This window comes from Pseudomonas sp. RIT-To-2, assembly GCF_029623465.1.
Lineage (GTDB): Bacteria > Pseudomonadota > Gammaproteobacteria > Pseudomonadales > Pseudomonadaceae > Aquipseudomonas > Aquipseudomonas silvicola.
This window is the reverse complement of the sequence record NZ_JAPYKM010000046.1, coordinates 1-46,731: the sequence shown is the minus strand read 5'-3', so window position 1 is coordinate 46,731 and position 46,731 is coordinate 1. Positions and strand designations below refer to the sequence as shown.

Annotated in this window: 43 protein-coding genes; 24 read left to right on the top strand and 19 right to left on the bottom strand. The window is 64.4% G+C overall.

Going from position 1 to position 46,731, the window contains the following annotated elements; genetic code table 11:
* Nucleotides 1-190 precede the first annotated feature (190 nt).
* Nucleotides 191-1,309, top strand: a complete 1,119-nt coding sequence (locus QBK88_RS27695; RefSeq protein WP_277964557.1) for a sensor histidine kinase — start codon at nucleotides 191-193, stop codon at nucleotides 1,307-1,309.
* Nucleotides 1,310-1,340: 31 nt separating this feature from the next.
* On the opposite strand, the gene QBK88_RS27690 is transcribed toward QBK88_RS27695, so the two are convergent.
* The 3 genes from QBK88_RS27690 to QBK88_RS27680 are packed head-to-tail and all read right to left on the bottom strand — an operon-like array spanning nucleotide 1,341 to nucleotide 3,769.
* Entirely contained in the window at nucleotides 1,341-2,291 is a 951-nt protein-coding gene (locus QBK88_RS27690) for a PDR/VanB family oxidoreductase (RefSeq protein WP_277964556.1), read from the bottom strand.
* A gap of 59 nt (nucleotides 2,292-2,350) precedes the next feature.
* Complete coding sequence (locus tag QBK88_RS27685) at nucleotides 2,351-3,409, bottom strand: aromatic ring-hydroxylating oxygenase subunit alpha (protein ID WP_277964555.1); 1,059 nt, start codon at nucleotides 3,407-3,409, stop codon at nucleotides 2,351-2,353.
* 60 nt (nucleotides 3,410-3,469) lie between these two features.
* Nucleotides 3,470-3,769, bottom strand: a complete 300-nt coding sequence (locus tag QBK88_RS27680) for a hypothetical protein (RefSeq protein ID WP_277964554.1) — start codon at nucleotides 3,767-3,769, stop codon at nucleotides 3,470-3,472.
* Nucleotides 3,770-3,847: 78 nt separating this feature from the next.
* Here QBK88_RS27680 and QBK88_RS27675 point away from each other — a divergent pair, with 78 nt between their 5' ends.
* The 3 genes from QBK88_RS27675 (at nucleotide 3,848) to QBK88_RS27665 (ending at nucleotide 5,849) form a co-directional block, all read left to right on the top strand.
* Complete coding sequence (locus QBK88_RS27675; protein WP_277964553.1) at nucleotides 3,848-4,414, top strand: XRE family transcriptional regulator; 567 nt, start codon at nucleotides 3,848-3,850, stop codon at nucleotides 4,412-4,414.
* 12 nt (nucleotides 4,415-4,426) lie between these two features.
* A complete protein-coding gene (locus QBK88_RS27670; RefSeq protein WP_277964552.1) occupies nucleotides 4,427-4,948 on the top strand; it encodes a GNAT family N-acetyltransferase in 522 nt (173 codons plus the stop codon).
* Nucleotides 4,949-5,087: 139 nt separating this feature from the next.
* Complete coding sequence (locus QBK88_RS27665) at nucleotides 5,088-5,849, top strand: hypothetical protein (RefSeq protein ID WP_277964551.1); 762 nt, start codon at nucleotides 5,088-5,090, stop codon at nucleotides 5,847-5,849.
* A gap of 78 nt (nucleotides 5,850-5,927) precedes the next feature.
* On the opposite strand, the gene QBK88_RS27660 is transcribed toward QBK88_RS27665, so the two are convergent.
* The gene (locus QBK88_RS27660) at nucleotides 5,928-6,599 is read right to left on the bottom strand and encodes a TetR/AcrR family transcriptional regulator (protein ID WP_277964550.1); all 672 of its coding nucleotides are present in this window, start codon (nucleotides 6,597-6,599) and stop codon (nucleotides 5,928-5,930) included.
* A 215-nt stretch (nucleotides 6,600-6,814) separates the two neighbouring features.
* Here QBK88_RS27660 and QBK88_RS27655 point away from each other — a divergent pair, with 215 nt between their 5' ends.
* The 5 genes from QBK88_RS27655 to QBK88_RS27635 all read left to right on the top strand — a co-directional run bounded on the left by QBK88_RS27655 (nucleotide 6,815) and on the right by QBK88_RS27635 (nucleotide 12,767).
* Nucleotides 6,815-7,933, top strand: a complete 1,119-nt coding sequence (locus QBK88_RS27655; protein ID WP_277964549.1) for an FAD-dependent monooxygenase — start codon at nucleotides 6,815-6,817, stop codon at nucleotides 7,931-7,933.
* A 46-nt stretch (nucleotides 7,934-7,979) separates the two neighbouring features.
* Nucleotides 7,980-9,284 (top strand): aromatic ring-hydroxylating dioxygenase subunit alpha, encoded by a 1,305-nt coding sequence (locus QBK88_RS27650; protein ID WP_277964548.1) that lies wholly within the window; start codon nucleotides 7,980-7,982, stop codon nucleotides 9,282-9,284.
* Nucleotides 9,285-9,406: 122 nt separating this feature from the next.
* Nucleotides 9,407-10,402: an ABC transporter substrate-binding protein gene (locus QBK88_RS27645; RefSeq protein WP_277964547.1), complete on the top strand. Its 996-nt coding sequence runs from the start codon at nucleotides 9,407-9,409 to the stop codon at nucleotides 10,400-10,402.
* A 99-nt stretch (nucleotides 10,403-10,501) separates the two neighbouring features.
* Nucleotides 10,502-11,848, top strand: coding sequence for an OprD family porin (locus tag QBK88_RS27640; protein WP_277964546.1), 1,347 nt, complete (start codon nucleotides 10,502-10,504; stop codon nucleotides 11,846-11,848).
* Between the two features lie 166 nt (nucleotides 11,849-12,014).
* On the top strand, nucleotides 12,015-12,767 hold the full coding sequence (locus tag QBK88_RS27635; RefSeq protein ID WP_277964545.1) for a FadR/GntR family transcriptional regulator: 753 nt from the start codon (nucleotides 12,015-12,017) through the stop codon (nucleotides 12,765-12,767).
* An 86-nt stretch (nucleotides 12,768-12,853) separates the two neighbouring features.
* Here QBK88_RS27635 and QBK88_RS27630 read toward each other — a convergent pair whose 3' ends face one another.
* Together QBK88_RS27630 and QBK88_RS27625 are read right to left on the bottom strand one after the other, a co-directional pair.
* Entirely contained in the window at nucleotides 12,854-13,669 is an 816-nt protein-coding gene (locus QBK88_RS27630; RefSeq protein WP_277964544.1) for an NAD-dependent epimerase/dehydratase family protein, read from the bottom strand.
* A gap of 36 nt (nucleotides 13,670-13,705) precedes the next feature.
* On the bottom strand, nucleotides 13,706-14,431 hold the full coding sequence (locus tag QBK88_RS27625) for an oligogalacturonate-specific porin KdgM family protein (RefSeq protein ID WP_277964543.1): 726 nt from the start codon (nucleotides 14,429-14,431) through the stop codon (nucleotides 13,706-13,708).
* A gap of 349 nt (nucleotides 14,432-14,780) precedes the next feature.
* On the opposite strand from QBK88_RS27625, the gene QBK88_RS27620 reads away from it, so the two are divergent.
* From QBK88_RS27620 to QBK88_RS27580, 9 genes are all read left to right on the top strand, one after another.
* Complete coding sequence (locus QBK88_RS27620; RefSeq protein ID WP_277964542.1) at nucleotides 14,781-15,935, top strand: mandelate racemase family protein; 1,155 nt, start codon at nucleotides 14,781-14,783, stop codon at nucleotides 15,933-15,935.
* A 69-nt stretch (nucleotides 15,936-16,004) separates the two neighbouring features.
* A complete protein-coding gene (locus QBK88_RS27615; RefSeq protein WP_277964541.1) occupies nucleotides 16,005-17,615 on the top strand; it encodes an ABC transporter substrate-binding protein in 1,611 nt (536 codons plus the stop codon).
* Nucleotides 17,616-17,683: 68 nt separating this feature from the next.
* Complete coding sequence (locus tag QBK88_RS27610; RefSeq protein ID WP_445765014.1) at nucleotides 17,684-18,712, top strand: ABC transporter permease; 1,029 nt, start codon at nucleotides 17,684-17,686, stop codon at nucleotides 18,710-18,712.
* A gap of 51 nt (nucleotides 18,713-18,763) precedes the next feature.
* A complete protein-coding gene (locus QBK88_RS27605; RefSeq protein WP_277964540.1) occupies nucleotides 18,764-20,374 on the top strand; it encodes an ABC transporter substrate-binding protein in 1,611 nt (536 codons plus the stop codon).
* Nucleotides 20,375-20,423: 49 nt separating this feature from the next.
* Nucleotides 20,424-21,341 carry an ABC transporter permease gene (locus QBK88_RS27600; RefSeq protein WP_277964539.1) on the top strand — a complete coding sequence of 306 codons (918 nt, stop codon included), beginning with the start codon at nucleotides 20,424-20,426 and terminating at the stop codon, nucleotides 21,339-21,341.
* 11 nt (nucleotides 21,342-21,352) lie between these two features.
* Nucleotides 21,353-22,192 (top strand): ABC transporter ATP-binding protein, encoded by an 840-nt coding sequence (locus tag QBK88_RS27595; RefSeq protein WP_277964538.1) that lies wholly within the window; start codon nucleotides 21,353-21,355, stop codon nucleotides 22,190-22,192.
* Between the two features lie 10 nt (nucleotides 22,193-22,202).
* The gene (locus tag QBK88_RS27590; RefSeq protein WP_277964537.1) at nucleotides 22,203-22,979 is read left to right on the top strand and encodes an ABC transporter ATP-binding protein; all 777 of its coding nucleotides are present in this window, start codon (nucleotides 22,203-22,205) and stop codon (nucleotides 22,977-22,979) included.
* A 29-nt stretch (nucleotides 22,980-23,008) separates the two neighbouring features.
* The gene (locus QBK88_RS27585) at nucleotides 23,009-24,796 is read left to right on the top strand and encodes a glycoside hydrolase family 28 protein (protein ID WP_277964536.1); all 1,788 of its coding nucleotides are present in this window, start codon (nucleotides 23,009-23,011) and stop codon (nucleotides 24,794-24,796) included.
* Nucleotides 24,797-25,288: 492 nt separating this feature from the next.
* Nucleotides 25,289-27,760 carry a PAS domain-containing protein gene (locus QBK88_RS27580; protein ID WP_445765013.1) on the top strand — a complete coding sequence of 824 codons (2,472 nt, stop codon included), beginning with the start codon at nucleotides 25,289-25,291 and terminating at the stop codon, nucleotides 27,758-27,760.
* A gap of 36 nt (nucleotides 27,761-27,796) precedes the next feature.
* Here QBK88_RS27580 and QBK88_RS27575 read toward each other — a convergent pair whose 3' ends face one another.
* Both QBK88_RS27575 and QBK88_RS27570 read right to left on the bottom strand, forming a co-directional pair.
* Nucleotides 27,797-28,126, bottom strand: a complete 330-nt coding sequence (locus tag QBK88_RS27575) for a hypothetical protein (RefSeq protein ID WP_268142458.1) — start codon at nucleotides 28,124-28,126, stop codon at nucleotides 27,797-27,799.
* Nucleotides 28,127-28,640: 514 nt separating this feature from the next.
* Entirely contained in the window at nucleotides 28,641-28,865 is a 225-nt protein-coding gene (locus tag QBK88_RS27570; RefSeq protein ID WP_277964534.1) for a DUF6555 family protein, read from the bottom strand.
* Nucleotides 28,866-29,541: 676 nt separating this feature from the next.
* On the opposite strand from QBK88_RS27570, the gene QBK88_RS27565 reads away from it, so the two are divergent.
* The gene (locus tag QBK88_RS27565; RefSeq protein WP_277964533.1) at nucleotides 29,542-30,294 is read left to right on the top strand and encodes a hypothetical protein; all 753 of its coding nucleotides are present in this window, start codon (nucleotides 29,542-29,544) and stop codon (nucleotides 30,292-30,294) included.
* An 11-nt stretch (nucleotides 30,295-30,305) separates the two neighbouring features.
* Here the strand turns inward: QBK88_RS27565 and QBK88_RS27560 are convergent, their stop codons facing one another.
* A complete protein-coding gene (locus QBK88_RS27560; RefSeq protein ID WP_277964532.1) occupies nucleotides 30,306-30,617 on the bottom strand; it encodes a YkgJ family cysteine cluster protein in 312 nt (103 codons plus the stop codon).
* A gap of 234 nt (nucleotides 30,618-30,851) precedes the next feature.
* Between QBK88_RS27560 and QBK88_RS27555 the strand changes: the two genes are divergently transcribed.
* A complete protein-coding gene (locus QBK88_RS27555) occupies nucleotides 30,852-31,535 on the top strand; it encodes a hypothetical protein (RefSeq protein WP_277964531.1) in 684 nt (227 codons plus the stop codon).
* Between the two features lie 21 nt (nucleotides 31,536-31,556).
* Here the strand turns inward: QBK88_RS27555 and QBK88_RS27550 are convergent, their stop codons facing one another.
* The 3 genes from QBK88_RS27550 to QBK88_RS27540 all read right to left on the bottom strand — a co-directional run bounded on the left by QBK88_RS27550 (nucleotide 31,557) and on the right by QBK88_RS27540 (nucleotide 34,752).
* A complete protein-coding gene (locus QBK88_RS27550) occupies nucleotides 31,557-32,039 on the bottom strand; it encodes a DUF2938 family protein (RefSeq protein WP_277964530.1) in 483 nt (160 codons plus the stop codon).
* A gap of 55 nt (nucleotides 32,040-32,094) precedes the next feature.
* Complete coding sequence (locus QBK88_RS27545) at nucleotides 32,095-34,038, bottom strand: DNA topoisomerase III (RefSeq protein WP_277964529.1); 1,944 nt, start codon at nucleotides 34,036-34,038, stop codon at nucleotides 32,095-32,097.
* 132 nt (nucleotides 34,039-34,170) lie between these two features.
* Nucleotides 34,171-34,752 carry a TetR/AcrR family transcriptional regulator gene (locus tag QBK88_RS27540; RefSeq protein ID WP_268142449.1) on the bottom strand — a complete coding sequence of 194 codons (582 nt, stop codon included), beginning with the start codon at nucleotides 34,750-34,752 and terminating at the stop codon, nucleotides 34,171-34,173.
* A gap of 117 nt (nucleotides 34,753-34,869) precedes the next feature.
* On the opposite strand from QBK88_RS27540, the gene QBK88_RS27535 reads away from it, so the two are divergent.
* Nucleotides 34,870-36,030 (top strand): MFS transporter, encoded by a 1,161-nt coding sequence (locus QBK88_RS27535; RefSeq protein WP_277964528.1) that lies wholly within the window; start codon nucleotides 34,870-34,872, stop codon nucleotides 36,028-36,030.
* Here the strand turns inward: QBK88_RS27535 and QBK88_RS27530 are convergent, their stop codons facing one another.
* The 4 genes from QBK88_RS27530 to modA all read right to left on the bottom strand — a co-directional run bounded on the left by QBK88_RS27530 (nucleotide 36,031) and on the right by modA (nucleotide 39,734).
* A complete protein-coding gene (locus tag QBK88_RS27530) occupies nucleotides 36,031-37,092 on the bottom strand; it encodes an FUSC family protein (RefSeq protein ID WP_268142446.1) in 1,062 nt (353 codons plus the stop codon).
* Between the two features lie 119 nt (nucleotides 37,093-37,211).
* Nucleotides 37,212-38,294 carry a molybdenum ABC transporter ATP-binding protein gene (modC, locus tag QBK88_RS27525; protein ID WP_277964527.1) on the bottom strand — a complete coding sequence of 361 codons (1,083 nt, stop codon included), beginning with the start codon at nucleotides 38,292-38,294 and terminating at the stop codon, nucleotides 37,212-37,214.
* Between the two features lie 4 nt (nucleotides 38,295-38,298).
* Nucleotides 38,299-38,979, bottom strand: coding sequence for a molybdate ABC transporter permease subunit (gene modB / locus QBK88_RS27520; protein WP_277964526.1), 681 nt, complete (start codon nucleotides 38,977-38,979; stop codon nucleotides 38,299-38,301).
* Nucleotides 38,979-39,734, bottom strand: a complete 756-nt coding sequence (gene modA / locus QBK88_RS27515) for a molybdate ABC transporter substrate-binding protein (protein WP_277964525.1) — start codon at nucleotides 39,732-39,734, stop codon at nucleotides 38,979-38,981. Before modA ends, modB begins: the two co-directional genes overlap by 1 nt.
* Before the next feature lie 164 nt (nucleotides 39,735-39,898).
* Between modA and acuR the strand changes: the two genes are divergently transcribed.
* Entirely contained in the window at nucleotides 39,899-40,546 is a 648-nt protein-coding gene (gene acuR / locus QBK88_RS27510) for an acrylate utilization transcriptional regulator AcuR (RefSeq protein WP_268142440.1), read from the top strand.
* A 73-nt stretch (nucleotides 40,547-40,619) separates the two neighbouring features.
* The gene (gene acuI, locus QBK88_RS27505; protein WP_277964524.1) at nucleotides 40,620-41,603 is read left to right on the top strand and encodes an acrylyl-CoA reductase (NADPH); all 984 of its coding nucleotides are present in this window, start codon (nucleotides 40,620-40,622) and stop codon (nucleotides 41,601-41,603) included.
* A 1-nt stretch (nucleotide 41,604) separates the two neighbouring features.
* Here acuI and QBK88_RS27500 read toward each other — a convergent pair whose 3' ends face one another.
* The 3 genes from QBK88_RS27500 to mltA form a co-directional block, all read right to left on the bottom strand.
* Nucleotides 41,605-41,811: a hypothetical protein gene (locus tag QBK88_RS27500; RefSeq protein WP_268142436.1), complete on the bottom strand. Its 207-nt coding sequence runs from the start codon at nucleotides 41,809-41,811 to the stop codon at nucleotides 41,605-41,607.
* Between the two features lie 81 nt (nucleotides 41,812-41,892).
* Complete coding sequence (locus tag QBK88_RS27495) at nucleotides 41,893-42,333, bottom strand: CBS domain-containing protein (RefSeq protein WP_277964523.1); 441 nt, start codon at nucleotides 42,331-42,333, stop codon at nucleotides 41,893-41,895.
* A gap of 91 nt (nucleotides 42,334-42,424) precedes the next feature.
* Nucleotides 42,425-43,570: a murein transglycosylase A gene (mltA, locus tag QBK88_RS27490; RefSeq protein WP_445765012.1), complete on the bottom strand. Its 1,146-nt coding sequence runs from the start codon at nucleotides 43,568-43,570 to the stop codon at nucleotides 42,425-42,427.
* A gap of 124 nt (nucleotides 43,571-43,694) precedes the next feature.
* On the opposite strand from mltA, the gene QBK88_RS27485 reads away from it, so the two are divergent.
* Nucleotides 43,695-46,058 carry a DNA polymerase II gene (locus QBK88_RS27485; RefSeq protein ID WP_277964522.1) on the top strand — a complete coding sequence of 788 codons (2,364 nt, stop codon included), beginning with the start codon at nucleotides 43,695-43,697 and terminating at the stop codon, nucleotides 46,056-46,058.
* The last annotated feature ends 673 nt before the right edge of the window (nucleotides 46,059-46,731 follow it).

The window sequence follows — 46,731 nt, the reverse complement described above, 5'->3', positions numbered from 1 at the left end:
TACGTTATATCATAACATTTAAATGTGTTCAGCTTTCTCCCCATCCGAGCCCTTCAGTACATGACCGGTTCGTATAAGGAAGCGCTGCTGCCAGCCAAAGCAATTGGTCGAATAGCCGGTGAACGGGCGGTGAATGTGCGTTACTGGTGAAGCCATCGCATTGGCGATGGCCCCAGGGACTCAGCTGATCATGCGCTTGTCTGCTTTCATTCTTGCCAACATCGAACCCATTGTTCAGGAGTGGGAAAATTTCGCCCGAACCCTGAGCACCGCGGCCACCCCCTTGAACGCTGAAACCTTGCGGGACCACGCCGAACTGATGCTGCGCACCATCGCTACCGACCTGGACACCGAGCAAAGCCAACGCCAGCAGCGGGACAAGTCACGGGGCCACGGCCCCCTGCAGGAAGGTACCGCGGCACAGTCCCACGCCATCACCCGCTTGGTGGCCGGCTTTACCATCGACCAGGTGGCCGCTGAATTCCGCTCGCTGCGCGCCAGCGTGGTCAGTCACTGGATGGCGCACATCCAGGCCGGCGGGGCTTTTGATGTGCAGGACCTGATTCGCTTCAACGAAGCCATCGACCAGGCGCTGGCGGAGTCCATCGGCAGTTACACCACTGCGGTGCAAGCCTCGCGCACTATCTTCCTGGGCATTCTGGGCCACGACCTGAGGGCCCCCTTGAGTGCGATTCTGCTGGGGGCGGACGTGTTGCTGCGCACGGATGACCTTGGCGCGCGCGCCACCAAGATCGCGTCGAAGATCTATGCCAGCGTGAAACGCGCCAGCCAGATCGTCGGTGACCTGCTGGACTTCACCCGCTCGCAGTTGGGCCCTGGCATACCTGTGACCAGGACTCACGTGGACCTCGCACCCGTGTGTACCCGCATCGTGGATGAAGCCCGCACCATCTACCCGGAAGCGACCATTGTGTTCAGCGTTACCGGGTCGGCCTATGGACTGTTTGACGGCCCGCGCCTTGAGCAGGTGTTTTCCAACCTGATCGGCAACGCCGTGCAGCATGGCGAGCACCGTTCCCAAGTGACCGTGCACATCGACGGTGGTGGTGATGAAGTCATGTTCAGCGTGCACAATACCGGGCAGCCGATACCCGCTGAGGTCCTGCCACTTATCTTCAACCCCATGGGCCGCTATTCAACCCATGGCGCGGTGGAGCAGGGCCCCCATGCCAGCCTGGGGCTGGGGCTGTTCATTGCCGCGCAGATCGTGGGCGGCCATGAGGGACGTATCGACGTGTATTCGGATGCCGAGTCGGGGACCCGGTTTCTGGTGCATCTGCCCAGGTAGGTGCACAGCGTCGGTCACACCCCCCGCCGGGTCACAGGTCCAGCACCAGTACCGCTGAACGCGCCCGCGAGCAGCACGGTGTGAACTGGTCGTTGGCGGCCTGTTCCGCTTCGGTGAGAAACAGGTCACGGTGCTCAGGCACACCCTCCAGCACCCGGGTCAGGCAGGTGCCGCACACACCTTGCTCGCAAGACACGGGAATTTCTACCCCATGGCTTTCCAGCACCTGTACCACGGTCTTGTCCGCCGGGATCTGGAATGCCTGGCCGCTGCTGGCCAGCCGAACGGCGAAGCTGCCGTCGCCCGCGGTGTCTTGCGGCGCGGCGGCGAAGTATTCGCGGTGCAACTGGGCGTCGGACCAGCCTTGGGCCCTGGCGCTGTCCAACACATGCTGCATGAACCCGCCAGGCCCACACACGTACAGGTGCTGGCCAGGCTGAGGGTTGGCCAGTACCCGCGCCGCGTCGAGGGCCGAACTCGGCTCTTCATCGAAGTGCAGGTGTACCTGGGCTGCGAACGGCGAAGCCTCCAGCCGTTGGACAAACGCGGCGCGCTCGCGGGAACGTGCGCAGTAATGCAGCTCGAATTCGCCACCGCTCTGGGCCAGGTGTTCGGCCATGCTGAGGATCGGGGTGATGCCGATGCCACCTGCGAACAGCACACTGCGCCGGGCATCCGGTACCAGGCCGAAGAGGTTGCGGGGTTCGCTGATCATCAGCCGGGCGCCGCGCTGTACCTGGCCGTGGAGGGCCTGCGAGCCGCCCCGCGAGGCGCTGTCCTTGAGCACGCCGATCACATAGCGGTGGCGCTCCTCGGGGTGGTTGCACAGTGAGTATTGGCGCACCAGCCCGCCGGGCAGGTGCACGTCGATATGGGCGCCAGCGCTGAACGCTGGCAGCGGCTGACCCTGAGCGCAGGTCAGCTCGTAGCTGCAGATGTCCAGGGCTTCGTCATTACGGGATGTCACCACGACTTCAATCATGTCGCACCTTCACATGACGGCCACCGTGGGGTGGCCGTGTCCAAGAGGAAAGAAAAGCGTTACTGGGCGCTGGCGATCAGGTCGGTGGCCGGCGCGCGTTCAGCGGCGATCAGCCGTTCCAGCACTTTGCGCGACTGCACACCCCCGGCGTCGATATTGAGCTTGAGCAGGTTGCGCTGGGGGTTGGCCAGCAGGTTGTGCTGCTGTCGCTCGAGCATCTCCAGGTCTTCGCTGAAGATCTTGCCCTGGCCTTCGCGGATGCTGGCGGTCAGTGCCTGGTCCTTTGGGTTGAAGTTGCGCGCCATGCCCCAGAAATACCAGATGGAGGTATCGGTTTCCGGGGTGATGAAGTCCACCACGATGCTCGACGCCTTGTGCTGGGCGTCAGCGTGGTAGCCGCCTTTGCCGGCATGGGCCACGCCGACCTCGATCAGCACATGGCTGGGCGGGGTGAAACGGCAGATCTGCCAGCGGTCCACCGGGACGTCATCGGCCAGGTCATTGCCCCGCAGGGCCATCTGCCAGAAGGGCGGCGGCATGATGTTTTCCATGTGCCGGGCAGTCACCACTTCGTCGCCGTGCACGGTGGTGACGGGCGGCGCTTCATCGATTTCCTTCTGGCCGATGCTGGAAGCGTGCACGTAGGTTTCGTGGGTCAGGTCCATGAGGTTGTCGATCATCAGGCGGTAGTCGCAACCGATGTGGAACAGCCCGCCGCCGTACGCCCATTCATCGCTGACGGCCCATTCCAGGTGGTGGATCAGGGCAGGGTCGGCCTTGTCCTGCTCGCCCGGCCATACCCAGATGAAGCCGTAGCGCTCCACCACGGCATAGGTCTTGTTGCACGGAAAGCCGCGCACGCGCTGGCCGGGCATGGACTGCACCTTGCCGTCCGCGCCCATGGCCAAGCCGTGATAGCCGCAGACCAGTTGGCCGTCCTCGACATAGCCCAGCGACAGCGGCGCACCGCGGTGCGGGCAGAAGTTTTCGACCGCGGCGACACGGCCTTCGGCACCGCGGTAGAAGGCGATCTGTTCGCCGCAGATTTGCCGGCCCAGGGGTTTTTCAGCGATCTCATCAGGGGTGCAGGCAACGTACCAGGTGTTCTTCGGGTACATGGTGGTTCTCCATTGTGTTTGTTCTTATGGATCCATAAGGCATCAAAAATCGCCTTCACGTCAATATTTATTGATTTTTATGATGTCTATGGATCCATCGATAGCAATGGCCTTGGGCGTTTGTACCCGGCGCGAGGGCGCGGTTTCGTGCAGGCCAAGCCCCGGCACCGCACAGCCGGCTTTCTCTTTCGCCTCAACGTCCTTCCCATCCCCCTGAAGCCATTGCGCAGACATCCCGCTGCGCAAATTGCGGGCGCCAGCTCGGGGAGGGAATTCGTCGAGGTTGAAGAACGCTGAGGTCGCCAGGTTGATCTCCCTGGACAGCAGGCGAAACGGCATGAACGGGTCGCCGCCGCCCATGCAACCTGTTTATTCAAGATGTTGACTTATAATCCAGTATAATGGATATTCCCGAATCCCCCTTCCACGGCACCTCCCATGGACATCAACACCCGTATCGCGACCCGCCTCAGTACCCTGCGCAAATCCCGGCAGTTGTCCCTTGAGGCCCTGGCGGAGAAATGCGCCGTCAGCCGCTCGATGATTTCACTGATCGAACGCGGCCAGAGCAGCCCCACCGCGGTGGTCCTGGAAAAACTGGCCACCGGCCTGGGCGTGCCTCTGGCGGCGTTGTTCGAGGCGCCGGCCCAGGAGCCCGGGCACTTGCTGCGGGCAAGCGATCAACTGCAATGGCGCGACCCGCAGTCGGGTTATATCCGCCGCAACGTCTCACCCAGCGGTGCGCAGTCCGCTGTTCAGGTGGTCGAGGTGCACTTCCCGGCGGGTGCATCGGTGGCCTATGAAACGTCTTCGCGCGACGCTCGGGTCGACCAACAGGTATGGATGCTGGCGGGGCGCATGGACATTCATGTCGGCGAGCAGGCCTATGCACTCGAGATCGGCGATTGCCTGGCCTTTCAGCTGGACCGCCCCATCCGCTTTCACAACCCGCACGATGAACCGGCTCGCTATGCCGTGATCATCGTCACCGATGCTTACCGCTAAGGACAGTCAACCATGCACATCAAGCGCCTCACCCAACTCGACGACGCCCTCTGCACCCAACTCGCCGATATCCTTGTCGACTGTGTCGAAGGCGGCGCTTCGGTGAGCTTCATGCTGCCCCTGTCACCCGCCCGTGCGCAGGCCTTCTGGCAAGGCTTGCGCGCCAGTATCGAGGCGGGCGAACGGGTGCTGCTGGTGGCTCAGGATGAACAAGGACAACTGCTGGGCACCGTGCAATTGGTACTGGCCCAGCCTGAGAACCAACCCCACCGCGCCGATATCGCCAAATTGCTGGTGCACCGCCGCGGCCGTCGGCTAGGTGCAGGGCGTGCCCTGATGGAAGCGGCCGAACGGGAAGCGGCTGAGGCGGGCAAGAGCGTGCTGGTCCTGGACACCGCCTCGGGCGATGCCGAGCGCCTCTACCAGCGGCTGGGCTGGCAGGCGGCCGGGCAGATTCCGGCGTATGCGCTATGGCCGGCGGGCGGGTTGTGCGCGACCACGGTGTTCTACAAGTTCGTGGGAGGCTTTCAGTAACCCGTGGTATCAGCCCTCGGCAGGGGTCACTGTTCCCGGGCGTCCTTGAGCGTGTGGTCAACCGCCACCAGCCCGGTATGGCTTTTCTGGTACCGTGCGTGGGGATGCTCGAATCAGGCGGCAACAAGGGAGTGCCAGGATGACGAAGAAATTCATGATGAACCACGAATGCCCGTCGCCCGCCGCGGCGCTGGCCATTGCCGAAGCCGTTCTGCGCACTCGTTACCCCGACGCCTCTTTTGCGTTCGTGGCCGGTTCGATCATGCGGGGGCAGGGCACATACCTTTCGGATATCGACCTTGTGGTCGTATACGCCCATCTGCAAGCAGCACGCCGCGAATCATTCGTGGTCCAGGGGGTGCCGGTGGAGGCGTTCGTTCATGACCTGCGGACGCTGGCGTGGTTCGTCGATGCCGACGTTGACCGTGGGCGGCCCAGCCTGCTCAATATGGTTGCCGAGGGGGTCGCCATTGGGGAGGCCGCGCAGCAGGCCGAGCCATTGCGCCGCGAGGTGGTACAACGGCTGGCCGATGGGCCGTCGCCCATGACGTCAGCAGCCTTGAACCTGCTGCGCTACGAAATCACCGACGCGGTGGACGACCTGCGCGGCCAGCGGTCGGACGCCGAGAAGATGGCCATCGGCGCCATGCTGCACCCCAGGCTGGTAGAGGTGGCGTTGCGTGGCCGGGGCCGGTGGTATGGCACCGGCAAATGGGCACCGCGGCTTTTGGCGCAGATAGATCCGGCGCTGGCGGAGCGTTTTGACCGCGCGTTCCGAGGGTTGTTTGTGTCGGGGGCCGCAGCGCCCGTCATTCAATTGGCCGAGGAGGAATTGGCGCCCCATGGTGGTTTGCTGTTCGATGGCGACTGCCGCGTCGCACCAGTCGAGTGGCGAACCTGACAGGGCCTGTTGCCCCGTTCTGCCTGTAGCGTGAGCATAAGGCACACCGCGCCTGCCGCCCGCGCGGCCTCACGGCTGCTACACGCCTTGCGCAGCGTCCGGGCTTGGCTTGGCGACCCCCAGCCCACGCAGCAACAGGTCGGTCAGGAACCGCGAATACTGCTGCGCCAGTGCTTCATCGCTGCTATCGGTGAAGAGCACATTGAACAAGGGTTGGGCCGTGGCGAAGAACGTGCAGGCCCCGACCAGCGCAACGTGCAGCATCCGCGCGTCTATTTCCGGCATGCCGGGAACGGGCGGCCTGGCCTGCAGCAGCGCCTCGCTCAGGGCCACACCGCGCTGAGCGATGGTGTCCAGCGCTTCGCCGGTCTGCGGGTCCTGGCCCTGGTAAATCTCGCGCAGCACCAGTTGCACGAAATGCGGGTTTTGCCGGCCGATGTCGATGATCAGGCGAATGCGCCGGTAGAGCATCTTCTCGACGTCCTGACCATCCTCGGGTGCCTGGCTGCCCAGTTGCGTCACGTCCAGCAGTTGCAGGGTGGCGGCGCGCAGCAGACCGTCCTTGCCGCCGAAGTAATAGCGGATCAGCGCGGGGTCGACGTTTACCTGGCGGGCGATGTCCTGCAAGGTCAGGTCGGTGGGCGAGCAGGTGCGCAACAGGCCCAGGGTGGCGTCGATCAGCCCTTCGCGGCCAATGGCGACCTTGTGGGCGGGGCGCCCGCGTTTTTTCTTTTCGGTTGGAATATCCATGGCCAGGGATCATACCCTGAGGAAACACCAATTTGGGTAGGCCGGTGACAATTTGCTGCACCCTGGTGCAGCCGGTTGAACACGCCCCCGTGTTTCGTTAGTGGCACAGGTTAACCCATTGAATTTCAACGTCTTTCAATTAATTCCTTTTTAAAGGAATTAATGGCATTCAATCTGCATTGCCTCTCTTCATCTACCAGAGGAGAGCAGCAACCATGAAGATTGCCATCATCGGCGCCGGTATCGGCGGGTTATCCGCCGCCATCGCCCTGCAGCGTGCCGGCCACCCCGTCACTGTGTATGAACAGGCACAGGGTTTCCTGCGCGTGGGCGCCGACATCAACCTCACGCCCAATGCCGTGCGCGCCCTGGATGGGTTGGGCGTGGGCGCCGCCGTGCGCGAACCGGCGGCGCGGCCCAGCCACCGCATCAGCCGGCTGTGGGACAGCGGTGAAGAGACCTCACGCCTGGCCATGGGCGACACCGCCGAACAGCGTTATGGCGCGCCGCAACTGACCATTCACCGCGCCGACCTGCTGGCGGCCCTGGCCGGGGCCTTCCCCCTTGAGCAGGTACGGTTCGCCAAGCGCTGCGAGTCCATCACCCAGGACGAAACCGGGGCCACCTTGACGTTCGTGGACGGCACCCGCGCCCAGGCTGACCTGGTGATCGGCGCCGACGGCATCCACTCTGCCGTGCGCACCACGATGTTTGGTACCGAGCAGCCACGTTTCACTGGCGTCGTGGCCTACCGTGCCGTGGTCCCGGCGCACAAGGTGGCCCATGTGCCGGACCTGCAGGCCTTTACCAAATGGTGGGGCCCCAACCCGCACAGCCAGATCGTGACCTTCCCGCTGAACCGTGGCCGCGACATCTTCATTTTCGCCACCACCGCCCAGGACAGCTGGCACCTGGAAAGCTGGACCACCCGCGCCAGTGTCAGCGAGCTGCAGAGCCCTTACGCCGCCTTCCACCCTGACGCCGTGGCGCTGCTGCACGCCTGCGATGAAGTGCTCAAGACCGCCCTCTATGAGCGCGATCCGCTACCGCGCTGGACCGAAGGGCGCCTGACCCTGCTGGGTGACGCCTGCCACCCGATGATGCCGTTCATGGCCCAGGGCGCGGGTCAAGCCATCGAAGACGCCGTGGTGCTGGCCCGTGCCTTGAGCCTGCCCGGGCTTGAGCTGCGTGCGGCCTTGCAGGTTTACGAAGACGCGCGTCTGGCGCGCACCAGTCAGATCCAGATTGGTTCGCGCGGCAACCAGTGGCTCAAGGGCGCCGGCAGTGCCGACTGGGTCTATGGCTATGACGCCTGGACCGTTGCCCTGGGATGAACCAGAGGCCGTTGCTCATACCGCCTGATAACCCGAGGAACCTGAGATGCTCAGCGAAGAAAAGAACCGCACACTGACCCAGGTGGGCCCCGGTACCCCCATGGGCGATTACCTGCGCCGTTACTGGCAACCCATCGCCGGCGAAAGCGAGTTCGATGACAAGCCCATCAAGACCCTGACCCTGATGGGCGAGGACCTGGTCCTGTACAAGGACCTTGGCGGCACCTTTGGCCTGATGGACCGCCGTTGCCCCCACCGCAACGCCGACATGTCCTACGGTTACGTGGAACAGTCGGGCCTGCGTTGCAGCTACCATGGCTGGCAGTTCGACCAGAAGGGTGGCTGCCTGCACCAACCCTATGAAGACACCTGCGACCCCACCGGCCGCATGCGCGCCAAGACAAGCATCAAGGCGTACCCGGTGGTCGCCAAGGCCGGCCTGCTGTGGGCCTACCTGGGCCCGCTGCCAGCGCCGCAGTTGCCCGATTGGGAACTGTTCAACTACAAGAACGGCTTCGCCCAGGTTGTCTGTGCCGAGATCCCGTGCAACTGGTTCCAGTGCCAGGAGAACTCCATCGACCCCGTGCATTTCGAATGGACCCACAACAACTGGACGCTGCGCCAGCAAAGCGATGACGTCGACTACGTGCCCACTCACCTGCAACTGGCCTTCGACGAATTCGACCATGGTTTTGTTTATCGGCGCCTGCGCGAGGGCGAGGCCAGCGACGATGTGATGTGGAATGTGGGCCGTGTGACGCTGTGGCCCAACGGGTTTTACCTGGGCCACCATTTCGAATGGCGGGTGCCCATCGACGACCATCGCACCCTGAGCATCCTGTGGGTATTCAGCCGTGTTCCTACTGAGCAGGAGCCGTATGTGCAGGAGAAGATCCCGACCTGGTACGGGCCCATCAAGGACCCGGTCACCGGCCGCTGGATCACCAGCCACGTGGCCAACCAGGATTTCGTGGTGTGGGTGGGGCAGGGCGAGATCACCGACCGGACGCGCGAGCACCTGGGGCAGAGCGACCGGGGCATCGTGATGATGCGCCGACGCTTTTTCGAGGAGCTCGATGCCTTGCGCGAAGACCCTGCGCATATCCCCAAGGGCCTGATCCTTGACCCGGAAAAGAACCGTGATGTGTACCTGCCGTCGGCGTGTCGCGATGAGCTCATCCAGGGGTTGCCCCGGGAGCAGTTGGCCGCGCATCCGTTGCTGGGGCCGTACCTGAAGGACTTCTTCGGGCAGGCAGGGCAGCCGCCTCAGGTGCGTGCGGCCTATGAGGAGGCGGTGGGCCAGAAAATGAGCGGGGCGCAGTTCTTTGCCGTGCATGGCAGTCGGCGCTAGGGCTTGCAGCGGCAAGGTTTCGCTCCCGCTTCGCCCGGTCCTGCCCGAGGCGTTGGTGCAGGCCCGGGCGAAGCTCGGGAAGCGGCCACCACACAACTACCAGAACCACGAAGGTAATAACCATGAAAAGCCTGATCCGATGGTGCGTGTCTGCTGTGTTTGTTTTCCCGTTGCTGCTCCCGGCGGTGCAGGCCGATGTCCAGGACGTCACCTTCCTGATGCCCGCACCCCCCAACCTGCCCGGCTTCGCGCCGTGGATCATTGCCCAGCAGAAAGGCTATTACGCCCGACTGGGCCTGCGGGTGAACTGGGTGACGGCCAAGGGCGGGGTCGATGTGGCCAAGCAGGTGGGTGCCGGCAATGCCCTGTTCGGCGCCGCCAGTGGTGATGTGCCGGTCATCGTCCGCGCCAACGGCGTGCCGGTGCGCAATGTCGCTGTGCTGGGTACTCACGGTTACACCCTGCTGGCCACCGACGCGGCTCAGCATATCGATGCCATCGAGCAGCTGCGCGGCAAGACCGTGACCGTCATGTCTTACTCGGACTCGTTGTACTACGCCTTGCTGGCCTCGCTGCGCAAGGCTGGAATGAGCAAGAACGACGTCAATATCCAGGCCGCGGGGCCGGCGGGCGTGTGGCAACTGCTGGCCGATGGCAAGGCCGATGCCATGGCCGGGTCGCCCGACTGGGTGGTCAATGCCCAGGAGGCCGGGCGGCCTTTGCAACTGATTCCCCAGGCGCAGATGTTCGACAGCATGGCCCAGTCGATCCTGGCCTCCGATGACGCCATCGCCCAACACCCCGACCTGGTGCAAAAGATGGTCGACGGCACGTTGATGGGCTTGCGCGACATCCTTCAGGACCCGGCTCAGGCGGCCAGGACCTTCGTCGCGGCGGTACCGGCTTACCAGGGCAAGGAGCACAAGGTGGAACAGATCCTGGCCCTGTACAGCCAGTACGTCTACGGCCACCAGGAACGCCTGGGGCAGATCCAGCCGGAGCGGGTGGCCGATTCGGTGCGCTTCTTCAGCGAGGAAGGCATCGTCAAGTCGACGTTGCCCACGGATGAGTACTTCACCAACCGTTTCATCGGCGCGCTGCCGGCTTCACAGCCCTGACCGAGCGCGGTTTCGCAACACCAACCAGATCCAATCCAATCATTGGGCATGCGGTGGCCGCCTTGACGGCGCCCTGCACGCCAGGCAGGAGTGTGGGCGATGGCTTTATTGAAGTGGAGTGCAGTGGTAGTGGGCATGGGCCTGGGCCTGATCAATGCCCCGGCGGCGATGGCGGCGGCGTTCGTCAGTGATCAGGCCGACGCCAAGGGCTTTGTCGAGGACGCCTCGTTGAACCTGCTGCTGCGCAACTATTACTGGAACCGTGACAACCAGAACGGTGCGCCGGATGCCCGTGACTGGACCCAAGGCATTCAGGGCGTGTTCACCTCGGGCTTCACCCAGGGCACGGTGGGCGTGGGGGTGGACGCCTTTGGCTACCTGGGCCTGAAATTGTGGGCGCCGGAGCGGTATTCGGTGCCTGGCTATGTGTCCGGCAACCTCACCGAAGGCGCTGACGGCCACCCTGACGATAGCTATGGCAAGGCGGGTGCGGCGTTGAAGGTGCGGGTGTCGCGCACCTTGCTGAAGGCCGGTGACATGCAGCCGTCCACCAGCCCGGTGTTCGCCGTGGGCGGCAGCCGGTTGACGCCAGTGACCGTCAGCGGCCTGCAGTTGATGAGCAGTGAAGTCACCCACCTGGACCTGGAAGCGGGGCATTTCTACTCCGGTACCAGCCAGGACCAGACCAACCGCAATGGCAGCCTCTGGGCCGCGTACGCGAACCGACCGTCCAGTGCCATGGACTACGCGGGCGGGCGCTATGCCCTGGGCGACACGCCGTGGAGTCTTGGCGTGTATGGCGGGCGGCTGGAGGATATCTGGAACCAGTACTACGCCAACCTCAACTACACCCGGGCGCTGTCCGATAGCCAGTCGCTGGCAGTGGATTTCAACTATTACCGCACCACGGACCAGGGCGCTGCCCGGGCGGGGACCATCGACAACAACACCTTCTCCCTGCAGGCCGGGTATACCTTTGCCGCGGCCCATACCCTGACCCTGGGCTTCCAGAAGATCAACGGCGACACGCCGTTCGATTACGTGGGCACGGGTGACAACAACCGGCCGGGGGACTCCTGCTTCATCGCCAACTCGGTGCAGTACTCGGACTTCAACGGGCCGGGGGAGAAGTCCTGGAAACTGCAGTACGACCTGAACATGGCGGCGTATGGGGTGCCGGGCCTGACGTTGATGACCCGCTACGTGTACGGGTACGACATCGATGGTACGCACTTGTCGCCCAGCAGTGCGTATTACGGCATGTATGGCGCCGATGAACGCCATCATGAAACCAACGTCGAGGCCAAGTACGTCATTCAGTCGGGGCCGGCGCGGGACCTGTCCATTCGTGTGCGCCAGGCTTGGCACAGCGCCACGGCGGGGGACCCGGACGGGGATGCCAACGAGTTTCGATTGATTGTCGACTACCCGATCGCCATCTTCTGAGCCGTGGCCTGCTGTACGGCGTCGTTCTCTGCCCGAGCTTCGCCCGGTCCCACAGGCGCCCCCTGCGGAACCGGGCAGCCAGGTCCATCAGGGTAACGGCATGCGTCGTCGTACAACCAAATACGCTATGATGCGTGTTCCCTGAAAACCGAGACTGCTGTCGCTGATGGACAACCACGATCCCCATGCCAGTGTTCGACGCCGGCACCGTAGCCTGGCGCAGGACCTGGTGACCGAGCTGTCGCGGCGCATCCACAGCGGTGAGCTGCGCTCGGCGACCAAGCTGCCGACTGAATCCCAGGTCATGGCGGAACACGGGGTCAGCCGCACGGTGGTACGCGAGGCGATCTCGCGCTTGCAGGCGGCAGGGCTGGTGGAGACCCGCCATGGCATCGGTACCTTTGTCCTGGACCTGCCCAGCCCCAGTGGTTTTCTCATAGACCCCGCCAGTATCGTGACGCTGGAGGATGCGTTGGCGGTGCTCGAGCTGCGTATCAGCCTGGAAACCGAGGCCGCGGGCCTTGCCTGTGCCCGACGCACCGACGCGCAACTGCGCCTGATGCGCGAATCGCTGGACGCCCTCAATGCACGGGTGATCAGCGTCGAATATGCGGTGGCGGCGGACTTCCAGTTTCACCAGCAGATCGCCCTGGCCACCGGCAACCCGTATTTCACCGACATCATGCTGCACATGGGGGTGAGCATCCTGCCCCGGGTGCGGGTGCACTCAGCGCGCGTACGCGATAACAACGAGCCTTACCTTGAGCGCTTGAGCCGCGAGCATGAAGACATCTACACCGCTATCCTGCGCCGCGACGCCGATGCCGCCCGGGCGGCGATGCGCCTGCACCTGTCCAACAGCCGCGAGCGCATGCGCCGGGCCTATGAAGCGGCAGGCGCCGAGGTGTTGAACAGCTGAGCCAGGCGCTAGCCAGTCACAACCTCGATGCAGACGCATCCGCCCAGCGCCTGCAGAGAGGTCTGTTTTGCCGGTAGCGGCCACCTTTACACGGCGGGGAACGGCCCCGCCGCCGTGAAGGGGCCGCCTTGCAAGCCGCTACCCGGCTCGTCCGCCGCGGGCGCGGGCTGGCGTTCGATCTGGGCGCGGAACATTTCCGAGCTGTCCCGGGGCGCATAGTCCAAGTGCGCGGCATGCCGGTTGTTCCACCACAGGTCGCGGTTGGCGGACACGCCATAGACCACGCTGTGGCCCACGTCCTCGGCCAGCAACGCTCGGGCCACCAGGTGCTCCAGGTCCGGGTAGCTCAACCAGGTGCTGAGCATGCGCCGGTTGCGTGGCTCGGGGAACGAAGAGCCGATGCGCAGGCTCACGGTCTCGATGCCGTACCGGTGGAAATAGAACGTCGCCATGTCCTCGCCGTACGCCTTGGACAACCCGTAGTAGCCGTCCGGGCGCCGCTGGGCTTGGGTGTCCAGTTCGACCCCCTGAGGGTAGAACCCGGTGACGTGGTTGGAACTGGCAAAGACGATCCGCTTCACGCCCTGTTGCCGCGCCGCCTCGTACACATGAAAGGTACCGCGGATGTTGGCGTCCAGAATGTCCTCGAATGGCCGTTCCACCGACACACCGCCCAGATGAACGATGGCATCCACGCCCTCTGCCAGCCCGAGCACGCCGGCCTTGTCCGCCAGGTCGCAGCGGTGCACTTCTTCATGGGCACCACGGCTGGGTGCCAAGGGGCTGATATCCGAGGCCCGGATGATGTGGGCGTGAGCCTGCAAAGCGTCGCGCAGCACCTGGCCCAGGCCACCGGTGGCGCCGGTCAGCAGTATACGGTTGAAGGGTTTGGATGGGGTCATGGTCGGTTCTTCCAATGAACGGTTGGGTGGCAAGGCTTACTTGAAGTTGTACAAAACGCCCAGGCGCCAGCGCACCTGGCGGTCGTCGGAGGTGGTGTCGACTTTCACATCGCCGATCTCCATGAAGGGCACCCACTGCTGGGTGAGCTTGTACTTGATGATCAGGTTCTGTTCGTAATCGCTTTTGCGGTTGTCGTAGCGGATGTAGTCGGTCTTGAAGTAGATGAACTGGTATTCGTACGCCCACTTGCTGGCCGGCGTGTAGCCCAGCCAGCCTTCGAAGCGGTTGATGCGCTGGTCATCCTTGGCGTGGTCGGGCATGTCTTCGTCGACCTTGTCGCGGTCCAGCTTGCGGGTGTCCAGCCGGTAGCGGGTGGCCACGTAGAACGCATCGCTGAGCTTGTGCTTGTACTTGAGCCCGAATTTGTAGGTGGTGGCGTCGCTGGAACTGTCCATCTGGAATGCCGGCGTCAGGGTGCCCTGCGGGTTGAGTACATAGTTGTAGCTCACCGTGAATTCATGGCCGTTGTTGACCATGTTGTCGTAGGCCACGTCCTGGCGGTCGCCGGCGGTGCGGTATTTCATTTCGGCTTCAAAGCCCAGGCCACTGTCCAGCCGGTAGTTGAGCTTGATGCGATCGGCGTGGGAGCGGTCGTCGTCGGTGTACTGGTGGCGGTAATCGATGCTGGCGGTGTCCGCGTGGGCCTGAAAGGGCAGGCCAAGCGCCGCAGCGGTAACGAGCATGCGTAGGGTGGTGTTCATACGGTCTTCTTTTCTTGTTTTTGTGAGGACTGCGTCAGGCACGAAGATGAGTATGGGTCTCATCTGTTGTGTTAAATATACGTTATCGTACGACAAGATGACTCGTCCACGAAAAAGAACCTGTTGCGTGGTATTTTTTCAATGAATACCATCTAGAACGGGCGTATAAACAAGGTGGTCATCATCGTTAGTCATTGCTGAAATAGAGATGACAGGCGATATCCCAGGTGAAAAGCGTGTAAAAAAGGATTTCATGAAGGGGTTTTCAATCGTTGTACGATGACTTATGCTCGCCCTCAACGGAGCCCGCTCCTGTCGTCATTCCAATAACAAAAGGCTGAAGACGCCCATGAGAATCACCGCAGTCAACGTCCAGGTGTTCACTTACCCCACCCGTCGCGCTGTCGACAGCGCTGGCCATGCCCACCCGGGCGACGTCACCCAGGCGCAGATGGCTTTGCTGCGTATTCGCACCGAAGGCGGCCATGAAGGCTATGCCTTCGGCGCGCCGGAGCTGATTCGCCCCTACGTGCTGGATGGTTTCGTGCGCAAGGTGCTCATTGGCCAGAACGCCTTTGACCGGGAGAAAATCTGGCACGACCTGGCCCACTGGCAGCGCGGCAGCGCCAGCCAGCTCACTGACCGCGCCTTGGCTCTGGTGGAGCAGGCGTTGTGGGACTGGGCGGGGCGCAAGCTCGGCGTGCCGGTGCACAAGTTGATCGGCGGCTTTCGCGACAAGGTGCCGGCCTATGGCTCGACCATGTGCGGCGATGAACTGCCGGGCGGCCTGGCCACCCCCGAGGACTACGGCCGCTTCGCCGAGACTCTGGTACAGCGTGGTTACAAGGCGATCAAGCTGCACACCTGGATGCCACCGGTGTCGTTCGCGCCCAGCCCGCGCATGGATGTCAAGGCCTGCGCCGCAGTGCGCGAAGCCGTGGGCCCGGACATCGCCCTGATGCTCGATGGCTACCATTGGTACACCCGCACCGACGCGCTCTACATCGGGCGCGAGCTGCAGAAGCTCGACTTCGCCTGGTTCGAGGAACCGATGATGGAAGAGTCCGCCGAGTCCTATGCCTGGCTGGCGGGCCAGCTGGACATTCCGGTGCTGGGGCCCGAAACCCTGGCGGGCAAGCACCTGAGCCGTGCCAGTTGGGTCAAGCACGAGGTGTGCGACATCCTGCGTGCCGGGGTGGCCGGGGTAGGGGGCATAGCTCCGTGCCTCAAGGTGGCGCACCTGGCCGAATCGTTCGGCATGGACTGCGAGATTCACGGCAACGGCGCCGCCAACCTCGCGGTGGTAGGGGCGATCAAGAATTGCACCTGGTATGAACGGGGCCTGCTGCACCCTTACCTGGATTACGACGAAGTGCCGGCGTACCTCAAGCGCCTGGTCGACCCGATGGACAAGGACGGTTTCGTGCACCTGTCGGCGCTGCCTGGCCTGGGCGAAGACATCGATTTCGACTTCATCGAGACCCACACACTCAACAGCTTCTGACCGAACAGGGGCCCCCGGTAAACGCCGGGCGGCCCAGCGCCGAATAACTATAAAAAAGGCACTCCCGTTATGAGCATTTTCCCCTCGCTATGGGCGCGGGTACTGGCGGCCATCATGGTGGTTGGCGTGGTACCCGGCGCCGATGCAAGAACGCCGGTCGACCAGTTGATCGTCGGCATGAGCATGGTCAACCTGCTGTCGCTGGACCCGGCGGCCGCCACCGGCCTGGATGTGGCCGAGGTCAACGCCAACCTCTACGACATGCTGCTGGTGCAGGACGTCGCGGAGCCCGACCGGCTGCTACCGGCGCTGGCCGAACGCTGGCAGGTCAGCGACGACCGTACCACCCTGACCTTTACCCTGCGCCCCGGCGTGCGCTTTCAATCCGGCAACCCGCTGACCGCCGACGACGTGGCCTGGTCGCTGCAACGGGTGCTCAAACTCAACCTGGCCCTGGCCTCCACCTGGAAAGCCTACGGCTTCACCGCCGCGAACGCCGAGCGTTACCTGCGCGCCCAGGATGCCAACACCTTCGTGCTGCAATTGCCACGGCCCAGCGACCCGCTGCTGGTGCTCAACACCCTGGCGACATCCCCCAGTGCCTTTGTCCTCGACCGCAAGACTGTCCTGGAGCACCAGAAAAACACTGACCTGGGCGCTGCCTGGCTGACCACCCACGCCGCTGGCAGTGGCGCCTTCGTGCTCAATGACTGGCGCGCCAACGACGTGCTGCTGATGAGCCGTTTCGACGGCTACTGGGGTGGGCCGGCAAAACTCAAACGGGTGGTCATGCGCAACATGACCGAGTCACAGTCGCTGCGGCTGATGATCGAACGCGGCGACCTGGACATCGCCAAGGGCATGTCGGCGCCGGATATCCGCGCCCTGCAGCACAACGACAAGGTGCGCACCCAGACCTTGCAGCGCGGCACTCTGTATTACGTGGCGCTGAGCATGAAACAGCCGGTGTTTGCTGATGAACGCGTGCGCAAGGCCATCCGCGCGTTGATCGATTACCAGGGCATCAACCAGACCGTCATGCCCCATTACGGCGTGATCAACCAGCGGCCCTTGCCCCTGGGGCTGGCCGCGCGGCTGCCCGATCCCGGCTACCGCCTGGACGTGGAACAGGCGCGCCGGTGGCTGGCTGAAGCCGGGTACCCCCAGGGCTTCAAGACCACGATACGGGTGCTGGCCGAGCCGCCCTTCATCAACATCGCCTCCAGCCTGCAAGCCACCCTGGCCCAGGCCGGTATCGAGGCCAGCATCATCACCGGCACCGGCAACCAGGTGTATGGCGCCATGCGCGAGCGCAACTTCGACATCATTGTCGGCCGTGGCGGCGGCGGGGCCGAGCGGCACCCGCACTCCAGCCTGCGTACCCTGGTGTATAACCCCGACAACCGCGACGAAGCCCGGTTGAGCAACTTCCAGGGCTGGCGCACGGCCTTCTTCAGCCCCGAGCTGAACCGCCTGATCGAACAGGCCGAGGTCGAACCCGACGCCAGCAAGCAGTTGGCCGACTACCAGCAGATCCAGGTACGACTGGACCAGCAGGTGGGCGCCATCGTGCCGATCTCGCAGATGACCGACACGGTGCTGGTGTACGCCGACGTGACCGACTTTCACGGCCACAGTGCCGCCACCACGCGCTACAAGGACGTGTACAAAACACGCTGAGCGGCACGGACGAAACGCGCGTGCCGGGTGCCCCGGCCACGCATGATCAGGAGCTCATTATGGTTGTCATGACTGCCTCTGCCCTGGGCGCCCGCGCCTCTGGCACCGCCCGGCGCGCCAGCACGGTGCTGGTGACGTTGCTGGGCTTGTTGATGTTGACGTTCTTCATTGGCCGGGTGATGCCGCTGGACCCGGTGCTGGCGGTGGTCGGGCCGGATGCGGACCATTCCACCTATCAGCAGGTGTACCTGGCGATGGGCCTGGACAAACCCCTCTGGACCCAGTTCGGGCTGTACCTCAACGACTTGCTGCACGGCAATTTCGGCAATGCCCTGCTGACCGGCCACCCGGTGCTTGACGATATCCGCCGGGTGTTTCCCGCCACCCTGGAACTGGCCACCCTGGCCATCCTGTTCGGCGTGCTGATCGGCCTGCCGCTGGGCGTGTGCGCCGCCAGCAACCAGGGCCGCCTGGGCGACCACGTGGCACGGGTGATCACCCTGTTCGGCTATTCCACGCCGATTTTCTGGCTGGGGATGATCGGCCTGCTGGTGTTCTATGCCTGGCTGGGCTGGGCCGGCGGAGCAGGGCGCATCGATCTGGGGTACGACGGCCTGGTACCGGACGTGACCGGCCTGTTGTTGATCGACACAAGTCTGGCGGGGGACTGGGAGGCCTTCGCCAGCGCCCTGCGCCACATCCTGTTGCCGGCGCTGATCCTGGGCCTGAACTCCGTGGCCTACATCAGCCGCATGACCCGCAGCTTCATGCTCGAACAGCTGTCCCAGGAGTACATCATCACCGCCCGGGTCAAGGGCCTGTCACGGCGCCAGGTGGTGTGGGGCCATGCCTTTCGCAACATCCTGGTGCAGTTGCTCACGGTGGTGGCGCTGGCGTACGGCTCGCTCCTCGAAGGCGCGGTGCTGATCGAGACCGTGTTCGCCTGGCCCGGGTTCGGCCAGTACCTGACCAGCAGCCTGATGCTGGGTGACATGAACGCGGTGATGGGCTGCGTGCTGGTGATCGGCCTGATCTTCGTAGCGCTGAACCTGATCAGCGATGCGCTGTACAAGGTGTTCGACCCCCGTACCCGTTGACCGACCCGGGCGGGGCCGTACCGTGACAACCATAAGAAGAAGGAACCTCGAATGAAGACTGCTACCTGCGCACTGCCCCTGCGCCTGCTGTTCGCGGCGCTGGCGCTGGGGCCGCTGACCCAGGCCTGGGCCAAAACCCCGGCCGACCAGTTGATCGTGGGCATGAGCCTGGTCAACCTGTTCTCCCTGGACCCGGCCAATGCTCCCGGCCTGGATGCCTCAGGCATCAATGCCAACCTCTACGACACCCTGGTCAAGCGCGATCAGGGCGACCCGGAAAAGCACCTGCCCCAGTTGGCCGAGCGCTGGGACGTGAGCGACAACGGCCGCCGGGTCACGTTTCACCTGCGTCAGGACGTGACGTTCCACTCCGGTAACCCGCTGACGGCCACCGATGCAGCCTGGTCGCTGTACCGGGTGATGAAGCTCAACTACGGCCTGGCCACCACCTGGAAAGCCTACGGTTACACCCGCGACAACATCCAGGCACTGATACGCGCCACTGACCTGCACACCCTGGTCATCGACCTGCCCCAGGGCATGGACCCGTTGCTGGTGATCGATTCGCTGGCCACCTCTCCCAGTGCCGTGGTGGTGGACCGCCAGTTGGCCCTGGCCCACGAGAAGAACGGCGACCTGGGCGCTGCCTGGCTGATCACCCACGAAGCCGGCAGCGGCCCCTTCGTGTTGAGTAAATGGAACGCCAACGATGTACTGGTGCTGACCCGTTTCGAGCGCTATTGGGGTGGTGCCGCCGCGCTCAAGCGGGTGGTGATGAGCAACATGACCGAGTCGCAGTCCCTGCGCCTGATGCTCCAGCGCGGCGACCTCGACCTGGCCTATGGCATGGCCGCGCCCGACGTGCGGGCCCTGGACGGCGAGCGTGGCCTGCAGGTGCAGTCGCTGCCCCGGGGCACGATGTACTACGTGGCCATGAGCATGAAACAACCCGAGTTCGCCAAGCGCGAGGTCCGCGAAGCGGTGCGCAGCCTGATCGATTACCAGGGCATGGACCGGCAGGTGATGCCGTACTACGGCACGCTGAACCAGCGGCCCATGCAGTTGGGGCTGGCGGCGCGCCTGCCCGACCCGGGTTACCGGCTGGATGTGGCCCACGCCAGGGAACTGCTGGCACAGGCGGGTTACCCCAATGGTTTCAGCACGACCATCCGCACCCTGTCGGAGCCGCCGTTCATTGATATCGCCGCGCGCCTGCAGGCCACCCTGGCCCAGGGCGGGATCAAGGCCAGCATCATCACCGGTACCGGCAACCAGGTCTACGGTGCCATGCGCGCACGCAACTTCGAGATCATCGTCGCCCGGGGGGCGGAGCGCTACCCGCACCCCTACTTCAGCCTGCGCACATTCGCCTACAACCCCGATAACCGCGACAGCGCCGGGTTGCCCAACTTCCAGGGCTGGCGTGCGTCGTTCTTCGACCCGCCGCTCAATGGCCTGATCGACCAGGCCGGCGCCGAGCGCGACACCGGCAAGCGCCTGAGCCTGTACCACCAGGCCCAGGCCCGGTATGACCAGCAAGTGGGGCCGATTCTGATGCTGTCGCAAATGACCGACACCGTGGTCAGTGCCGCCGATATCAAGGGCTTTACCGGCGACGATGCCGGAGCCACGCGTTACCTGGGTGTCCACAAGCAACGTTGAAGGCTGCCGGTAGGCCTTGTGATCCTGAACCTGAGACGAGAACGTGCCCATGATTGTCAATCTGTCACCCAGCGATGCCCCTGCCACGCCGCGACTGGAACGCACCCCCGGGTCGAGTTTCGACGCGTTGTGCGCAAGTGCCCTGAAAGTGCTGCGCCACCTGTTGCGCAACCCCATGACCCTGGCGGGCCTGCTGGTGGCGACCCTGCTGGTGGTGGTCGCCCTCTTCGCCCCCTGGATCGCCACCCACGACCCGGTGGCCCAGGACCTGGCCAGCGCCCTCCAGGCGCCGGGCGCCGCGCACTGGTTCGGCACCGATGAGTTCGGCCGGGACGTGTTCAGCCGCCTGGTGCATGGCGCGCGCATCACCCTGTACATCATCGCCCTGGTAACGGTGATCGTCGGCCCGGTCGGCCTGTTCATCGGTACCGTGTCGGGCTACTTCGGCGGCTGGGTGGACACCGTGTTCATGCGCTTCACCGATATCTTCATTTCCTTCCCCAGTCTGGTGCTGGCGCTGGCGTTCATCGCGGCGCTGGGCCCGGGCCTTGAACACGCCGTGGTGGCCATCGCGCTGACGTCCTGGCCACCCATCGCGCGCCTGGCCCGGGCGGAAACCCTGGCCCTGCGCAAGGCCGACTTCGTGGTGGCGGTGCAACTGCAAGGCGCTTCGTCGGCACGGATCATCCTGCGCCATATCGTGCCCATGTGCCTGTCGTCGGTGATCATCCGGCTGACCATGAACATGGCCGGCATCATCCTGACGGCCGCGGCCCTGGGCTTTCTCGGACTGGGCGCGCAGGCACCGTCGCCGGAATGGGGGGCGATGATCTCCACCGGCCGGCGCTACATGCTCGAATGCTGGTGGCTGGTGGCGGTACCCGGCGCGGCGATCATGCTGGTCAGCCTGGCGTTCAACCTGCTGGGCGATGGCCTGCGGGACATCCTCGACCCACGCAGCGAATAACCGGAGGCTCCATGTCTGACATAAAACTGAATGTCGAAGGGCTCAACGTGCACTTCGTCAACGGCCACAGACACACCCATGCCGTGCGCGATGTGTCCTTTACCCTGGGGCGCGAAAAACTGGCGATCGTCGGCGAGTCCGGCTCGGGCAAATCAACGGTGGGGCGCAGCCTGCTCAAGCTGCACCCGCCCAGCGCACGCCTCTGTGCCAAGGCCATGCGCTTCGACGGCATCGACCTGCTGACCGCCAGCGAGAACGTCATGCGCAAGGTTCGCGGCCAGCGTATCTCGATGGTCATGCAAGACCCCAAGTACTCGCTCAACCCAGTGGTGAAGGTCGGCGAGCAGATCGCCGAAGCCTTCCTGGCGCACCACAAGGCCAGCCGGCGGGAAGCGCGCGAACGGGTGCTGGAGATGCTTGCCAAGGTGCATATCCGCGACCCGCAACGGGTGTACAACCTGTACCCCCATGAAGTCTCCGGAGGGATGGGCCAGCGCATCATGATCGCGATGATGGTCATCACCCGGCCGGAAGTCATCATCGCCGACGAGCCAACCTCGGCCCTGGACGTTTCGGTGCGCCAGCAAGTGCTCGGCGTGCTGGAAGAATTGGTCGAGCAGCAGCAGATGGGGCTGATTTTCGTCAGCCATGACCTCAACCTGGTGCGCAACTACTGCGACCGCGTACTGGTGATGTACGCCGGGCGGGTGGTGGAGTCGCTGGCGGCCTGTGACCTGCACCACGCCGAACACCCTTATACCCGTGGCCTGCTGGCGGCCTTGCCGAGCATGGACAACCGCCGCGAGCGGCTGCCCGTGTTGCAACGCGACCCCCTGTGGCTGACCTGCTGAGGAAATGAGCATGGCGATGATCCAAGCACACCAATTGAACCTGAGTTTCGGCAGCGGGGCGGGGCTGAACCAGGTCCTGCATGACGTCAGCCTGAGTGTGGCCGACGGTGAGTCCTTCGGCCTGGTGGGGGAGTCCGGCTCGGGCAAGACCACCGTGTTGCGCTGCCTGGCCGGGCAGTACCGGCAGTGGCGCGGCGAGTTGAGTATTGGCGGGGTGGCGCTGCAGCACACGCTGCCCAAAAGCCACTTTCGCCATGTGCAGATGGTCTTCCAGGACCCCTACGGCTCGCTGCACCCGCGCCACACCGTGGACACGGCGCTGCGCGAACCGCTGGTGATTCACGGCATCGACGACCGGGACGAGCGTATCCATGACATTCTGCTCAAGGTGGGCCTGAACGAGACCTTCCGTTACCGCTACCCGCATCAACTGTCCGGTGGCCAGCGCCAGCGCGTGGCCATTGCCCGCGCGTTGATTCTGCAACCGCGAGTGTTGCTGCTGGACGAACCCACCTCGGCCCTGGACGTTTCGGTGCAGGCGGAAATCCTCAACCTGCTGGCAGACCTTCGCCGTCGTGAGAAACTCACCTACCTGATGGTCACGCATGACCTGGGGGTGGTCACGCACCTGTGTGACCGGGTGGCAGTGATGCAGCAAGGCCGCATCGTCGAACAGCTGGAAAGCCAGGCGCTCAGCCAGAACCTGGCCACCCACGCCTATACCCGTATGCTGGTGCAGGCCAGCCGTGACTTCAGCGACGACAGCCAGCATCCGCTTGCCGGTTGAGCCGAGCGGCGACAGACAAGGAAAATCCTATGCCTCATGAACGCGTTGCCAGGGCCATGCCCCGGCCTTTCACCGTGCGGCCGCTGCTGGCGGCCCTGGCGCTGGCGTGCAGCCTGCCGGCGTGGGCCTTGCCGGCGCCGCCCGCACCACGAGTGCCGACCCTGGCTTTCGATGACCACAGCGTGATCCTGGTGTGGGAAAAACCCGCGGGCCATGCCGACATCAAGGATTACCGGGTGTACGCCAACGGTGTGCTGCTGGGCAGCAGCAATGCCAACAACGACCAGGTGTCACCGGCCAAACCGCATATCGACCGTTTCTATGCCCGGGACGCGGCGCATTTCCACCACCGTATTGCCCTGCACAGTTATACCGCCCTGGGGCTCAAGGCCGATACCGAATACCGTTTCACCGTGCGCGCGGTGGGGTCCGACGGCCAGGAGTCGGCGGATAGCCCGGCGGTGGTGCAGCGCACGACCCGGGTGCCGGCGCTGTTCGACGTGACCCGGTACGGCGCCAAGGGTGACGGCACGCACCTGGACACATTGGCCATCCAGCAAGCGATCGATGCCTGCACGCCGGGCTGCAAGGTGTTGCTGCCCAAAGGCGTCTACAAGAGCGGCGCGCTGTACCTCAAGAGCAACATGACCCTGGAAATCGCCGAGGGTGCGACGCTGCGGGGCTCCGAACGTGCCGAGGATTATCCAGTGGCCGGCTACCGCCAGTACCCTTATTCCAGCACGCTGCGGCCGGCCTCGCTGATCAATGCGCTGCCCCGCGACCCGGGCCGGCACCAGGCGTTCGAGAACATCCGCATCGTCGGCAAGGGCACCCTTGACGGCAATGGCTGGAAGCAGGGGAAGGAGGGGGCCTACGTGGCCAGCGACAATGCCCATTACGCCCGGGATGGCATCCTGGCCAAGGCTCAGGTCGAGCAGGCGGTGGCGGGGGGCATGAACGTCAAGGACGCGTATGGCCAGATGCGCTCTTCGCTGATCACGTTGCGTAACGTGAAGAACGTCTTCTACGGAGGCTTCACGGCAGTGAACCCGGCGTACCACGGCATCATGAACCTGGAGACTGAAAACGTGGTGCTGGCCAACACCACCCAACGTACCTACGACGCGAACAACGGTGATGGCATCGAATTCGCCAACAGCACCGGTGCGATGGTGTTCAACAACGTCTTCGACACCGGCGACGACTGCGTCAACTTCGCCGCCGGCACCGGCGCCGATGCGGTACACCAGCCCCCTCAGCAGGGGGCATGGATATTCAACAATTACTTCGCCAATGGCCATGGCATGGTGGTGGTCGGCAGCCATACCGGGGCCTGGATCGAAGGCATCCTGGCCGAAGACAACGTCGCCGATGGCACGGATGCGGGGCTGCGCATGAAAAGCACCACCTTCATGGGGGGCGGCGGGCGTGACGTGACCTTCCGCGATTCGGCGCTGCGCGACATCGGCAGGCAAGCGTTCATCCTGACCCTGGACTACAACGACCCCAACGCCAAGATCGACTACCGGCCCTCCGCTGTGCCAGGGCAATTTCGGGATGTGCGCGTCAGCGACGTCAGTGTCGAGAACACGCGGGGCATGGCCATCGAGGTGAAGGGGGGCAGCGACAGCAAAAGCTATCACCAGGGGTTATCGTTCGAGCGGGTTCAGTTCAGTGGCCCGGCAGGGGTGCATATCGACGGTTTGAAGGACTCGCGCTTCGAGGATGTAGTGTTCACTGGGCCGCGTAGCGCCAACCGCTGGCAAATCACCCGAACCGACGGGGTAAGTTACAAGAATATCCAGCCGTCGCCGTAGCTGTCTTGTGGGGCGATCCTCCTGCGGTATGCCTGATACGGCGCGCCATTGCAGGACCGGGCGCAAATGCGGTCGACCTGACAGGCCTCTTCCCGAGCTTCGCCCGGTCCCACAAGATTGCCTTGAGCCTGTGGCTGCGTGCCGTTGTGGGACCGGGCGTAGCTCGGGAAGCGGACAACGCGGTCAATCTGACAGGGCGCTTCCCCAGCTTTGCCCGATCCCACCGGGTTGCCATGGCCCTGCAGCATCGGCAGGCGGCTGCATGCAACTCTTCGCCGCGGCGCAGGTCATTGGGAAATGGCCTGGCAGAGCAGGCGAGTAGCGCTGGCGTGGGTGGCAGACTCTTGGAGTAATGAACCAGGTCGGTCGATGCTTGCACTGCCTGTCCGGTACTGGCGCACACGCTCGGTGTGCATATAGCAGTCGCAACGCAACGGTGCGCAATTGAACGACACGCTTACCCATCTTTCTCGCGAAGCGCTTGAAGCCCAGGTGCTGCAACTGCGCCAGGAACTTGCCACTGCCCAGCACAGGGAGGGGGCGGTCCATGAGGCCCAGGCGCGCTACCAACTGGCGGTGAAGGCCACCAATGACGCGGTCTGGGATTGGGACCTGCGCACTAATCATGTGCAATGGAACGACGCCCTGGAGCGTGCTTACGGCTACCCCCTGGCCTCGGTGGAAGCGACGGGCGAATGGTGGCTGGGGCAGATTCACGCCGATGACCGCGCCCAGGTTCGAGCGTCCATTGACGCGGTGATCGACGGCACGGTGACCGATTGGTCGGCCGAGTACCGCTTTCGCCGCCTGAACGGTTCCTACGCTGAGGTATTGGACCGCGGCTACATCATCCGCGATGCCCACGGGCAGGGCGTGCGCATGATCGGTGCGATGCTCGACCTGACGCGCATGCGTACCGCCGAAGCGGCGCTGCGCGAGAGCGAGGAGCGGTTTCGCACCATCCTGGAAACCATCGAGGCCGCCTTTGCCATTGTCCAGGTCAAGTTCGATGAACAGGATGAGCCGGTGGACTATCGCTTCGTGGAGGCCAACCCGGCCTTCGAGCGCCAGGCCGGTGTCAACCTGCGCGGCAAGTGGGTCACCGAGTTCGCGCCAGACCTCGAGCGTTTCTGGTTCGAAGCGTATGGGCACGTGGCCAAGACCGGTACACCGGCCAACTTCGAAAGCTACGCCAAGAGCTTCCAGCGCTGGTTCGACGTACGCGCGGTGCGCGTCGGTGACCCGGCCGACCGGCAGATCGCCATTTTCTTCAGTGACGTGACCGGCCGCCGGGATGCCGAGGAGCGCCTGCGCCACAGCGAGACCGTGGCCCGGGAAAATATCGAGCGTGTGCAACTGGCGCTCGCCGCGGGGGCTATTTTCGGTACCTGGCATTGGGACCTGCCCAACGACAGCTTCACCGTGGATGAGGCCTTCGCCCGTGCGTTTGGCCTGGATCCGGCCTTGGGCCGCGAAGGGCTGAGCCTGGACCAGGTGGCGGCTACGGTGCACCCGGAGGATCGTGAAGGATTGTTCGCCGCCATCAACGAAGTGATCGCCCGGGGTGGCGCATACGCGCACCAGTATCGGGTCCGGCGTACCGATGGCCACTATTACTGGATCGAGGCGAACGGCCGCGTCGACCATGCCGAGGACGGTACGCCGCTGCGTTTCCCCGGCGTGCTCATCGATGTCGAGGAGCGCCGCTCGGTGGAGGCCCAGCGCGACCTCGCCAACCAGGCCTTGCGCTCGCTCAACGAAACCCTGGAATTGCGAGTGGCCGAACGCACCATCGAATTGATGCAGGCTGAAGAGAAATTGCGCCAGTCGCAGAAAATGGAAGCGGTCGGCCAATTGACCGGTGGCCTGGCCCACGACTTCAACAACCTGCTGGCGGGTATCTCCGGCGCCCTGGAACTGATGGGCAGCCGCATTGCCCAGGGCCGCCTGGCGGAGGTGGACAAATACCTGGCCACCGCGCAGAGCGCGACCAAGCGGGCCGCGGCGCTGACCCACCGGTTGCTGGCATTCTCCCGCCGGCAGACCCTTGACCCGCGGCCGACCGATGTCAACGCGCTGATCGAAGGCATGACCGAGCTGATCCAGCGCACCGTGGGCCCGGCCATTGTCCTGCAGACCGGTGGCGCCCCCGACGCGTGGCCAGCATTGGTGGACGTCAGCCAGCTGGAAAACGCGTTGTTGAACCTGTGCATCAACTCCCGCGATGCCATGCTGGGTGGCGGCACTATCCGCATTCTCACCGCCAACCGTTGGCTCGGCGCCGAGGAGGCGAGGGTGCTGGACGTTCCCGAGGGCCAGTACCTGACCCTGTGTGTGATCGACACCGGCACGGGCATGACCAGCGAAGTGATGGGCAAGATCTTCGATCCGTTCTTCACCACCAAGCCCATCGGCCAGGGCACTGGGCTGGGGTTGTCGATGATCTACGGGTTCGCCAAGCAGTCGGGCGGCCAGGTGCGCGTGGAGTCCACCGTGGGCCAGGGCACTACCATGACCATTTTCCTGCCCCGCTATCATGGCCAGCCGGCCCCTCACGATCAGGTTGAGCTGGCGATGGACGTCACGGTCAGTGCCGTGGGCGAGACCATTCTGGTGGTGGATGACGAACCGACCGTGCGCATGTTGCTGACCGATGTGCTCAAGGACCTGGGGTACACCCTGATCGAGGCGGCGGACAGTGTCGCGGGGCTCAAGGTACTGCGCTCCGATGTGCGCATCGACCTGCTGATCACCGATGTCGGCTTGCCGGGTGGCATGAACGGCCGGCAAATGGCCGATGCGGCGCGCGAAGTGCGGCCAGGCCTGAAGACCCTGTTCATCACCGGTTATGCTGAAAGCGCTGCGATTGGTGACGGCCATCTGGCGCCTGGCATGCATGTGCTCACCAAGCCATTCGGGATGGATACCCTGACCTTGCGGGTGCGGGAGTTGATGGGCCTGTAGCAGCGGCCTGGCCGCCGCTGCTAGGAGGCCAGGCCGTCAGCAGTACTGGTCGATCACCTTGACCTGTGGTGCTCGACGAGCCTCGGGCCATTGGTCCTCGAGGGTGTGCAGCACCCGGCCAAGGAATTCCCGGTCAGCCGCGGCCTTGCGGCCAATGTAGCCCTGGCCCCGACGGTAGGTGCGCAGGCGGGCACGCATGGTCGGCTTGCTCTGTTCGAATTCGGCCTCGCCTGCGTGGCGTGCCATCCCGTCGATATGAACTTCGCCCGATTCGCAGACCCACAGGATGTGGTTGTCCAGCGTGTCCTTGTGCGATGCGAACAATTGAGCCAGTTCTTCAATGGTAGGTTGATTGTTCAAGTTCATATGTAAGCCCCCTTCGACTGTTATTTCATTTTGTAGGTGATGAGTTTAAACATGGCCCCCAATCGGCCACTGCGCTGCGCTGCACGGTGAAGACACCGGGTACAGAGGTCAGGGCGGGATGTGTGTAGCGTTGATGGAAAATGACTACAGCAGCGAGGAAGGCGTGCGGAACCCGGGATGTCAGGACGACGGTACGGCTGTCAGCCACAAGCATCTTGAGATCGTCTCGCCAGCCTTTTGCCCGATGCGGGCGGCATGCTGGTCAGCTTTTCATCAATCTGCCTTGTGGGCAGTACCCATCACGCAACCGGACGACGGCTTGTCGGCTGGCCTTTGACACCCTTTACCTTGGCTCCCGATCGGGGAGACAGCTTCACTATGCAAGGCGCGCGAAAGGTCGTCAATACTTTTTGTAGTGATCTTTTTAGAGCACTACATATTTCCCGGAAGGGGCCCGTATTCATCGGGGCAAACGGCAAAAGGGCGACTGGCAGGCTTGAAAATGACCTTCGGGTCACGCCAGTTTCACCCACTGTACCTCACTCAAACCCGCCGCCATGGCGTGTTGCCGCCATTGTTCCTTGTTGTCTTCGATGGCCTCCATGCCCAGGCCTGTGCCTGCGTGCAGCGCGGCGTAGTACCAGGCGTCGGCGTCGGTCATCAAGGTATCTCGTTGCAGGAAGTGGTGGGGGCGACCGTGAAGGCAGTAGCGGATTTCGAAACGGTGCAGCATAAGCATGGCCGGAAAACTCCCTGATATCGGGGGTCAGACATAACGGCAAAAGGCCAGTTCCGTAAAAAGGTAACAAGTTTTTCACAATTGAAGGCCAGGTACCTGTGCTGTCCGCCGGTCGAGAAGAGAGCGTGGAGGCTGCCATTTTTATGGCGCGATGTGTAAGTTCCGTGAACAGCGCCGATAACTAGACGAAAGGTATGAACTTTTCGTCATGCGCGTTAGGTGCATTTGAGAGTCGCTGCTAATCTCAAGCCTGCTCCGCATCTTGCCGATGTTGGGCGTGCAGGGACGCGCAGGGATGAAGCAGCGGTTTTCCGGCAGGGCAGTCGAGCTCCCTGGCCGGCTGGTTGGCCGCGTGGTGCTTCAGCGCTACCTGGGCGTTTGTACCGCCAGGTCAGGGAAGAGCCGGCCCGTGCCATGCCAGCAGAGCAGTCACGAACCGTGCAACGGGACTGGTTTTCACTTAGCTGCCGTGCACCTCGCCTGCCGTAGAGGTTGAGCTCAAGGATGGACCGACACTGCATCAGCCGTGGGTGGACCGACACCATCGACGCATTGTCTTGCATCACGCCTGCCTGAGGATTCCGTAACAGCGCTGCCCCTGCGGGCGGCACGCGGCTGACTGCCTGGCAGGCGGCTTCGAACAACCATGAATCATCACAGAGTTGGGGAGACGAGCATGCAATACACAACGTTCAGCGATGAACAGATCAAGGCGCTGGCCCAATCGATCGATCAGCAGGGTTACGCGGTTCTGCCCGGCTGGGCCAGCCCCGCGGAACTGGAAGAAGTGCAGGGGCTGGTCAAGCGTTCGGTGGAGGCGGCCGGCAACAGTTACGTGGCCCTGACCGGTCACCAGGCCGTGGCGGGAACCTTGCTGCAGGAGTGGGGGCGCTCCCCGGTGCTGCTGGACCTGTGCAAACGGATCGTCGCCCAGGCCACCGGGCGCGCCGCCAATGATGGCGAGGAGGGTATTCATCAGGTGTTGCGCTGCCTGGTGGGCGATACCGGCCGGCGTGAATCGATGATTTTTCACTACGACTCATTCGTGCTCACTACCATCATGCCGGTGTGTCTGCCTGATGGTGCCAAGGGCGATCTGCTGATGTTGCCCAGCAAGCGTCCGCTGCGTGGCAGTTACGCCATGAACCTGATCGACAAGCTCAAGGTGGACAACCGCTGGAGCCAGCGCCACCTGATCAAGGCCTGGGAACAGGGCAGCAGCCGCTTCACGCAGGTGGCCATGGAACCGGGCAACATGTACCTGTTCTGGGGGTATCGGTCGCTGCACACCAACCTGCCGGCCGACCCCAACGGGATTCGCGCCACGGCGGTGTTCCATTACGACAACCTGCATGGCGCCAGTTCGCTGGCCGGGCGCATTCGCTCGTCCCTGGCCTATGTGCGGCCGCGACGCCGAGCCATGGTGTGAACAGTGGGCGGTCAGGGCACCTGACGTTCTTCCAGGCAATCACTGCCGCCCATGTCGAACTCGCGGCAGATCAGCGGGCGCTGGCGGTAGATGCTGCAGCTCATGGTGCGCCGGTCCAGCGCCGCGCACCAGCCGTCGTCCAGCCGTGCCATGGTCTGCGAGCCCCAGTCATCGGTGGCGATGAAACGCTCGGGCACACCGGTGTCGGTGATCAGCATCACCTCCAGGCGGCAGCATTTGGCCGCGCAGGTGTCGCAGGTGACGGTGGGGTCGATGGCCGGAAGCGAGTGTAACGCGATCAAGGGCTGGGTCCTGGGTGGCATGAACAGGGAGGGTACCGGCTGTGGGCCCATTCACAAAGCATTGGATGTGACGTTTTGTTGAATCCCGACCAATTACCAAGGTGGGCCACGGCGTGTCGGGTTTTTGCCGTGTATCGCACTTTTTGCCGTTTTGCCCCTCTATAGGTCGCCGTCGCTTTCCTTCCTCCGCCCTGACCCGACTTGCCGATGCGTTCCGTACTGACTTCTGTTTTCACCTTTTGCCTGGTGTCGAGCATGCTGCTCGTTGCTCAGGGCTGCAGCCGCCAGACTGGCCAGGACATTGCCACGCAGTTGGGCAATGGCAAGCCGGACGAGTTCTTCCAGACCAGCGTGGACCGCATGACCACCTTGGCCATGAACGATAACCTGCAGAGCCTGTACCTGTTGATGAACAAGCTGTACCTGCGCAACCCGGCGCAGTGGCAGCGGTCGGGTTTTCTGGATGCGGCCACGGCGGAGCGCCAGGTGAGCCTGGCTATTGAACAGCAAAAACCCTTGCCGCAGTTGGGCGGGCGCAAGGACCTGGCAGCATTGAGTTACGCGCTGAGCCCGGAGTTTCTCGGCGACCGGGTGGGGGCCTTCATCTACGCCATTGGCAGCATGCTGGTGACTGCCCACGGCAACCGCACCACCTTCTACATGACCGACAGCCTCAACCCGACCTTCATCAACAACGCCGCGCGCAACATCGAGAAGGCCACCTGGCTGCTCAGCCAGCGCCAGGACGCGCAGGGCGAGCCGCTGCTGTTTTCCAATGCGATATCGGAAGAAGGCAGCAACCTGAGTTTCGCGACCGAGTTCGGCAAGATTGTCGCGCGCCTTGACCTGGTGACCCAGATGCTCGATGAGCGGTATAGACGGATTGGTCTGAATTACGCCCAGAGTCTGTTGTTTCTCAACTTCCTGCCGGTGCAATAGTCGGGCGTGTGGCCCCCGGGGTCACGCCAGCAGGCGGGCGGTGAGGTAGAGGCCTGCGGCGAACACCACATGGCCCACCACATTGAGCAACCTTGCCCGCGCCGGGTTGGGGGCGCCCGAGCAGGCGACGCCAACGCCCATGCCCGGCTGCAGGATGAACCAACCGGCGCCCACGGTGACCAGGCCGACGATCAGCGCTGGCGCGAAGGTGGGCGCCGCCGCCCAGCCCGGGCCCCAGATGAGCAGCAACGCGGCGGCGAAGACTATGCCGGTGACATAGTGCATCACCCAGCCAATGGCCAGTTCGCGCGGCACGGGGGTGGATTTGCCAATGCCCTGCTGGTGGACGAACTGGCCCCGCGGCAAACCGGCGAACCAGCGCCCGATCAGGTGCCAGGGAGGAATGGGCAGGCCAAAGACCTTGTTCAGCAGCAGGTTCCACAGGTCCAGCAGCGCGGTGGCGCCAGCGCCGAAAACGACCGACAGGGCAACGAAAGCAAGCATCGGGGGGATCCTTTCCATTCAACGGTGGGGCCAGACGATATCAGGTTTGCACCTTTCAGGTTGCCGCGGCCTTGGGTTTGCGAGTGCGCGGCGCGGCGCCTTTGCGCGGTGCCGACTTGCGTTTTTTCTTCCACGGCGCGCCGCGGCCTGGCGGGCTGGCCGGGCCGCTGATGGTCAGGCTCAGGCCCGCGCAGCGTTCTACCTGGCGGCTCATCCAGGCTGACTGCTTGGCGACGAACTCCTCCAGGCTCATTTCGCCGCTTTGCACCATGTCCAGGGCCTGTTCCCAGATGGCCGTGGTGCCAGGGTCGGCGATGGCCCGGGGTACCGCGTCGATGAGGCTGAACGCCGCCGGCGTGGCATTGAGTGCCTTGCCGTTCTTGGCCAGGTAACCGCGGTCGATCAGGCCCTGGATGATGCCCGCGCGGGTCGCTTCGGTGCCGATGCCGGTGGTGTCCTTGAGTTTCTGTTTCAGGCGGGGGTCGTCCACCAGCTTGGCGACGTTTTTCATGGCCTTGATCAGGTCGCCTTCGGTGAAGGGCTTGGGCGGCTGGGTCCACAGGTCCTTGAGGGTGACGTCGCCCACGTCATAGTCCTCGCCTTCGCGCAGGGCAGGCAGTGCCTGGGGCGGCGGCGCCTCGCGGCCACGCGCCGGGGCCAGGGCCTCGGGCAAGGCGCGGCGCCAGCCGGGCTCGACGATGCGTTTGCCCACGGCACGCAGGCGCTGGCCAGCGCAGTCGAAATCGGCCTGGGTGCGGTCGAATTCATGGTTGGGCAGGAACTGCGCCAGGTAGCGGGCGCGGATCAGGGTATACACGGCCCGTTGCTTGCCTGCCAGGCGGCCCAGGTCGGTGCCGGCGGCCGTGGGAATGATGCCGTGGTGGGCGCTGACCTTGGCATCGTTCCAGGCGCGGGAGCGGCGGCTGGTGTCGATGTGCTTCATCAACTCGGCCAGGCTCGGGTCGGCACGGCCCAGCGCGGCGATGATGGCCGGCGCCTCACTGTGCTGGCTGTTGGGCAGGTAGCCGCAGTCGCTGCGCGGGTAGGTGATGACCTTGTACTGCTCGTAGAGGGCCTGGGCGATGTCCAGGGTTTCCTGGGCGCCGAGCCCCAGTTTCTTCGAGCACACTTCCTGCAGGGTACCCAGGTCAAAAGGCAAGGGCGCCGCCTCGCGCATGCGCTCGGTGCGCAATTTCACCAGCCGGGCACTGGCGGCGCCGCGCAAGGCTTCGGCCGCCGCCTGCGCCAGTGGCTGCTGCAGGCAGCGACCCTGGTCGTCGCAGGCATCCTCGGGTGGGCACCATTGCGCGGTGAAGGGCGTGCCGCGTGGGTCGAGTTGCACGTCGATGGCCCAGAACGGGGCCGGCACGAAGGCGGCGATGCTGCGGTCGCGGTCCACCACCAGGCGCAGGGTCGGGGTCTGTACCCGGCCCACAGGCAGCACGCCCTGATAGCCGGACTGGCGGCCCAGCAGGGTGAACAGCCGGCTCATGTTCATGCCGATCAGCCAATCGGCCCGCGAGCGGCCCAGGGCCGAGTGGTAGAGGCTGAAGGTTTCCGTGCCGGGTTTGAGGGCCGCCAGCGCCTTGCGGATCGAGGCGTCATCCAGCGCCGACAGCCACAGGCGCTGCACCGGGCCCCGGTAGCGGCAGTGTTCAAGCAGTTCGCGGGCGATCATCTCGCCCTCGCGGTCGGCGTCGGTGGCGATCACCAGTTCCCGGGCCTCACCCAGCAGGCGCTTGACGACCTTGAACTGGCTGGCGGTCTTGGGCTTGACCAGCATCTTCCACTTTTCCGGGATGATGGGCAGGTCCGTCAGCACCCAGCGCTTGTAGCGTTCGTCGTAAGCGTCGGGCGGCGCGGTTTCCAGCAGGTGGCCGATGCACCAGGTCACCGTCACGTCGGTGCCCACCCAGCAGCCATCGCCGCGGCGGCTGGCGCCCAGCACCTTGGCGATGTCCTTGGCCTGGGAGGGTTTTTCGCAGAGGTAGAGGCGCATGGGCAGGGTCGTTGGGGTGGTGATGGGTAGGTATAGGATGGCGGGTGAACGGGCAGGGGGCAAGAAAAATGTGTATGGATATACAGCTTTTCTGTTTCTGCGGATCCCGACCCACCAGGGGGCATCGCTGACCTACCTGAACCGCAACCCTTCACACAGCAACACCGCGCACCACCTGGCATTGGCCCGGCGCGTCGGCGCATCCACCACGTCGCGGCCCATCTGGTCGACCATGCCGACAAATGCCTTGCCGATCATCTGCGCCGGTACGTCGCTGCGAAACAGCCCTATCTGCTGTTCCTTGGCGATGTTGTTGCCGATCCAGCGGGCCATGCCGGCTTTGGTCAGGGTGCAGCCCGGTGGCTGAAAAAAGCCGATCTGGGTCAGGTCAGGGTCCTGGGCCAGGAAGTCGAAGAACTTCAGAAAGCTTTCGGCCACGCTGTCCACCAATTGCCCGGTCTCCAGGGACGTCTTGATCAGCAGGGTGCTGATAAGCGCTTCCAGGCGCTGGCGAAATTCGCCCACCAGTTCTTCGTAGGCGGCCTCCTTGCTCTCAAAGTAGCTGTAGAAGGTCGGCTGGCTCAGGCCGCTGGCCTTGACGATGTCACTGACCTTGGTGCTGTGGAAACCGCGCTGGGCGAACTCGGCGGCGGCTACGCGGCGCAGGCGGGCGTGGGTCTGTTCGCCCTTGGTACGAGGGAGCAGGGTGGACATGGCGGTTCCAGAATGTCTGGCAGGGAAATATTCACTTGTGAGTAATCTTACTCAAGAGTAGCCTTTTTCGGCAAATGCTACTCGCAAGTATGTTTTAGGACTGGGAGGTCTGATTTCATGAAGTTGATTCTGTTCGCGCTGGCCCTGGCGGCTTTCGCCATTGGCACCACCGAGTTTGCCCCCATGGGACTGCTGCCGGTGATTGCCGACGGCGTGCAGGTGTCTATCCCTACCGCCGGGCTGCTGATCAGCGCCTATGCCATCGGCGTGATGGTGGGAGCGCCGCTGATGACCCTGCTGCTCGCGCCGTGGCGGCGCAAGGCGGCCCTGGTGGGGCTGATGGCAATTTTCACCGTGGGCAACCTGCTGTCGGCAGTGGCCCCGGGTTATGACACCCTGCTGCTGTCGCGGGTATTCACCAGCCTGGCCCATGGTGCGTTTTTCGGCATCGGTTCGGTGGTGGCCGCCAGCCTGGTGCCGGCTGACAAGCGCGCAGGCGCGGTGGCGACCATGTTCATGGGCCTGACCATCGCCAACATCGGCGGTGTGCCGGCCGCCACCTGGCTGGGGCAGACCATTGGCTGGCGCATGGCCTTCGCTGCCACCGCAGGGCTCGGCGCGGTGGCCATGCTGGCCCTGGCGTGCTGGTTGCCCCGTGGGGAAAAAGGCAAGAAACCTGATGTGCGTGCGGAATTGCGCGTGCTGATTCGCCCCGCCGTGGTACGCGCGCTGCTGACGACGGTGCTGGGCGCGGGCGCCATGTTCACCCTGTACACCTACGTGGCGGCGGTGCTGGAAAACCTGATCCACGCGACACCGGCTTTCGTGACCGCCATGCTGGTCATGATTGGTATCGGTTTCACGCTGGGCAATTTTCTCAGTGGCAAGCTTGCCGACCGCTCGCTGGAAGGCACGCTGGCCGGCTTTCTGCTGTTGTTGGCGGCGTTGATGCTGGGCATGCCGGTGCTGCTGCAAGGGCATACCAGCGCGGTCGTCCTGATGCTGCTGTGGGGCACGGCTACCTTCGCTGTCATCCCGCCGTTGCAGATGCGCGTGATGCAAGCGGCCCACGAGGCGCCAGGCCTGGCGTCATCGGTGAACATCGGGGCGTTCAACCTGGGCAACGGCCTGGGTGCGGCCGTCGGTGGCGGGGTGCTGACCCTGGGAATGGGCTACGCCTGGATCGCGCCCGCCGGTGGCGTACTGGCCTTGCTTGGGCTGGTGCTGGTGGGTTATGGCCGCTACGCGGTGCCGACCAGCGCCGCGCAAACGGCCTGATCAGATATTCCAGCGTTTGGCGGTCTTGTCCAGGCGCTGGCGCAGGCCTTCCAGGGTGGTCGCCAGTTGCAGCGTCAACAGGCGGAAACCCTGGGCATCCTGGGAGGCGGGCACCACGGCGTGCTCTATCTCGGCGCCACGCTCCACTCGGCGTGCCAGGCGGTCAGTGGCGCCGGTTTCCAGGGCGCGGGCCATGGCGATCAACTGCCGGTTGATCTGCCGGTGCTCCGGGTGCAGCCAGGCGTGCCAGTCGCCATGGTCACGGGGGCGCAGGTTGGACAGCAGTTCCAGGGTACTCAGGCACAGGCGGAACTGGCCCTGGATTACCTCCAGCTCAGTGAGCGGGATACGCACTTCCTTGGACACCGACGGCATCAGCGAGCGCAGTTGCACCATGATGCCGTTCAGCTGTGCCGCCAGTTTGAGGTATTCATCGTCTGTCACCGAGTGGCCGTTGAGGATGCGCCCATATGCCTTGGCGCAGCCGCGCAAGCCCTTGGCCAGGCTGAAACGCCAGGAATACACGGCGTACAGCGGGATGGCGAAGGAAAACGCCAGTGCCAGGACAATGCCGATGAGGATATCCACCGTGCGCCACAGGCCATCGCTGACCGGGTTGTCGCCGTGCCCGGCGACGATGAATACCGTGATGGCCGAAAGCAGGGCGATGTAGCCGCCTTTGCCGATGGCGTGGTAGGCGAAGAACCCGCAGACGGTCGACATGGCCACGTATGTCAGCCATTGCTGGTGCAGCCATTGCTGTTGCAACACCAGGATCAGCCCCAGCGCCGCGCCGATCAAGGTGCCGTAAGCACGCTCCAGCGATTTGCGCCCGATATTGCCCTGGTGCTGCAGGCCGCCGATCACGATCAGCAGCGTCACCGACGCCCATTCACCGTGTGGCAGGTTCAGGCCTGTGGTCAGCAGGATCGACGCCAGCAGCCCTACGGCCACGCGCCCGGCGTGGATGTAGCGGGCATACAGGTAGCGGCGGTGCGGGTCGAGCAGGGGGCGCAGCAGGTGGCGCAGGATGGGCAAGCGAGTTGGGCGCAGGGCCTTCATGAGGGGAACCGGTTAGGTGGTGATTGCAGTTGGGGGGAGTGTATCAAGGGTGTGGGGTTATTGGGGGGTGTCTTCCAGATGCATGCCCCCGGTGGCCTTCATGCCATTCAACCAGACCGCTAAGCCAAGACCGCCACTGCCTTGATCTGCCCCCACACCCCGCTCCCGACCGCCAGCCCCAGCTGGTCCCACGAATACCGGGTGATCCGCGCCAGCAGCGCGGTGCCGTCGACGTCGAGGCTGACCAGTACATGGGCGTTGTTGTCCGCGGCCCGCCAGCCGGTGACGACCGCGGGCAGGCGGTTGAGGATGCTGCTTTGCCCCTGGCCGTCCAGACTCAGGCTCACGTCGCGCGCCTGCACCTTGGCACGCAGGGCGCTGCCCGGGGCCAGAGGCCCGTGTGCCACGCGAAGGTGCAGGGTGCTGCCGGGCAGCCCCAGGCTCAACAACTGGTAGTCGGCATCGTGGCCGACCACCCGGCCCTCGATCACCACGCCGGCGTCGTCGCCCAGGGCCAGCGGCAAATCCAGCCGGGCCAGTGTCTGGCTCACTGGGCCGCTGGCCTGTACCTGGCCTTTGTCCAGCAACACCAGGTGGTCGGCCAGGCGCGCCACTTCGTCCTGGGCGTGGCTGACGTACACCACCGGGATCTCCAGTTCGTCGTGCAGGCGTTCCAGGTACGGCAGGATCTCGGCCTTGCGCTGGCTGTCCAGGGCCGCCAGCGGTTCGTCCATCAACAGCAGCCCGGGGCTGGTCAGCAGGGCCCGGGCGATACCCACGCGCTGGCGTTCGCCGCCGGACAGGTGGCCAGGCATGCGCTCCAGCAGATGGCGGATGCCCAAGAGGCCGCAGGCCTGCTCCCATTGCACTTTGCGCTGGTGGGCCGGGATGCGCCGCCAGCCGTATTCCAGGTTGCGCCGCACGCTCAGGTGGGTGAACAGGCTGGCCTCTTGAAACACATAGCCCAGGGGGCGCTGATGCGGTGGCAGAAACAGGCCGCGCTGGCTGTCCTGCCAGACCTGGCCGTTGACTTCGATGTAGGCATCGGCCGCCTGTTCCAGCCCCGCCAGGCAACGCAGGCAGGTGGTCTTGCCCGAGCCGGACTGGCCAAACAGGGCGCTGACGCCGCGCCCGGGCAAGTGCAGGTCAACGTCCAGGGTGAAGTCGGGAAAACGGTGGCGGATACGGGCCGTCAGGGTCACGGGGTCAACTCCAGCGAGCTTTGGCGTGGCCACGGCCATACAGGGCCAGCAGCACCAGGAACGAGAACACCAGCATGGCGCCGGCCAGCCAGTGGGCCTGACCGTACTCCATGGCTTCCACGTGGTCGTAGATCTGTACCGAGACCACGCGAGTCTTGTCGGGGATATTGCCGCCGATCATCAGCACCACGCCGAACTCACCCACCGTATGGGCAAAACCCAGGATACTGGCGGTTACGAAGCCGGGGCGTGCCAAGGGCATGACCACGGTGAAAAAGCAGTCCCAGGGCGAGGCACGCAGGGTAGCGGCCACTTCCAGTGGGCGGTCGCCAATGGCGGTGAAGGCGTTCTGCAGCGGCTGCACCACGAAAGGCAGGGAATAGAGGGCCGAGCCGATCACCAGGCCAGCGAAACTGAAGGTCAGGGTACCCAGGCCCAGTGCCTGGGTAGCGTGGCCGATGAAACCGTTGGGCCCCATGGCCAGCAGCAGGTAGAAACCGATGACGGTGGGCGGCAGCACCAACGGCAAGGCCACCACTGCCCCCACCGGCCCGCGCAGGCGCGAGCGAGTGCGGGCCAGCCACCAGGCGATCGGCGTGCCGATCACCAGCAGCAACAGGGTGGTCAGCGACGCCAGTTTGACCGTCAGCCAGATGGCCGACAGATCACTTGCGTCCAGTGGCATCAGAGTTCGTAGCCGTAGGACTTGATGATGGCAGCGGCTTTCGGGCCCTTGAGGTATTGCACCAGGGCCTTGGCCGCGGCGCTGTCCTTGCCCTTGTCGAGAATGACCGCGTCCTGCTTGATGGGGTCATGCAGGTTGGCCGGCACGATCCACGCCGAGCCGCTGGTGACCTTGCCGTCCTTGAAGATCTGCGAGAGGGCCACGAAGCCCAGTTCGGCATTGCCGGTGGAAACGAACTGGTAGGCCTGGGTGATGTTCTGGCCTTCGACGATCTTGGCCTTGGTGGCTTCGGTCAGTTTCAGCTTGTCCAGCACCTGGGTGGCCGCCAGGCCGTACGGGGCGGCCTTGGGGTTGGCGATAGACAGATGCTGGTACTGGTTGGCTTTCAGTACTTCCCCCTTGCTGTCCACGTAACCGTCCTTGGCCGACCACAGGGCCAGGGTGCCTACCGCGTAGGTGAAGCGCGAGCCCTTGACGGTGTCACCTTCACTTTCCAGCTTGGCCGGGGTGGTGTCGTCGGCGGCCAGGAACACCTCGAACGGCGCGCCATTCTTGATCTGGGTGTAGAACTGGCCGGTAGCGCCGTAGGCCGCCACCAGCTTGTGGCCGGTGTCGGCTTCGAAGTCCTTGGCGATGGCCTGGATCGGCGCGGTGAAATTGGCGGCGACAGCCACCTGGACTTCATCGGCCTGGGCGTTGAAGGCCAGGGCCGCGAACAGACCCAGCAGGGCCAGGCGTGGGGGGGTGACAGGCATCGTGGAGCTCCTTGGGATGGATATTCTCGTTATGCAGCCGAATATATAGCGAAGCGCCATAACGTGCCTACCCTTACCAGAGAGAATCCGTTCAGGGACTGTCCCGTCCGCAGAATCGGCATAACCAGTTGACAATCGAGACGGCCAGTCTAATATCCAGTTCCATGACTACGCCAACCACAGCACCCGCACCCCGCAGACCCGGCCGCCCTCCGAAGGTACCCCGCGAGCATTATGATACTCGTGAGCTACTGGTGCGCTGTGGTACCGAAATCCTCACCGAGCAAGGCTTCAGCGCCACCGGCATCGACATGATCCTCAAGCGGGTCGGCGTGCCCAAGGGCTCGTTCTATCACTATTTCGCCAGCAAGGATGCCTTCGGGCGGGCGCTGCTGGACAACTACGCGCAGTATTTCGCCCGCAAGCTCGACCACTGGCTGCTGGACGAGTCCGTGGCGCCGCTGGAGCGCATCCTGGCATTCGCCGAGGATGCCCAGAAGGGCATGGCCCGGCATGAGTACCGCCGCGGCTGCCTGGTGGGTAACCTGGGGCAGGAAATCTCGGTGCTGCCGGAGGGCTACCGCGAGGCCATCGAAGCCGTGTTCGCCGACTGGCAACAGCGCCTGAGCGCTTGCCTGAAGGCGGCCCAGGCCAGCGGTGATTTGCCCAGGGACGCTGATTGCGACGAGTTGGCCGCGTTCTTCTGGACGGGCTGGGAAGGCGCCGTGCTGCGCGCGCGCCTGGTGCGCAGCGCGCAGCCCATGCGTACCTTCGTCAGCGGCTTCCTGCGCTCGGCGTTTTTCCAGATCTGAAGCACCGAGCCGGCCCCGTGCCGGCTTTTTCATGCCAATTTATAGACAGTCGGTCTAAAAGAGGAAGAGCAGCATGTTCAATGCCATTGTGATCGAAAAGGACGATACCGGGCAGCGCGCCACGGTGCAGGCGCTGGACGAGGACCAGTTGCCCGCAGGTGATGTGACCGTCGACGTGGCCTACAGCACCCTGAACTACAAGGATGGCCTGGCCATTACCGGCAAGGGCCCGGTGGTGCGCAGCTTTCCCATGGTGCCGGGCATCGATCTGGTCGGCACTGTCAGCCACAGCTCCCACGCCTTCTGCCAGCCGGGTGACACCGTGCTGCTCAATGGCTGGGGGGTGGGCGAAGGGCACTGGGGCGGCCTGGCGCAGAAAGCGCGGGTGAACGGCGACTGGCTGATTCCGCTGCCCAGTGCCTTTACCCCGGCTGAAGCCATGGCCATCGGTACGGCTGGCTACACCGCGATGCTTTGCGTGATCGCCCTGGAGCGTCACGGTGTTGCCCCGGACCAGGGCGACGTGCTGGTGACCGGCGCCAACGGCGGCGTCGGCAGCTTCGCCATCGCCTTGTTGGCGCGCCTGGGCTACCGCGTGGTTGCTTCGACCGGCCGCAGCAGCGAACACGAATACCTCAAGCGCCTGGGGGCCAGCGAGGTCATCGATCGCGCCAGCCTGGCCGAACCAGGCAAGCCGTTGGGCAAGGAGCGCTGGGCGGGCGCGGTGGACTCAGTGGGCAGCCACACCCTGGCCAACGTCTGCGCCACCACCCGCTACCACGGCGCGGTGGCCGCCTGTGGCCTGGCCCAGGGCATGGACTTTCCTGGCTCGGTGGCGCCGTTCATCCTGCGCGGGGTATCGCTGCTGGGCATCGACAGCGTGAAGCGCCCCCAGGCCGACCGAATCGAAGCCTGGGAACGCCTGGCCCGTGATCTGGACCGTGACCTGCTGGCGCTGATCAGCCACGAAATAGGCTTGAGCGAGGTCGTTGCGGTGGCGGCTCAGCTCATGGACGGCCAGGTTCGTGGTCGGGTGGTGGTGGACGTCAACCGCTGACTCAGCGTTTGCCCATGGAGCGTCGGGTACCGTTGGGCGCGCGCCCTGGGGTCTTGTCGTGGTTGGACTTGCCGGCGCCCGGGTAAGTGGCGGCCTTCTTCGCCGCAGCGAAAGCGCCGGGCTTGAAGGGGAAGCTGAAAGCCGGCACGGCTTGCTGGCTGTCGTCGCCGGTAGCGGGGGACGGGGTGGCTGGTTGGTCGACGCTCATGGGGTGCTCCGGGCAGTGCGGGTCTGGGCCGGGGCCATCCCCGGGGGCGCGCAGTATACCTGCGACGCCCCGGGCGCGAACCTACTCGCCGCGAATATATTGTTCCAGCTGGCGGATCAGGTCGGCCTGCTCGGCAATGGCTTCCTTGACCAGGTCGCCGATGGACAGCAGGCCCAGCAACTGCCCGTCCTGCACCACCGGCAGGTGGCGCAGATGGCCGTCAGTCATGATGTTCATGCAGGCATCGACCTGCTTGTGCGGGTCGACGGTGATGACTTTGGCGCTCATGATCCTGCTGACCGGCGTGCCCACCGACGAAAGGCCCTGCAACACGACCTTGCGCGCGTAATCGCGCTCGCTGATGATGCCTACCACGGCCCCGTCCTTGACGACCGGCAGGGCGCCGATGTTCTTTTCCGCCATCAGCTTCAGCGCATCCAGCACCATCTGGTCCGGGCCGATGGTATGGACTTGCTGGTGTTGCTGGGCCTTGAGCTTGAGTAAATCAGCGACGGTTTTCATGGCGGCCTCTACGGTTCCTGGGCGTTATTGTCCTTACAGCGTCGTAGAGGTTGGCGCTCCCTGCAAGGTCGCGCCCTATCAATCGATGGCTTTATTGCACCTTCGGCGCCGGCGCGCCCTTGGGCCACAGCAACCAGATCTGCCCTTGCTGCTTCATGTTGCCGGCCAGCTCACCGGCCTTGTCGCCGGTGCCCCAGAACAGGTCCGCGCGCACTTCGCCGGCAATGGCGCCGCCGGTGTCCTGGGCTGCCACGGGGCGGGTCACGGTTTTGCCGTCGGGGCTGGTGGTGTTCAGCCACAACAGGCTGCCCAGGGGGATCACCTTGCGGTCGATGGCCACGCTGTAGCCCGCGGTCAAAGGCACGTTGAGCGAACCGCGGGGGCCTTCGTTGCTGTCCGGGCGGGTGGTGAAGAACACGTAGCTGGGGTTGCTCGCCAGCAGTTCCGGCACCCGTTCGGGGTTGGCGGTGGCCCAGTCGCGGATCCTGCCCATGCTGACTTCCTCTTTTTTCAGCAGGCCCTGTTCCACCAGCCAGCGGCCCACCGGCTTGTATGGGTAGCCATTCTGGTCGGCGTAGGCGATGCGCAGTTGGCGCCCGCTGTCCAGGCGGATGCGTCCCGAGCCCTGGATCTGCAGGAACTGCAGGTCCATGGGGTTGTTCAGCCACGCCAGTACCGGGGCGTTGACGCCTTTGCTGTTGATCGTGGAGGCGTCGTCATAAGGCCGCAGGATGCGGCCGTCCAGGCGCCCGCGCAGGCGCTTGCCCTTGAGCTCGGGGTAGAGGCTGTCCAGGTTGACGATGATCAGGTCGTCGGGAACCCCCAGCACGGGCACGCTGTGTTGTTCATCCTGGGTCAGGCTGCCGCCGTAGACCGGTTCGTAGTAGCCGGTGATCAGGCCTCGGTCCTGGTTGTCGCCGGAACGCAGGCTGTAGACCTGCAACTGGGTTTGCAGGAACGTGCGTATCGCGGCGGGTTGCGCCGGCACCTGGGCCGCGGCGGCGCAGGTGGCGCCCCATACCGGGTCCTTGGCCAGGCGCTGGCACGCCGAGTTCCAGGCAGTGAAGCCGGCCAGCAGGTCGGTGTCGCTCACCGCTGGCAAGGCGCTCCAGTCGACGCTGGTATAGGTGGTGGGGGCAGGGGGCTTGGGCTTGCCGAAGTCACAGCCGGCCAGCAGCACCAGTACACCGGTGGCGGCCAGCAGCAGGCGTGGCCAGTTGAACGCTGAAATTTTCACTCAGTGGTTGTCCGCAATGCGAGTGGAAAGACGCGTAGCTTGGGCAAAGCCTGGCCCCCCGTCAAATCTCCGGCGTGAACGGGTACAATGGCGCTTTGCCCAGCCGTTCAACGAGGTCCGTGCAGTGGATGTCCAGCAAGGTTTTATCCTGACCCGCCATTGGCGCGATACGCCGGCGGGTACGGAGGTCGAGTTCTGGCTCGCCACCGACGCTGGGCCCCGGCAGGTGCGCCTGCCCGTGCAACCTTCGGTAGCGTTCGTGCCCCAGGCCCATGAAGCGCAGGCCCGGGCCGTACTGGTGCGCGAAACCCTCGGTGAACTGCGCCCGTTGGGCCTGCAGGACTTCCACCATCGGCCGGTCATGGGCCTGTACTGCCAGCAATACCGTCACCTGCTGGACCTGGAAAAAAGCCTGCGCCGGGCCGGCGTGGACGTGTATGAGGCCGATGTGCGCCCGCCGGAACGCTACCTGATGGAACGGTTCATCACGGCCCCGGTCCGGTTTACCGGCCACGTGGATGAGCAGGGGTTGTTGCACGGTGCCCAGTTGAAACCGGAAAAGGATTACCGTCCGGTGCTGAAACTGCTGTCCCTGGATATCGAAACCACCGAGCGTGGCGAGCTGTACTGCATCGGCTTGCAGGGGTGCGGCCAGCGCCAGGTGTACATGCTGGGGCCGGCCAACGGTGATGCCACGGCGGTGGATTTCGACCTGCAGTACTGCGCTTCGCCGGTGCAGTTGCTCGAATGCCTGAACCAATGGCTGGCAGACCACGACCCGGACGCCATCATCGGCTGGAACGTGGTGCAGTTCGACCTGCGGGTGCTGCACGAGCAGGCGCGCCGGCACGGTGTGCCCTTGCGGATGGGGCGCAACGGCGCCGAGCTGCTGTGGCGCGAACACGGCAGTGGCAATGGGCACTACTTTGCCAGCGCCGCCGGACGCCTGATTATCGATGGTATCGAAGCCTTGCGTCAGGCCACCTGGAGTTTTCCGTCGTTCAGTCTGGAAAACGTCGCCCAGACGCTGCTGGGCGAGGGCAAGGACATTTCCACGCCTTACCAGCGCATGGACGAAATCAACCGCCTGTTCGCCGAAGACAAGCCCGCGCTGGCACGCTACAACCTCAAGGACTGCGAGCTGGTACTGCGCATCTTCGACAAGACCCGTTTGCTGGACTTCCTGCTTGAGCGCGCCACGGTCACCGGGCTGCCGGCCGACCAGAGTGGTGGCTCGGTGGCCGCGTTCACCCACCTTTACCTGCCGCTGATGCACCGCCAGGGTTTCGTCGCCCCCAACCTGGGCGAGCGCCCGCCCCAGGCCAGCCCGGGTGGTTTTGTCATGGATTCGCGGCCAGGCCTTTACGAGTCGGTGCTGGTGCTGGACTACAAGAGCCTGTACCCCTCGATCATCCGCAGCTTTCTCATCGACCCCATCGGTTTGGTGGAGGGGTTGCGCGAGCCTGATGACGAGCATTCGGTGCCGGGGTTCCTGGGCGCGCGCTTTTCTCGCGAACGGCACTGCCTGCCCGCCATCGTCCAAAGCGTGTGGCAGGGCCGCGAAGCCGCCAAGGCCGAAGGCAACGCAGCGTTGTCCCAGGCCCTGAAGATCATCATGAATGCGTTCTATGGGGTGCTGGGTTCCAGTGGCTGCCGGTTTTTCGACCCTCGGCTGGCTTCGTCCATCACCCTGCGTGGCCACCAGATCATGCAGCGCACCCGGCAACTGGTGGAGGCACAGGGCTACGAAGTGATCTACGGCGACACCGACTCCACGTTCGTCTGGCTCAAGCGCGCCCATGGCCAGCAGGAAGCCGCCGACATTGGCCGGGCGCTGGTGAACCACGTCAACGTTTTCTGGCGTGAACACCTGCTGGCCGAGTACGGCTTGCAAAGTGCCTTGGAATTACAGTTCGAAACCCACTTCACGCGCTTCCTGATGCCCACCATTCGGGGGGCCGAGGAGGGCAGCAAGAAGCGCTACGCCGGCCTGGTGCGGCGAGCCGATGGCCGCGAGGAGATGGTCTACAAGGGACTGGAAACGGTACGCACCGACTGGTCGCCCCTGGCGCGGGCATTCCAGCAGCAATTGTACGAGCGCATTTTCCATCACCGTCCCTACCAGGACTATGTGCGTGACCTGGTGCAGCGCACCCTGGCGGGCGAGCTGGACGAACAGTTGGTGTACCGCAAGCGCCTGCGCCGGCCCCTGGACGACTATGAACGCAACGTCCCGCCCCATGTGCGTGCCGCGCGCCTGGCCGATGAATTCAATGCCCGCCAGGGGCGGCCGCTGCAATACCAGCGTGGGGGCTGGATCAGCTACATCATCACCCTGGCTGGCCCGCAGCCGTTGGAGGCGGTGGACGCGGCCATTGACTACGACCACTACATCAGCCGTCAACTGCAACCGGTGGCGGACGGCATTCTACCTTTTGTGGACGATGACTTCGGCACCTTGATCGGGGGGCAGATGGGGCTGTTCTGATACCCGTCAGGCCAGGGGCAGGGCGCCCGACGGTGAGTCAGGCCCAGCGCGGTGCAGCCTTCCCGAGCTTCGCCCGGTCCTACCGGCAAACCCCACAGCTTCAGGCACCCCTGTGGGACCGGGCGCCAGCTCGGGAAGCGAGCGGCGCGGTGTATCAGGTCCAGCGCGGTGCAGCCTTCCCGAGCTTCGCCCGGCCCCACAGGCAAGCCCCGCAGCCTCACGCATCTCGGTAGGACCGGGCGCCAGCTCGGGAAGCGGGCAGCGCGGTGCATCAGGCCCAGCGCGGTGCGGCCTTCCCGAGCTTCGCCCGGTCCCACAGGCAAGCCCCGCAGCCTCAGGCATCTCGGTAGGACCGGGCGCCAGCTCGGGAAGCGGGCAGCGCGGTGCATCAGGCCCAGCGCGGCGCGGCCTTCCCGAGCTTCGCCCGGTCCCACAGGCAAGCCCCGCTGCCTCAGGCATCTCGGTAGGACCGGGCGCCAGCTCGGGAAGCGGACGGCGCGGTGTATCAGGCACAGCGCGCTGCGGCCTTCCCGAGCTTCGCCCGGTCCCACAGGCAAGCCCCGCAGCCTCAGGCATCTCGGTAGGACCGGGCGCCAGCTCGGGAAGCAGGCGGCGCGGTGCATCAGGCCCAGCGCGATGCAGCCTTCCCGAGCTTCGCCCGGTCCCACAGGCT

Excerpts from the sequence above, each read along its gene's own strand:
- QBK88_RS27695 (WP_277964557.1), top strand. The coding sequence starts at position 191 with ATGCGCTTGTCTGCTTTCATTCTTGCCAACATCGAACCCATTGTTCAG.
- QBK88_RS27690 (WP_277964556.1), bottom strand. The coding sequence starts at position 2,291 with ATGATTGAAGTCGTGGTGACATCCCGTAATGACGAAGCCCTGGACATC.
- QBK88_RS27685 (WP_277964555.1), bottom strand. The coding sequence starts at position 3,409 with ATGTACCCGAAGAACACCTGGTACGTTGCCTGCACCCCTGATGAGATC.
- QBK88_RS27680 (WP_277964554.1), bottom strand. The coding sequence starts at position 3,769 with ATGGGCGGCGGCGACCCGTTCATGCCGTTTCGCCTGCTGTCCAGGGAG.
- QBK88_RS27675 (WP_277964553.1), top strand. The coding sequence starts at position 3,848 with ATGGACATCAACACCCGTATCGCGACCCGCCTCAGTACCCTGCGCAAA.
- QBK88_RS27670 (WP_277964552.1), top strand. The coding sequence starts at position 4,427 with ATGCACATCAAGCGCCTCACCCAACTCGACGACGCCCTCTGCACCCAA.
- QBK88_RS27665 (WP_277964551.1), top strand. The coding sequence starts at position 5,088 with ATGACGAAGAAATTCATGATGAACCACGAATGCCCGTCGCCCGCCGCG.
- QBK88_RS27660 (WP_277964550.1), bottom strand. The coding sequence starts at position 6,599 with ATGGATATTCCAACCGAAAAGAAAAAACGCGGGCGCCCCGCCCACAAG.
- QBK88_RS27655 (WP_277964549.1), top strand. The coding sequence starts at position 6,815 with ATGAAGATTGCCATCATCGGCGCCGGTATCGGCGGGTTATCCGCCGCC.
- QBK88_RS27650 (WP_277964548.1), top strand. The coding sequence starts at position 7,980 with ATGCTCAGCGAAGAAAAGAACCGCACACTGACCCAGGTGGGCCCCGGT.
- QBK88_RS27645 (WP_277964547.1), top strand. The coding sequence starts at position 9,407 with ATGAAAAGCCTGATCCGATGGTGCGTGTCTGCTGTGTTTGTTTTCCCG.
- QBK88_RS27640 (WP_277964546.1), top strand. The coding sequence starts at position 10,502 with ATGGCTTTATTGAAGTGGAGTGCAGTGGTAGTGGGCATGGGCCTGGGC.
- QBK88_RS27635 (WP_277964545.1), top strand. The coding sequence starts at position 12,015 with ATGGACAACCACGATCCCCATGCCAGTGTTCGACGCCGGCACCGTAGC.
- QBK88_RS27630 (WP_277964544.1), bottom strand. The coding sequence starts at position 13,669 with ATGACCCCATCCAAACCCTTCAACCGTATACTGCTGACCGGCGCCACC.
- QBK88_RS27625 (WP_277964543.1), bottom strand. The coding sequence starts at position 14,431 with ATGAACACCACCCTACGCATGCTCGTTACCGCTGCGGCGCTTGGCCTG.
- QBK88_RS27620 (WP_277964542.1), top strand. The coding sequence starts at position 14,781 with ATGAGAATCACCGCAGTCAACGTCCAGGTGTTCACTTACCCCACCCGT.
- QBK88_RS27615 (WP_277964541.1), top strand. The coding sequence starts at position 16,005 with ATGAGCATTTTCCCCTCGCTATGGGCGCGGGTACTGGCGGCCATCATG.
- QBK88_RS27610 (WP_445765014.1), top strand. The coding sequence starts at position 17,684 with ATGACTGCCTCTGCCCTGGGCGCCCGCGCCTCTGGCACCGCCCGGCGC.
- QBK88_RS27605 (WP_277964540.1), top strand. The coding sequence starts at position 18,764 with ATGAAGACTGCTACCTGCGCACTGCCCCTGCGCCTGCTGTTCGCGGCG.
- QBK88_RS27600 (WP_277964539.1), top strand. The coding sequence starts at position 20,424 with ATGATTGTCAATCTGTCACCCAGCGATGCCCCTGCCACGCCGCGACTG.
- QBK88_RS27595 (WP_277964538.1), top strand. The coding sequence starts at position 21,353 with ATGTCTGACATAAAACTGAATGTCGAAGGGCTCAACGTGCACTTCGTC.
- QBK88_RS27590 (WP_277964537.1), top strand. The coding sequence starts at position 22,203 with ATGGCGATGATCCAAGCACACCAATTGAACCTGAGTTTCGGCAGCGGG.
- QBK88_RS27585 (WP_277964536.1), top strand. The coding sequence starts at position 23,009 with ATGCCTCATGAACGCGTTGCCAGGGCCATGCCCCGGCCTTTCACCGTG.
- QBK88_RS27575 (WP_268142458.1), bottom strand. The coding sequence starts at position 28,126 with ATGAACTTGAACAATCAACCTACCATTGAAGAACTGGCTCAATTGTTC.
- QBK88_RS27570 (WP_277964534.1), bottom strand. The coding sequence starts at position 28,865 with ATGCTTATGCTGCACCGTTTCGAAATCCGCTACTGCCTTCACGGTCGC.
- QBK88_RS27565 (WP_277964533.1), top strand. The coding sequence starts at position 29,542 with ATGCAATACACAACGTTCAGCGATGAACAGATCAAGGCGCTGGCCCAA.
- QBK88_RS27560 (WP_277964532.1), bottom strand. The coding sequence starts at position 30,617 with ATGCCACCCAGGACCCAGCCCTTGATCGCGTTACACTCGCTTCCGGCC.
- QBK88_RS27555 (WP_277964531.1), top strand. The coding sequence starts at position 30,852 with ATGCTGCTCGTTGCTCAGGGCTGCAGCCGCCAGACTGGCCAGGACATT.
- QBK88_RS27550 (WP_277964530.1), bottom strand. The coding sequence starts at position 32,039 with ATGCTTGCTTTCGTTGCCCTGTCGGTCGTTTTCGGCGCTGGCGCCACC.
- QBK88_RS27545 (WP_277964529.1), bottom strand. The coding sequence starts at position 34,038 with ATGCGCCTCTACCTCTGCGAAAAACCCTCCCAGGCCAAGGACATCGCC.
- QBK88_RS27540 (WP_268142449.1), bottom strand. The coding sequence starts at position 34,752 with ATGTCCACCCTGCTCCCTCGTACCAAGGGCGAACAGACCCACGCCCGC.
- QBK88_RS27535 (WP_277964528.1), top strand. The coding sequence starts at position 34,870 with ATGAAGTTGATTCTGTTCGCGCTGGCCCTGGCGGCTTTCGCCATTGGC.
- QBK88_RS27530 (WP_268142446.1), bottom strand. The coding sequence starts at position 37,092 with ATGAAGGCCCTGCGCCCAACTCGCTTGCCCATCCTGCGCCACCTGCTG.
- modB (WP_277964526.1), bottom strand. The coding sequence starts at position 38,979 with ATGCCACTGGACGCAAGTGATCTGTCGGCCATCTGGCTGACGGTCAAA.
- modA (WP_277964525.1), bottom strand. The coding sequence starts at position 39,734 with ATGCCTGTCACCCCCCCACGCCTGGCCCTGCTGGGTCTGTTCGCGGCC.
- acuR (WP_268142440.1), top strand. The coding sequence starts at position 39,899 with ATGACTACGCCAACCACAGCACCCGCACCCCGCAGACCCGGCCGCCCT.
- acuI (WP_277964524.1), top strand. The coding sequence starts at position 40,620 with ATGTTCAATGCCATTGTGATCGAAAAGGACGATACCGGGCAGCGCGCC.
- QBK88_RS27500 (WP_268142436.1), bottom strand. The coding sequence starts at position 41,811 with ATGAGCGTCGACCAACCAGCCACCCCGTCCCCCGCTACCGGCGACGAC.
- QBK88_RS27495 (WP_277964523.1), bottom strand. The coding sequence starts at position 42,333 with ATGAAAACCGTCGCTGATTTACTCAAGCTCAAGGCCCAGCAACACCAG.